Raw genomic sequence first — 56,722 nt, 5'->3', positions numbered from 1 at the left:
GACGAGGCGTTCGGGCCGCTGGTCCGCCGGGTTCTCGGGGGCCGGGTAGACCACGGCGAGCGGTTCGGCCTGCTCGGGCTCGGCGAAGGCGATGGTGGCGTCGAGCGCCCGGTCGCCGGCGCCGCGGACCGGCAGTTCGACGCCGCTGCCGGCCGGGTCGAGGGTGAAGCCCTCCTCGGAGCCGGGCTGCGGCCAGATCCACGGCCAGTACGCGGAGGAGACGGCGAGCCGGATGCGGTGGCCGGGCGGGAAGGCGTGGCCGATGCCGTTCAGCTCGAAGGTGACGTCCTCGGTGTCGCCGGGCTTCCACGGGGCGACCGTGTCCCGGCCGTACCGGGAGGAGAGGTTGAGGACGCCCCGGGTGACCAGGGTCGAGGAGCCGTCGGGCGCCACGTCGCAGAGCCGGGCGATGACCTGGCCGCGCGGGGCCGGGCTGGTGAGGCGGAGCCGGACACGGGGGCGGCCGAGGATCTGGAGCCGCTCGTCGACGGCGAACTCGAAGGCGGCGGAGTTGGCGTCCTCCTCGCGCTGGTCGGGCGGGAGGTCGGCGTCGTTGCCGAAGGGGAAGAACCGGCCGGCGGCGAGCCCGGTGTGCTGCGGGGAGCGGACCAGGACCGGCCCGCCCTGGAAGGCGTACTCGACCGGGGTGACGTACGGGGAGGGCCAGGCCGGGTCGCCGACCCAGTGGCCTTCCAGCTCCGGGTAGACGGTGGCGGGCGGGTGGGACTCGCTGATCCAGGAGCGGAGCTTGGGCTCGTTCATGACGCCGCTGTCCTCGCCCTTGAGGTGCTGGTCCCACCAGCGCAGGGTCTCCTGGAGGAAGCCGATGGCGGGGCCGGGCGGCAGCCCCCGGTCCGGGTACTGGTGCGACCAGGGGCCGATCAGGCCGCGCACCTGGTCGTCGGGGAGGTGGCGGACCAGCCGCAGCACGGTGTCCCGGTACGGGTCGTGCCAGCCGCCGACCGCCAGGACCTTCGCCTTGATCGCCGAGTAGTCCTCGCTGACGCTGCCGTGCCGCCAGTAGGCGTCGCGGGTCTGGTGGTCGAGCCAGGTGTGGATGAACGGGTCGACCGCCTCCAGCCGCTTCAGCCACATGTCGCGCCAGGCGGGGCCCACGAACTCCGGGTCCGGCGGGCGGGAGACGAAGGCCAGCATGGTGGAGGCCCAGGCGTGCATGTCGACGGCGAGGACGGAGCCGCCCATGTAGTGCACGTCGTTGTCGTACCGGTCGTCGGCCGAGCAGACGGTGACGATCGCCTTGAGCGGCTCGGGGGCGAGCGCGGCGATCTGGAGCGAGTTGAAGCCGCCCCAGGAGATGCCGAACATGCCGACCTTGCCGTCGCACCAGGGCTGGTCGGCCAGCCAGTGGATCACCGCGACGCCGTCGGCCAGCTCGGTGGCGTCGTACTCGTCGCCCGGCAGCCCCTCGCTGTTGCCGTGGCCGCGCACGTCGACGCGGACGGAGGCGTAGCCGTGGCCCGCGTACCAGGGGTGGCGCTGCTGGTCGCGCGGGGCGGTCCAGTCGCTGAGCCGGTAGGGCAGGTACTCCAGGAGGGCGGGGACCGGCTCGTCGGTGACCGGGCGCCAGATCCGGGCGTACAGGTGGGTGATCTCGGAGCCGTCGGTTCCGGGGCGGCCGGTCGGCAGCGGGATGCGGACGTCCTCGCGGATCGTCCGGTACGGCAGGCCGGTGGCGATGTGCAGGGACATGGCGGGGGACCTCGCAGTGGGGGGTGTTCGCGTGGGGGCGGGTCAGTGGACGGGGTGCATGGTGCGGCGCAGCCAGGGGGCGGCGGCGATCACGGCGAGACCGGCGACGACGGCGATACCGCCGTTGACACCGAAGTAGGCGGGGTTGGAGACCTCGCCGTAGAGCCGCACCACCTGGGACTGGATGCCGTTGGCGGCGGCCAGCGAGAGGAACCAGAGCGCCATGGTCTGGCTGGAGAAGGCGGCCGGCGCCAGCTTGGTGGTGGCCGACATGCCGGAGGTCTCCAGCAGGATGTCGCCGAGCCCGAGCAGCAGGTACGAGCCGACGATCCACCAGGCCGCCATGCGGTACGTGTCGTCGGCGTGGCCGGAGGTCGGCAGCACCATCAGCAGGAAGGAGAGGCCGCCGAGGATCACGCCGAAGGCGATCTTGTTGGAGGCGTGCGGCTGCCGCGTCCCCATCCGCGCCCAGACGGCCGCCACCACCGGCGCCAGCAGCACCTCGAAGGCGCCGAGCGCCGAGGCGTACCAGCTGGCCGGGAAGGTGAAGCCGAGGATCTCGGTGCGGGCGTTGGTCGACGCCAGCAGGATCATCGTGGAGTACGCCTGGAAGAGGATGAAGTTGAAGACCACCGAGGCGAGGAAGAGCACGATGTACGGGCGGAGCCGGCCGCGCTCGGCGGCGGTGACCCGGGGGCTCTTGAACATCACCCAGAAGTAGGCGATCGGCGCCAGCACCGAGATCAGGGTCAGCGCGTCCACGAACCGGCTCAGCGTCAGCCACCCGGCGAGGCTCAGCAGCCCGGCGATCACGGCGACCGCGACCAGCCCGCCGGCGATCAGCAGCACCGCCCGGCGCATCGCGGTCGGCGGCAGCGCGAACTCGGCGGCGTGCTTGCGGCCCGCGAGGTGGTTCCGGCCCAGCACGTACTGGACGAGGCCGAGCGTCATGCCGACGGCCGCCGCCGAGAAGCCCCAGTGCCAGCCCTGGTGCTCGCCGAGCCAGCCGGTGATCAGCGGGCCGAGGAAGGCGCCGATGTTGATGCCCATGTAGTAGAGGGCGAAACCGGCGTCGCGGCGGTCGTCGTCGGTCCGGTAGAGCTTGCCGACCATGGTGGCGACGTTCGGCTTGAGCAGGCCGGTGCCGGCGCTGATCAGGCCGAGCCCGGTCCAGGTCATGGCGTCGGTGGGGACCGCCATGGAGTAGTGGCCGAGCGCGATGAGGATGCCGCCCCACAGCACCGCCCGGTACGAGCCGAGCATGCGGTCGGCGAGCCAGCCGCCGGCCACCGAGACGAGGTAGACCATCGTGCCGTAGGCGGCGGAGACCGAGGCGGCGGTGCCCGGGGCCATGCCCATGCCGCCGCCCGCGACGGTGTCGGCGAAGAACAGGACGAGGATCGCCTGCATGCCGAGGAAGGAGAACCGCTCCCACACCTCCAGGCCGGAGAGGGTCGCGAGCCCCCTCGGCTGGCCGAAGAAGGCGGTGTCGTCCTGGGGCGGTGGCGCGCCCTCCGGCGGCGGCTCGTCGTCCGCGACGGCCGGGGGCCGCTTGGTCGGTTCGTCGTCTGCTGGGTTGCTGCTGGGCACGTCGCCTGCTTCCGCTCGTTCGGGCAGCCGGGGCCGGGCGGGTGCGGCCTGGGCTGCGTGCCAGGGTGACAAACGGGGTGAAGGGCGGAGGGAAGGGGGTCGGGGGTGGTCGATGCGGCCAGTGAGGTAGCCAGGGGTCATTTGCGAACATACCGGTCACCGGTGGCCGACGCCCGGGGGACGGCGCGGGCGCGTCCCGCCACGCGCCCCCGCCCGGCCGGGGGTGACGCGTGGCGGGCGATTCGACGGGCAGGCGCTCACGGTGATCGAAAGCGGACCGGATACGCTGACGTGAGCGCCGACGGCGACACATCGACAAACACTGGTGTTCGACCGACAATCGCCAGCGGCGCCGGGAAGACCGGTGCCACCGGCGGACCGGGCCGACCGGGCGATCCGGGCACCATCAGCAGACAGGAGACCCCCTCGTGACCGTCGTCGGGCCGTTCGGGCTGAGCGTGCGGGACCAGGCACTGGAAGCCGATGTCCAGGCGGGAATGGCGGCTGTCGAGGCCGGCCTCCTGGAGGCCACCAAGAGCGAGGTCTCCTTCATCACGGACGCCGCGCAGCACCTGTTGAAGGCCGGCGGCAAGCGCCTCCGCCCGCTCCTGGTGATGCTGGCCGCGCAGTTCGGCGACCCGGACGCGCCGGGCATCGTCCCCTCCGGCGTGGTGGTCGAGCTGACCCACCTCGCCACCCTCTACCACGACGACGTCATGGACGAGGCCGAGGTGCGCCGCGGGGTGCCCAGCGCCAACGCCCGCTGGGACAACTCCGTGGCCGTCCTCACCGGTGACTTCCTCTTCGCCCGTGCCTCGCACATCCTCGCCGACCTCGGCCCCGAAGCCGTCCGCGTCCAGGCCGAGGCGTTCGAGCGCCTGGTCACCGGCCAGATCATGGAGACCGCGGGCCCGCGCGACGGCCGCGACCCGGTCGACCACTACCTGGACGTCCTCGGCGGCAAGACCGGCTCGCTGATCGCGGTGGCCGGGCGGTTCGGCGCCATGATGTCCGGCGCCGACGAGCGCGTCGTCGACATCCTCACCCAGTACGGCGAGCGCCTCGGTGTGGCCTTCCAGCTCGCCGACGACGTCCTCGACATCGCCAGCGACAGCCACGAGTCGGGCAAGACCCCCGGCACCGACCTGCGCGAGTCCGTCCCCACCCTCCCCGTCCTCCTGCTGCGCGACCGCGCCCGCCGCGAGGAGCGCCCCGAGGACCTGGCCCTGGTCGCCCTCCTCGACTCCGACCTCACCGACGACGCCCGCCACGCCGAGGCCCTGGCCGCCATGCGCGCCCACCCGGCGCTGGAACAGGCCCGCCGCGAGACCGTCCGGTACGCCGAGGAGGCCCGCGCCGCCCTCACCCCGCTGCGCGAGTGCTCCGCCAAGGCCGCCCTCGTCGAACTCTGCGACGCCGTGGTGCACCGGGCGGGCTGACGCGCCCCCTGGTCACCAGGCGCCGGCGCGCGTCCCCTACGGGTCGTCACCTCCCGGACCCACCCGCCGTCATCCTCCAGCGGTACACCGGGTTGGGCCCGGGGGCTGACGCTTGACGCGCCCCGTTTTGGTCAGATGGTGGAAGACCGCTCCTTGCCCCGACCGGGTGAGCGCGAAAGGCGCCGCAGGGCGCGAGCGGACACCGAGTACCACCGCGACCACGGAGGAAGCGCCATGGCACCGAACGATTCCGCTACGACCACCCCGGCACCCGACGCCAAGCGCCGGCCCGGCCGGCTGGCCGCCCGGTACGGCGTCCCGGTCGCCGTCATCGGCGTGGCCGCCGCCACCATCGGCCTGGTCCCCGCGCTGGCCGCGGGCGGCGACCCGGATCTGCCCGAGGTCACCGCCCAGGAGCTGGTCGAGAAGATCGCCGCCTCCGAGACCGACCAGTTCTCCGGCACCGTCAAGGTCTCCGTCGACCTGGGCCTGCCCTCCTTCGGCGGCCTGGACCTCTCCGAACTGGCCGGCAGCCTGGGCGGCGAGGGCAAGGACGGCAAGGGCGGCTCCACCGCCACCCCCGAGGAGAAGCTGACCTCGCTCGCCTCCGGCACCCACACCCTGCGCGTCGCCGGCGACGGCACCGACCGCCAGAAGCTCACCTTCGTGGACGGCGCCGACGAGTACAGCCTCATCCGCGACGGCGACCAGGCCTGGGCCTACGACGGCTCCACCGGCGAGGCCCTGCACACCGAGGACGCCGGAGCCAAGGGCGACCGCCCGGCCGACGACCACGTCTCCGACATGTCCCCGAAGGAACTGGCCACCAAGGCCCTCGACGCCGCCGACGAGACCACCCGCGTCACCGTCGACGGCACCACCACGGTCGCCGGCCGCGACGCCTACCGCCTCGCCCTCACCCCCAAGGACTCCGGCTCCACCGTCAAGGCCGTCCGCATCGCCGTGGACGCCGAGACCGGCACCCCGCTGAAGTTCACCGTCGCCCCGTCCGACGGCGGCAAGGCCATCGTCGATGCCGGCTTCTCCAAGATCGACTTCTCCCGCCCGTCCACCGGCACCTTCGCCCCGCCGAAGGACGCCAAGATCACCGAGTCGAAGGAACTCGCCCCGGGCGACGCCACCCCCGGCAAGGACGCCAAGGGTGACGCCCACTCCAAGGCACCCAAGGACACCGAGGCCGCCAAGGACGCGGAGGAAGCCCTCAACTCCCTCCCCGCCCCCCTGGCCGGCCTCGCCTCCGCCGAAGGCACCGAGATCCACGGCAAGGGCTGGGCCTCGGTCGCCGAACTGACCTTCCCGAAGGGCCAGGGCCTCCCGGCGGCGGGCTCGGAGGCAGACGCCCCCGGCGGCCTCTCCCTCGACTCCCTCGGCAAGAAGGTGAAGGGCGACTTCGGCACCGGCACCCTCTTCTCCACCCGGATCGTCAACGCCCTGGTCACGGAGGACGGGCGCGCCTTCGTGGGCGCGGTGACACCGGAGAAGCTGGTGGAGGTGGCGGGGAAGTAGGTTCCCGCGCCCGGTAGCCGACCTCGCGTCTGCTTGCGGCCAGGCCCCGTCACTTTCCCCGGGTCGGGGAGGCGGGGCCTGGCCGTGCTGTGCCCTGGCACCGTGGCAGGAAGCGGGCGGCAGCGCCCGGCAGGGGCACGCCCGTCCCCCCTAGTTCACGCAGAACTCGTTCCCCTCCGGGTCCCGCATGACCACCCACGTGCCCCCGGCCTCCGCCACCTCCCGTTCCACGGTCGCCCCCAGCTCCGTCAGGCGCTGGACCTCGGACTCGCGAGGGCGGTCGCCGGAGTGGAGGTCGATGTGGAGGCGGTTCTTGGCGGACTTGGGTTCGGGGACGCGCTGGAAGAGGATGCGGCGGCCCTCGCCGATGCCGGTGTCCTTGTCGAAGGGGTCGTCGGGGTGGCGTACGGCGATCAGGTCGCGCCAGGCGCGGCGGCCCTGGAACTCGACGGTGGCCTCCTCGGGGGCGCCGCCGAAGCTGAGGACGCGGGCGATCAGGGCGTCGTTGTCCTCGATCGTGTAGCCGAGTGCCGCCGACCAGAAGAGGGCCTGCGCGTGCGGGTCGGCGGCGTCGACGACGAGCTTCCAGTGGACGGGCGGGACGGGCGGGGTCGCGGAAGTCATGGGGTCATTCAAACGCCGGAGGGCGGGGCGCGAGGGGTGAACGGGGCGAACGGGCGTGCGCGGGGCGCGCGGGCGCGCGGGGTACGGTGCGGGCAACCGCCGGGAGAGTTCCCTGCGGAGGACGGGGGACGACATGTCAGGCGTGGGCGCGGACGGTCAGGTGGCGGGGGCCGGGCGGTGCGGGTGGACGATGACGGTGGTCGCCAACCTCTGCCTGGGCGTGATCGGGCTCCTCCCCTTCTTCCTCCTCTCGGTCTACGTGTCCAACCTGGGCCGCACCGGCGGCGCTCCGCTCGGCTGGACGCTGGTCGTCGTTCCGCTGACCGTCGGCTTCGGGGCCCTCTGGTTCCTGGTCAACCGGGGCCTGCGCCGCCTCAACGCCCCCGCGCACGCCCGGGGCCACTGGTCGCTCGCGGCCCTGCTGACCAGCGCCCCCACCCTCTCCCTGCCGGTGGGGGCGCTGGTCAGCGGCGCGTTCTGAGGCTCAGCCCGACGAAGCCGTCACCCTGCCTCCCGCCAGTTCCAGCCGCCGCCCGCTGAACCGCTCCCGGAAGCGCCGGTCGTGCGAGACGACGACGACCGCGCCCGCGTACGCCTCCAGCGCCTCCTCGATCTCCTCGACCAGGGTGAGCGAGAGGTGGTTGGCCGGCTCGTCCAGGACGAGGAGGTCGGCGGGGCGGGAGACGAGCCGGGCCAGGGAGAGCCTGCGGCGCTGGCCCGCCGAGAGCGAGGGGACCGGGACGGTCAGGTCGTCCTCGCGGAAGAGGCCGAGTTCCAGGAGTTCGGCCGCGTACGCGTCGGGGTGGCCGGGGCGTCCCGCCGCGTACGCCGTGAGCAGGGGGACCGGTGCCGGGTCGACGGCCAGTTCCTGCGCGAGGTGGGCGACGCGGGTGCCCAGGGCGCGTGCGACCGTTCCGGCGTCGGGGCGCAGGGCGCCGGAGATCACCCGGAGGAGGGTGGTCTTGCCCGCGCCGTTGGGGCCGGTGACGAGCAGGCGGCCGCCCGGTTCTACCTGGAGCGCGTCGAGGTGGAGGCGGTCGGCGACGCGTACGCCGGTGAGGGTCAGCAGGGGCGTGGCCGTCTCGGGGGCGTGCGTGTGCGGGGTGAGGGTGGCGCGGAAGCGGAGGGGTTCGGGCGGGGGCGGGACCGGGGAGGCGTGGAGCCGGGTGAGGCGTTCGCGGGCGGCCCTGACCTGGGCGGACAGCTTGTTCTCGGAGGAGCGGCGGTGTTTGCCGAAGCCTTCGCCGGGGTCGCGGCCGGTGGCGGCCAGGCGCTGCCCGGCCGCCGCGACCAGTTCCTCGGTCCGGGCCAGCTCGGCCACGTACTCCTCGTGCTCCTGGGCCCAGCGGCGGCGGGCGGCGGCCTTGGCGCGCTGGTAGCCCGGCCAGCCGTCGCCGTATCGGGTGACGGCGCGGGTGTCGCGGTCGACCTCCAGGATCGTGGTGGTCACCCGCTCCAGGAACGCGCGGTCGTGGGTGACGGTGACCAGGGTGCCGCGGTGGGCGCGGAGCCGGTCGGCGAGCCAGTCGGTGGAGCGGTCGTCGAGGTGGTTGGTCGGCTCGTCCAGGAGGAGGAGTTCGGGGGCGGCCGCGAGGACGCAGGCGAGTGCGAGGCGGGACTGCTCGCCGCCGGAGAGCGAGCCGAGGCTCCGGTCGCGGCCGAGGTGGCCGAGGCCCAGATGGTGCAGGGCGGTCTCGACGCGGGTGTCGGCCTGGTAGCCGTCGCGGGCCTCGAAGGCGGCGAGCAGTTCGCCGTACTCGGCCAGCTCGCGGTCGCCGGCCTCACCGAGCCCTTCCCCGGCCGCCTGGAGCCGGGATTCCAGCTCCCGCAGGTCGGCGAGGGCGTCGTCCACGGCGTCCTGGACGGTGAGGTGCGACGGCAGGTCGAGGGTCTGGCGGAGGTGTCCGGTGCCGCCCGGCGCGACGACGGTGACCTCGCCGGAGTCGGGTGTCTCGGCCCCGGCGATCAGCTTGAGCAGCGTCGACTTGCCGGAGCCGTTCTCGCCGATGACCCCGGCGCGTTCACCGGGGCGGACGGTCAGCGAGACCTGGTCGAGGACGGCCCGCTCGCCGTACGCCTTGGAGACGTCTTTCAGGGCGAGCTGGGCGGAACGGGCGGGGGAGGTGGGCGCGTGGGTGCGCGAAGGCATGGGTGTCCCTGGGATGCGTACGGCCGGTGGGCGCGGAAGAGCGCGTTCCGGCATACCCGGGCGCGCCGACGGCCGTCCTCGCCCTCAGGGGGCGCCGGACGCGCGGCTTCGCTCACGGGCGCGGAACGCGCTCGCGCTCAGCGGAAGTAGTAGTACGAGTACGTACGCATACGGCCAGGCTAACGGGACCGAGCCCGGGCGGGCCAGCGAGATTCAGGGCCGGGGCGCGGGGTCCTCGGCGACGGCCACGATCTCCGGACCGGGGGCCTCCTCGACGGAGGCGGAAGCGGAAGCGGCGGGCGGCGTCGGCGCCGGGGCCTTCGGGAGCTGGGCGGCCAGTTCGGCGGCGCGGGCCCGGTTGGCGCGGGCGGTGCGCAGGGCGTCCCAGGTCAGCAGGGTGAGCGCGAGCCAGACCAGGCCGAAGCCGGCCCAGCGCTCCGGCGGCATCGCCTCCTTGAAGTAGAGGACGCCCAGCGCGAACTGGAAGACCGGTGCCAGGTACTGGAGCAGCCCCAGCGTGGAGAGCGGCACCCGGATCGCCGCCGCGCCGAAGCAGACCAACGGCACCGCGGTCACCACCCCGGTCAGCGCCAGCAGCACCGCGTGCCCGCCGCCTTCGGCGGTGAAGGTCGACTCGCCGCGCGCCCCGAGCCAGAGCAGGAAACCGAGGGCCGGCAGGAACTGGATCGCGGTCTCGGCGGCCAGCGACTCGACCCCGCCGAGGTTCACCTTCTTCTTGACCAGGCCGTACGTGGCGAACGAGAAGGCGAGTGCGAGGGAGATCCAGGGCGGCTGCCCGTAGCCGAAGGCGAGGACCAGCACGGCGGCGAGGCCGGTGCCGACCGCCGCCCACTGGACGGGGCGCAGCCGTTCCTTGAGGAGCAGCACGCCCATGGCGATGGTGACCAGCGGATTGATGAAGTAGCCGAGCGACGCCTCGACGACGTGGTTGTTGTTGACGGACCAGATGTACAGGCCCCAGTTGACCGTGATCACCGCCGCGGCGACCGTCACCAGGGCGAGCCGCCTCGGCTGGCGTATCAGCTCGCCCGCCCAGCTCCAGCGGCGCAGCACCAGCAGCACCACCCCGACCACGACCAGCGACCACGTCATGCGGTGGGCCAGGATCTCCATGGCCCCGGCGGGCATCAGCAGCGGCCAGAAGAGGGGCACCAGGCCCCACATGCTGTAGGCGGCGATGCCGTTGAGCAGCCCGGCGCGGCTCGACAGGGCGCCCTCGGCGGGCTCCCCGGGCGCGGTCGGTGCGGATGTGGTGGACGACGACGGCTTCACGGGCCCCTCCAGCGGCGACGCGGCCGACTGTCCAGCGCGGCCCTCAGCCGAATGTAGCGCCGCGCGCCCGGGCTGTCATGTCCGTATCGCGATACGGTCCTGACAGCCCGGGCGGAGGGGGGCGGAGGGCGCTGATCAGCCCTTCAGGGCGGCCACCGCGTCGGCGACCGTGGCGGCGACCGGGGTGGTCGGGCGGCCGATGAGGCGCGCCAGGTCGCCGGGGGTGGCGGCCAGCAGGCCGCGGCCGATGGCGCGGTCCACGTCGACGAGGATCGCCGCCAGCTCCTCGGGCAGGCCCGCGCCGGTGAAGATCGCCAGGTGCGCCTCGGCCGGGATCTCCCGGTAGGCGATCTCGCGCCCGGTGGCCTCGGAGACCAGGGCGGCGTACTCCGGCAGCGACCAGGCGGTGTCGCCGCTCAGCTCGTACGCGGTGTTCAGGTGGCCCTCGCCGGTCAGCACGGCGGCAGCGGCGGCGGCGTAGTCGGCGCGCGGGGCGGAGGCGATCCGGCCCTCGCGCGGGGCGCTGCCGGTGACGGCGCCGTGCTCCAGCGCGGTGGCCAGCTGCTCCGTGTAGACCTCGGAGTACCAGCCGTTGCGCAGCAGCGTGTACGGCAGGCCCGACTCCAGGATCAGCTTCTCGGTGACCTGGTGCTCGCGGGCCAGCTCGAAGTCGGCCTCGGGACCGCCGAGCACGCTGGTGTACGCGAACTGGGCGACGCCTGCGCGGGTCGCGGCCTCGACGACGGCGGTGTGCTGCGGGACGCGGCGGCCGATCTCGCTGCCGGAGACGAGCAGCACCCGGTCCCCGGCGCCGAAGGCGGCCTCCAGCGTCTCGGGGCGGTCGTAGTCGGCGAGGCGGACCTCGACGCCGAGCGCGGCCAGCGGGGCGGCCTTCCGCTCGTCGCGGGCGAGGGCCACGAGCCGGCCGGCCGGTACGCCGCCGCGCAGCAGCTCGTCGACGACGAGGCGGCCGAGCGATCCGGTGGCTCCGGTGACGACGATGCTCATGGGGGTGCTCCTCGGGGTGCGGGGTGTGGTGGGGCGGGAGCGTGGTGGGGTGCTCCCTGCTCACTCACCTTAGGGCGGGCGCTTTCGATTCGTAAGTACCCACTTTGGAGTAAGGTACTGGGGTGAGCGAAAGTGTCCGAGGAAAGCGAGGCGTGGCCGTGGCGCAGCCGGTGGGGCCCGACGTGAACAGCCCGATGTGTCCTTCGCGCTCGATCCTGGAGCACGTCACGAGCCGCTGGGGCGTGCTGGTGCTGGCCGCGCTCGCCGAGCGGACGTACCGCTTCAGCGAGCTGCGGCGGGCCGTCGGCGGGGTCAGCGAGAAGATGCTGGCGCAGACCCTCCAGACGCTGGAGCGGGACGGCCTCGTCCACCGCGACGCCCACCCGGTCATCCCGCCGCGCGTCGACTACTCCCTCACCCCGCTCGGCCAGGAGGCCGCCGGCCTCGTCCACTCCCTCGCCCGCTGGACCGAGGGGCGCGTACCGGAGGTGGAGGCGGCGCGGGTCGCCTACGACGTGCGCCGGGCGCAGGCGCCGTAGCGACCGCCCTGGACACGGCGACGGGCCGGGGCGCGCCCTGTGGCGTGCCCCGGCCCGTGGCAGGTGGTGGTGGCGGGTGTCAGCCCGCGACCGTCCAGGTGTCGTTGCCCGTGAGCAGGGCGGACAGGTCGCCCTGGCCCTGGCGCTCGACGGCCTCGTCCAGCTGGTCGGACATGAGGGTGTCGTAGACCGGGCGGTCGGCGCTGCGGAAGACGCCGATCGGTGTGTGGTGCAGCGTGTCCGGGTCCGCCAGCCGGGAGAGGGCGAAGGCGGTCGTCGGCGAGGCGTTGTGCGCGTCGTGGACGAGGATGTCGGCCTCGTTCTCCGGCGTGACGTCGACGACCTGGAGGTCGCCGGTGGCCGGGTCGCGGACGACGCCCTTGGCCTGGTCCACGCCGAAGCGGATCGGCTTGCCGTGCTCCAGGCGGATCACGGCCTCCTCCGCCTGCTGCTTGTCCTTGAGGACCTCGAAGGCGCCGTCGTTGAAGATGTTGCAGTTCTGGTAGATCTCCACCAGCGCCGTGCCCGGGTGGTCGGCGGCGGCCCGCAGCACCTCGGTGAGGTGCTTGCGGTCGGAGTCGACCGTGCGCGCGACGAAGGACGCCTCGGCGCCGATCGCCAGCGAGACCGGGTTGAACGGCGCGTCCAGCGAACCCATCGGTGAGGACTTGGTCAGCTTGCCGACCTCGGAGGTGGGCGAGTACTGGCCCTTGGTCAGTCCGTAGATCCGGTTGTTGAAGAGGAGGATCTTGAGGTTGACGTTGCGGCGCAGGGCGTGGATCAGGTGGTTGCCGCCGATGGAGAGCGCGTCGCCGTCACCGGTGACCACCCAGACCGACAGGTCGCGGCGCGAGGTGGCCAGACCCGTGGCGATGGCCGGGGCGCGGCCGTGGATGGAGTGCATCCCGTAGGTGTTCATGTAGTACGGGAAGCGCGAGGAGCAGCCGATGCCGGAGACGAAGACGATGTTCTCCTTCGCCAGCCCCAGCTCCGGCATGAAGCCCTGGACGGCGGCGAGGACCGCGTAGTCGCCGCAGCCCGGGCACCAGCGGACCTCCTGGTCGGACTTGAAGTCCTTCATGGACTGCTTGGCCTCGCTCTTGGGCACCAGCGACAGCGACTGGAAGGAGCGAGGGGCGTCCGCGGCTGTGGTGGCGTCAGCCATCGAGGGCCTCCTTGAGCGCGGTGGCGAGCTGCTCGGCCTTGAAGGGCAGGCCGGTCACCTGGGTGAAGGACTGGGCGTCGACGAGGTACTCGGCCCGGATCAGCGAGGCGAGCTGGCCGAGGTTCATCTCGGGGATGACGACCTTGTCGTACCGCTTGAGGATCTCGCCGAGGTTCTTCGGGAACGGGTTGAGGTGGCGCAGGTGGGCCTGGGCGACGTACTCGCCGTCGGTCCGCATCCGGCGCACGGCCGCGGTGATCGGGCCGTAGGTCGAGCCCCAGCCGAGGACCAGCAGGCGGGCGCCGCCGGACGGGTCGTCGACCTCGATGTCCGGGACCTCGATGCCGTCGATCTTGGCCTGCCGGGTGCGGACCATGAACTCGTGGTTGGCCGGGTCGTAGGAGATGTTGCCCGTGCCGTCCTGCTTCTCGATACCGCCGATGCGGTGCTCCAGGCCGGGCGTGCCGGGCACGGCCCACGGGCGGGCCAGCGTCTCGGGGTCGCGCTTGTACGGCCAGAAGACCTCGGTGCCGTCCTCCTGCGTGTGGTTCGGGCCCGTGGCGAACGGGGTGCGCAGGTCGGGCAGGGAGTCGGTCTCCGGGACGCGCCACGGCTCGGAGCCGTTGGCCAGGTACCCGTCGGAGAGCAGGAAGACCGGCGTCCGGTACTCCAGCGCGATCCGGGCCGCCTCGATCGCCGCGTCGAAGCAGTCGGCCGGGGTCTGCGGGGCGACGACCGGGACCGGCGCCTCGCCGTTGCGGCCGTACATCGCCTGGAGCAGGTCGGCCTGCTCGGTCTTGGTGGGCAGACCGGTGGAGGGGCCGCCGCGCTGGATGTCGACGATGAGCAGCGGCAGCTCCAGGGAGACCGCCAGGCCGATCGTCTCCGACTTCAGCGCCACACCCGGGCCGGAGGTGGTCGTCACCGCGAGCGACCCGCCGAAGGCGGCGCCGAGCGCGGCCCCGATGCCCGCGATCTCGTCCTCGGCCTGGAAGGTCCGCACGCCGAAGTTCTTGTGCTTCGACAGCTCGTGCAGGATGTCCGAGGCCGGCGTGATCGGGTACGAGCCGAGGTACAGCGGCAGCTCGGCCAGCCGACCGGCGGCGACCAGGCCGTAGGAGAGCGCCAGGTTCCCCGAGATGTTCCGGTAGGTGCCGGTGGGGAAGGCCGAGGCGGCCGGGGCGACCTCGTAGGAGACGGCGAAGTCCTCGGTGGTCTCGCCGAAGTTCCACCCCGCGCGGAAGGCGGCGATGTTGGCCGCCATGATGTCCGGTTTCTTGGCGAACTTCGACTTCAGGAACTTCTCGGTGCCCTCGGTCGGACGGTGGTACATCCACGAGAGCAGCCCGAGCGCGAACATGTTCTTCGAGCGCCCGGCGTCCTTGCGGGAGAGGTCGAACTCCTTGAGCGCCTCGACCGTCAGGGTGGTCAGCGGCACCGGGTGGACGCTGAAGCCGTCCAGCGAGCCGTCCTCCAGCGGGGACTGGGCGTACCCGACCTTCTGCATGGCGCGCTTGGTGAACTCGTCCGTGTTGACGATGATCTCCGCGCCGCGCGGCACGTCCGCGATGTTGGCCTTGAGCGCCGCCGGGTTCATCGCGACCAGGACGTTCGGGGCGTCGCCCGGGGTGAGGATGTCGTGGTCGGCGAAGTGCAGCTGGAACGAGGAGACGCCGGGCAGGGTGCCTGCGGGGGCGCGGATCTCGGCGGGGAAGTTCGGCAGGGTCGAGAGGTCGTTGCCGAACGAGGCCGTCTCCGAGGTGAAGCGGTCACCCGTCAGCTGCATGCCGTCGCCGGAGTCGCCCGCGAAGCGGATGATCACCCGGTCCAGCTTGCGGACCTCCTTGGCCTCGGCCTGCTGACCGCCTTCCGGCGACGGACCGGACGCGCCGTCCTGACCGGCACCCGGCAGCGGCGGCCGCTGTTCGGCGACAACGGCGCCGTCGGCCTGCTCGGCTGTGCTACTGACCTGGCTGGTCACGGAACTGGTCCTCCCGTCGGGGCAGTGTGGTTTCCCCGCCACGGGGCAGGGACAGCAAGGGAAGCGCCGGCCCGTCGGCTCTCCCGTGGACCACCCTACGTCGGTAAGGGTGGCCTTCCTCGGGTCGCTCGCATGATGGACGGGCAGGCGAGACGGCTTCCCGAGGCATTTTGTACGGCTATGTAAGCATCCGCGCTTCCGTTCACGCCTCCGCGCTCCGGCGCGCGACTGGTTCTTTCGTCCCGGGCCGAATCAGCCCAGAAGGCTAGGCCCTCCGGCTGTCCGGACGTCCCCCGGGCGCCCCCACCAGGCCGGTGGCGGCCCGGTGGCGGTCAGGAGTTCAGATAGGTGAGCACCGCCAGCACCCTCCGGTGGTCGCCGTCGCTCGGCGAGAGGCCGAGCTTCTGGAAGATGTTGCTCACATGCTTCTCGACGGCGCCGTCGCTCACCACCAGCCGGCGGGCGATGGCGGCGTTGGTCCGGCCCTCCGCCATCAGCTCCAGCACCTCCCGCTCGCGGGGGGTCAGGACCGCCAGCACGTCCTGCTTCCGGCTGCGGCCCAGCAGCTGTGCCACCACCTCCGGATCGAGAGCCGTGCCGCCCCGCGCCACCCGCGCCACCGCGTCGACGAACTCCCGGACCTCCGCCACGCGGTCCTTCAGCAGATAGCCGACGCCCCGCGTCTCCCCGGCGAGCAGCTCCACGGCGTACTGCTCCTCCACGTACTGCGACAGGACCAGGACCCCGACCTGCGGGTGGGTCTGCCGCAGCAGCACCGCCGCCCGGACACCCTCGTCCGTATGGGTGGGCGGCATCCGCACATCGGCGACGACCACGTCCGGCAGGCTCCCCTCCGCGCCCAGCTCGTCGATGGTCTTCAGCAGGGCCTGCGCGTCCCCCACCCCCGCGACGACCTCGTGCCCCCGGTCGGTGAGGAGCCGGGTCAGCCCCTCGCGCAGCAGGACCGAGTCCTCCGCGATCACCACCCGCACCTTGTCCTCCACCGCATCCGCTCCCTGCAGACCCACGTCCCGCGCCCCCGCTCGTCCCGGTCGACCCCGACCGCCGCGGCCTCGTGCCCCGGCGGCCCGTACAGCATCCCAGGGAACGCCGTCGCGCGTCGGCGGGCCGCCGGAACGGTGGACGGCCGGGGGATTGTGGACAACTTCCTCGCTCGCACGGGTGAAACCGGACCGGACCGCCACCCTCCGCGTGTGGGCGGCGAGAGGCGCGGGGAAGAGCGCCCCGAACGGACGATTACGCAGAGTGACATGACGGGTGGGGGTGGCTGTGGTGGACCGGAAGAGCTTGGCGGGTACGGCGGCGAAGTGGTGGGCGTGGGCGCGGCGGGCGAAGGAGAGGCCGGGGAGCGGGGTGCGCCCCCGACGGGACCGGTGGTCAGCTCTCCCGCCACGGGACCTCCGCCGTGACCGTCGTCCCGGTGCCGGGCCGGGAGTCGACCACCAGGACGCCGTCGACCGCGTCCAGCCGCCGCGCCAGGGAGGCCAGCCCCGTCCCGGCCGCCGGATCGGCGCCGCCCGTTCCGTCATCCGTGACCTGGAGCATCAGGCGGGGGCCGGAGCGCCAGGCGTCGACCCGGGCCGACCGCGCCCCGCTGTGGCTGCCGACGTTCTGAAGGAGTTCGGAGACGGCGAAGTAGGCGATGCCCTCCACCGCCGGAGCCGGGCGGTCCGCCAGATCCACCTGGACCCGCACCGGCACCGGGCACCGCGCCGCGAGGGCGGAGAGCGCCGGGCCCAGGCCCCGGTCGGTGAGGATGGCCGGGTGGATGCCCCGGGCCAGGCCCCGCAGCTCCTGGAGGACCGACTTCACCTCACCGTGCGCCGCCGCCACCAGGCGGGCCGCCGCCTCCGGGTCCTCCGTGAGCCTGGCCTTGGCCAGCCCCAGTTCGCTCTCCAGCCCTTCCAGCCGGGCCTGCGCCCCGTCGCGCAGCTCCCGCTCGATCCGCCGCAGGTCCTCCGCGGCGGTGTCGACCACCACACCCCGGTCCGACTCCAGCTCGGACACCCGGTTCTCCAGCCGCGAGGGCCCCAGCAGCCCCGTCACCAGCAGCCGGTCCACCGTGGTCAGCCCCCGGATCAGGTACGGCACGAGCAGCGTCAGCACCAGGCCGATCCCGGCGGCCAGAGCGATCTCCGGAGGCGAGTCGAGATAGATCTCCCGCTGCCCGTCCCCGTAGAGCTGGACACCGGGCACGTCCGCATACCGGGGGAAGACCCACTGCCACAGCGGGTACGTCAGCATCGCCCAGCCGTACGCCCAGACGGGCACGGCCAGGCAGAAGGTGAGCACCGCCCACGGGAAGTGCAGGAAGGCGTAGAGGAAGTGGCGCCAGGACTCCGCGCTCTTGATCACCGAGGTCATCCAGCCGAGCACCCCCGGCTTCCGGCCCCGGACCGGACGGGGCTCCGCCACCCGGGCCCCCAGCAGCGCCCGCGCCCGGGCCCGCTCCAGCACGCCGATGCCCCGGCAGCCGGCGAGACCCAGGGCCAGGACCGGCACGCCGATGAAGGTGACCAGGAGGCCGGCGCCGAGCGCCAGCGTCGTCACGGCGTAGACGAAGGTGAGGGTGGCGACGGGCAGGTTCAGCCAGATGTAGCCGAACGCGCGCCAGGTCCCGCCCGCGAACGGGCCGCCCAGGAAGGTCGGCGACCGCTGCCCACGCCCCGGCCGGGAGAGCGCCGAACTCTCCCCGGTCCCGTCCGCGTGCCCGTACTCCGTGGCCATCGGTCCGCCCTCTCCCGCGCTCGCTCCCGGCCGTCCGGTCGTCCGGCCGCACCGCCTTCCCCGGGCGACACCACCAGCTTGGTCAGGTTCCGCGCCCGGAGCCATGGAGCATGTGGGGGTCTTCGTACGGGGGTTTTCCCCACCTCCGCCCGTGACGAGGAGGAGGGGGGCCGCCCCGCGTCAGGGCTGCTCGGTGGCGGGCCTGGCGCGCCAGGGGAGCTCCGCGACGGCCACGGTCGGGCCGCCCTCGGGGGAGGTCAGGGTGAAGACGCCGTCCACCGCGTCGAGGCGTTCGGCGAGCCCGGCCAGGCCGGTGCCGCCGGCCGGCGCCGCGCCGCCGCGCCCGTCGTCCTCCACCCGCAGGAGGAGCCGGTCCCCGGTGCGCCACACCTCGACCGAGGCCGAGCGGGCCCCGCTGTGCTTGCTGATGTTCTGGAGGAGTTCGGAGACGGTGAAGTAGGCGATGCCCTCGATGGCCGCCGCCGGACGCTCCGGCAGGTCGACGGAGGTCCTCACCGGGACGGTGCACCGCCCGCCGAGCGAGCGGAGCGCGGCGCCCAGCCCCCGGTCGGTCAGGACCGCCGGGTGGATGCCGCGTGCCAGGTCCCGCAACTCCTGGAGGGCCAGCTTCACCTCGCCGTGCGCCTCGTCGACCATCGCGGCCACCGTCGCGTCGGCCGTCCCCTCGGCCAGCTTCTCCTTGGCCAGGCCCAGCCCCATCGCGAGATTGACCAGCCGCGCCTGGGCCCCGTCGTGCAGATCCCGCTCGATCCTGCGCAGGTCCGCCGCGGCCGTGTCGACCACCACACCCCGGTCCGACTCCAGTTCGGCGATCCGCCGCTCCAACTCGTCCGAGGGGGAGAGCAGTCCGCGCACCATCGCCCGGTCGGCGTCGGCCAGCAGCCGGACGACGTACGGCAGCACCGGCCACAGCACGAGCAGCCCGACCAGCGTCAGCGAGAAGGTGAGGACCCCCCATGGCAGCCGCATCAGCGAGAAGAGCATCGCCCGCCAGCCGACCGGGTCCCGCAGCGCCTGCCACACCCCGCCCAGCCCGCCGCCCTTCCCCCGGGGCAGCCGGCTGGGCTCGTCCACCCGCACCCCCAGCAGCCGCCGGGCGCGCCCCCGCTCGAACCGGCCCAGCAGCCGCGCCCCGCCGAGCGCCAGCGCCAGCAGCGGCAGACCGATCACGGTGACGGCCAGACCGCCGCCGAGGGCGAGCAGGGTCACCGCGTAGACGAAACCGACGATCGTGCACGGCAGGTTGGCGAGGAGGTAGGCGACCTCCCGCCAGGTCCTGCCGTCCAGGGCGAGGTTCGGGCGGGAAGGCGTCGGCTCGCCGGACGTGCCGGGGGCGCTCTCGCTGGTCGGTGTGCTCATGCTGTCAGGGTCTCCCGGGGCCGGGGCGCCCCGCCATGAGGTGCGCCGGTCGCCGTGCCGGGGGTTAACCCCACCCCTCCTTCGGCCCGTGGGCGTCCTCGGCCCGCCCGGGACACGGACGGGCTGCTTACCGCATCTTTAGCAGGCCCTAGACTCCCGTGCGTACAGATCGTCGGACGCACAGCGTCAGGGAACACGGGCGCGGGAGAGAGGTCGTCGCATGACGGTGCTCGCCGGGGAGTACTTCCGGTCGTACGCGGTCGTCGGCCTGCTCGCCGTCGTGGGCGTGCTGTTCGTGGCCGTCGCCTTCGGCGCGGGCCGCCTGCTGCGGCCGGTGGTCCCCACGCCGGAGAAGCTGCTCACCTACGAGTGCGGCGTCGACCCCGTCGGCGAGGGCTGGGCCCACACCCAGGTCCGCTACTACGTCTACGCGTTCCTGTACGTGATCTTCGCCGTCGACTCGATCTTCCTCTTCCCCTGGGCGACGGTCTTCGCCGAGACCGGGTACGGGGCGACGACGCTCGTGGAGATGTTCATCTTCCTGGGCTTCCTGACCATCGGCCTGCTGTACGCATGGAAGAAGGGCGTCCTCACATGGACGTGACACCCCCCGCAACCGGCCAGGGCGACGCCCCCGCGTCGACCCCCGTGGCCCTCCCCGCACCCCAGCGGCTCGGCGGCCTCGCCCGCCTGGCCCCCGCCCCGATGAAGGTGGTCCTCAACTGGGGCCGCCGCTACAGCCTCTGGGTCTTCAACTTCGGACTGGCCTGCTGCGCCATCGAGTTCATCGCCGCCTCGATGGCCCGCCACGACTTCATGCGGCTGGGCGTCATCCCCTTCGCGCCCGGGCCGCGCCAGGCCGACCTGATGGTCGTCTCCGGCACCGTCACCGACAAGATGGCCCCCGCCGTCAAGCGCCTCTACGAGCAGATGCCCGAACCGAAGTACGTCATCTCCTTCGGCGCCTGCTCCAACTGCGGCGGCCCCTACTGGGACTCGTACTCCGTCACCAAGGGGGTCGACCAGATCATCCCCGTCGACGTGTACGTGCCCGGCTGCCCGCCCCGGCCCGAGGCGCTGCTCCAGGGCATCATCAAGCTCCAGGAGAAGATCGCCCGCGAATCGCTCGGCGAACGGTACGGACGCCGCGCCGAACGCCCCTCCACGGCCGCCCTCACCAGCGGCCTGGTCACCCCGCCGCCCGCACCGGGCACGGTGGGCGACACCCCGGGGGAGGCCCGGTGACCGGCTGGCTCCCGCACCCCGCCGACACCCTCTTCGGCCCCGACGCACGCGCCGAGGAGTCGTACGACGTCCTGACGGTGGACGTGCCCGCCGCGAGCTGGACCAGCGCGCTCAACGCCGCCCGTTCCGCACTCGGCTGCACCTTCTTCGACTGGCTCAGCGCGGTCGACGAGCCCGGCACCGGCTTCCTGGTCTCCGCCCACCTGGTCGCCCTGGCGCCGGTGCGCCGGCTGCTGCTGCGCACCACCGTGCCGCACGAGGCGCCGGTCCTGGAGAGCGCCGTCGAGGTGTTCGCGGGCGCCGCCTGGCACGAGCGGGAGACGCACGAGATGTTCGGCGTCTCCTTCACCGGGCACCCCGCGCTGGACCCGCTCCTGCTGCCCGAGAACTTCGAAGGCCATCCCCTGCGCAAGGACTTCGTCCTCGCCGCCCGCGTCGCCAAGGCGTGGCCCGGCGCCAAGGAACCCGGCGAGGGCCCCGACCACGGCGGCCCCAAGCGCCGCCAGATGCTCCCGCCCGGCGTCCCCGACCCCAACGAGTGGGGTCCCCTCAAGGGCACCCTCCCCGCCGCCCCGGCCCGCCCCGCCCGCCGCACCGCTTCCGCCGACGGTACAAGGCCGCCCCGCCGGACGCGCACCGCGACCGAGGGTTCCGCGTCGCAGGGCCCGGCCGCGCAGGCCGGCCCGGACACCCCGGCAGCCGGCGCGACCCCGACGGGCGCGGGAACTCCGACAGGCGCGGGCACCCCGGAGGCACCCGGCACCCCGGAGGCCCCCACCCGCCCCCGCAGGAACCGCTCGGCCTCCCAGGGCTCGGCCTCCCAGCAGGCGGACGCGCCCCAGCAGGCGGGCCCGTCCCAGGAAGCGACCGGGGCCGCCCCGGCCACGCCCGCCGAGGCTCCGGGCACCCCTCAGGCGCCCGCGTCCCCGGCACCCGGCCGTCCGCGCCGCAACCGCTCGGCCTCGCAGGGCAGTGCCTCCCAGCAGCCGCCCACGGCCCCGGAGCCGGCGGACACCGGCGCCGCCGAGCCGTCCGGGCCCACGGCACCCGAGGCTCCGGCCGCCCCGGCAGCCGGCTCCCCGGACCGTCCCGCGCCCGCCCGGCCCCGCCGTGACCGCTCGGCCGCCGACGGCTCCGCCTCGCAGCAGCGACCCCCCGCCCCGGGCAGCCGCCCCGCCCGCGCGGGCAGCTCCGACGCCCCCTGGCACCACGCCAAGCCGGCCCACGAGGAGACGCGCGAGGAAACGCCGGGCCCGGAGGGCGAGGCTCCCGAACCCGAGAACCCCGCGCGTCCGGCCCGGAGCCCCGAAGAGGGCACCCCGGACGACGACACCCCCACCGGAGGCGACCCCGCATGAACGACGTACTCGACGTCGCGCTGCGTCTGCTCGTCCTCCTCGTCGCCTTCCTGGTGCTGCCGCTCGTCGTCGGGCAGGCCGAGCACAAGACGATGGCGCACATGCAGGGGCGGCTCGGGCCCATGTACGCGGGCGGGTTCCACGGCTGGGCGCAGCTCATGGCCGACGGGGTCAAGTTCGTGCAGAAGGAGGACATCGTCCCGGCCGAGGCCGACCGGCGGGTCTTCCAGCTGGCCCCGGCCGTGGCGCTCCTGCCGTACCTGCTGGTCCTCGCCGTGCTGCCGGTCGGCCCGGGGGAGTCCGGCTCCGGGGTCCATGTCGACGCGGGGGTCTTCTTCGTCCTCGCCGTGATGGGCGTCGGGGTGCTCGGTTCGCTCATGGGCGGCTGGGCCTCGGCCAACAAGTACTCGCTCCTCGGTGGTCTGCGCACCGCCGCCCAGCTCCTCGCGTACGAACTGCCGATGCTGCTCGCGGCGGCCTCCGTCGCCATGGCGGCCGGGACCGTGTCGCTGAGCGGGATTCTCGACGGCTTCCAGTGGTGGTGGCTGCCGTGGCAGATCGTCGGCGCGGTCGTCTTCTTCGTGGCGGGCCTCGCCGAGCTGCAGCGCCCGCCGTTCGACATGCCGGTGGCCGACTCGGAGATCATCTTCGGCGCGTACACCGAGTACACCGGTCTGCGGTTCGCCTTCTTCCTGCTCGCCGAGTACGCGGGCATCGTGATCCTCTGCGGCCTCACCACCGTGCTCTTCCTCGGCGGCTGGCACGGGCCCTGGGGCGGTGACGGGCTCGGCTGGGTGTGGACCCTGCTGAAGACCGCCGTCCTGGCCTTCGTGGTGATCTGGCTGCGGGTCAGCTTCCCCCGGATGCGGGAGGACCAGCTCCAGGAGCTCGCCTGGACCATCCTCGTCCCGCTCGCCCTCGCGCAGATCGCGCTCACCGGCATCGTGAAGGTGGCGATCCAGTAAATGACCGCGTCCCCGCAGCCCTCCGGCCGCAGCTTCCCCGGCTCCGGCCTCGCCAAGGGCCTCGCCGTCACCCTGCGGACGATGACGAAGAAGACCGTCACCGCCCAGTACCCCGAGACGCAGCCCGACCTGCCGCCACGCACCCGCGGCGTCATCGGCCTGTTCGAGGAGAACTGCACGGTCTGCATGCTCTGCGCCCGCGAATGCCCCGACTGGTGCATCTACATCGACTCCCACAAGGAGACGGTGCCGCCCGCCGCCCCCGGCGGACGCGAGCGCAGCCGCAACGTCCTGGACCGCTTCGCCATCGACTTCTCCCTCTGCATGTACTGCGGTATCTGCATCGAGGTCTGCCCCTTCGACGCGCTGTTCTGGTCCCCGGAGTTCGAGTACGCCGAGACCGACATCCGCGACCTCACCCACGAGCGCGACAAGCTCCGCGACTGGATGTGGACCGTGCCGGCCCCGCCCGCCCTGGTCCCCGCCGCCGAGGAGCCCAAGGAGTACGCGGCCGCCCGCAAGTCCGCCGACCGCACCGCCGCCCAGCAGGCCGCCGAAGCCGCCACGGCGGCCCGGCCCGAGCCCACCCGGCCCGAACCCGCGCGGCCTGAACCCACCCAGCCCAAGCCCGACCGGCCCGAGGACGGCGACGCCCGATGACCGCCCTGACCACGGCAGCCCTCGCCACCGCCGCCCGGAGTGCCGACGCCGTCCAGCACCGGGGGTTCCTCTCGCCGACCGGCGTCGAGATCGTCTTCCTCCTCGTCGGCCTGGTCACCGTGGGCGCGGCCGTCCTCACCGTGACCACCCGGCAACTGGTCCACGCCGCCCTCTGGCTGGTCGTCGCCCTCGGCGGCATCGCCGTCGAGTACCTGCTGCTGACCGCGGAGTTCATCGCCTGGGTCCAGGTCCTCATCTACGTCGGTTCCGTCGTCGTCCTCCTCCTCTTCGGACTGATGCTGACCCGCGCGCCCATCGGCCGCTCCCCGGACACCGACTCCGGCAACCGGCCCGTCGCCCTCGCCGTCGCCCTGGCCACCGCCGCCACCCTGGTCTGGGTGGTCGTCGACGCCTTCCGCACCACCTGGATCGACCTCGACCAGGCCGTGCAGGGCTCCACCGAGGTCACCGGCGCCGCCCTCTTCAGCTCCTGGGTCCTGCCCTTCGAGGCGCTCTCGGTCCTCCTCCTCGCCGCCCTGGTGGGCGCGATCGTCCTCTCCCGCCGCACGGGCGACGAGGACCCCGGCGCCCCCGCCTCCGGCGCCCCGGCCTCCGGCGACGGAGCAACCCCCGGCCCCGAGGGGACCCGCTGATGCATCTCGCCTACCCGGCCGTCCTGTCGGCCCTCCTCTTCGCCATCGGCGTCTACGGCCTCCTCGCCCGGCGCAACGCGATCCTCGTCCTGATGTCCGTCGAGCTGATGCTCAACGCCGTCAACCTCAACCTCGTCGCCTTCGACGTCTGGCTGAGCACCACCCTGCGCGACACCCTGCACGGCGGGCAGGCGCTCACCCTCTTCACCATCGCGCTGGCCGCCGCCGAGATCGGCATCGGCCTCGCCATCGTCCTCCTCGTCTACCGCAACCGCGGTTCCTCCGACGTCGACCGGCTCCGCGACACCGCCGAGACGGAGGCCGACGACGACGCCGAGGCCAGAGCGGCCGAAGCCGCCCTCGCCGCCGACGAGGCACGCGTCGCCACCCCGTACGACAGCCCGGCCGAGAAGGCGGAGGCCGCCCGGTGACCACCACGACCCTCGCCGTCCTCGTGCCGGTCCTGCCGCTGCTCGGAGCCCTCGCGGGACTCGCCCTCGGCCGCGTCGCCCCCGGCTTCGTCCGCCCGCTGGCCGTCCTGCCGCCGCTGGCCGCCACGGTCCTGGCCGCCCTGGTCGCCGCCCGCCAGCACGGCGGACCCGCGATCGACGCCGCCACCGAGCTGACCCCGACCGGCTCCGTCCCCGTCGAGCTCGCCCTGCACCTGGACGGCTTCGCCGTGGTCGTGGCCGTGCTGGTCGCCGCCGTCGCCACCTGCGTGCAGCTCTACTCCACCGGCTACCTGCGCGAGGACCCGCGCTACCCCTCGTACGCCGCGCTCGTCTCCCTCTTCACCTCCGCGATGCTGCTGGTCGTCTACTCCGGCGACCTGATCGTGCTGCTGGTCGGCTGGGAAGTCATGGGCATCTGCTCGTACTTCCTCGTCGGCCACTACTGGGAGACCCCCGAGGCCCGGTCCGCCTCGCTCAAGGCCTTCCTCGTCACCAAGCTCGGCGACGTCCCCTTCCTGATCGGGCTCTTCGCGCTCGCCGCCGACACCGGGTCCTTCCGGATCACCCGCATCCTCGACGCGGTCGGCAACGGCGGCCTCGACCACCCGACCCTCATCGCCCTGCTGCTCCTCGCCGGAGTCGCCGGCAAGTCGGCCCAGTTCCCCCTCCACATCTGGCTGCCCGACGCGATGGCCGGCCCCACGCCCGTCTCCGCGCTGATCCACGCCGCGACGATGGTCGCCGCCGGCGTCTACTTCGTCGCCCGTCTCCTCCCGGTCTTCGCGGCCTCCGCCGCCGCCCTCGTGGTCCTCGCGGTGATGGCCGCCGTCACCATGGCCGGATCGGCGCTCGCGGCCCTGGCCCAGGACGACATCAAACGCGTCCTCGCCTACTCGACCATCGGCCAGCTCGGCTACATGACGGCCGCCCTCGCTGTCGCCGACCGGTCCGCGGCCGTCTTCCACCTCCTCACCCACGGCGCCTTCAAGGCGCTCCTCTTCCTCGCCGCCGGCGCCCTCATCCACGCCGCCGGGACCAACTCGCTGACCGCCATGGCCCGCACCGGCGCCCTGCGGACCCGGGCCGCCGACGCGTACTGGACGATGACCGTCGCCCTGCTCGCCCTCGCCGCCCTGCCTCCCTTCAGCGGCTTCTTCTCCAAGGAAGCCGTCCTCGGCGCCGCCGAACGCGCCGCCACCGGCCACACCGAGGCCGCCCCGGCCGTCGCCGGCTGGATCGTCCTCACCGCCGGGCTCGCGACCGCCCTCCTCACCGCCGCCTACGCCACCCGGCTCTGGCTCCGTGCCTTCCACGGCCAGGGCGCCGAGCGCCCCGTCCACGGCCCGCAGCCGCTCGTCATAAACGTCATCCTCTGGGTCCTCGCCGCTCCCTCCCTCGCCCTCGGCCTCGCCTACGGCGTCCTCGGCGACTGGTTCGGCGGCGCCTCCCTCGCCCCCACCCTCACCACCTCGGTCCTCGCCACCGGGCTCGCCCTCGTCGGCGGCCTGGTCACCTACGGCACCTGGCGCCACACCACCGCCCTGGCCGCCGCCCGGCCGCGCGGACCGCTGGAGCCGCAGCCCGAGTCCGAGGCCGAGATGGCGACCGAGGCGCTCACCGGCCACGCCCCCGACGACGGCGACCTCGCCGAACGCCCCGACCCGGCCGACCCGGGCCGCCTCCTGCTCGGCCCGCTCCACCGGCACGCCGCCGCCGGCTTCCATCTCGACGCCGCCGCCCGGACCCTCTTCGTCCGCCCGACCCTGGCCGCCGCCCGGCTCGCCGCCTTCCTCGACCGCGAGGTCGTCGAGACGTACGTCCGCGCGGGCGCAGCCGTGCCCAGGCTGCTCGGTGCCGCCGTCCGCAAGAGCCAGACCGGCAACGCGCAGACCTACCTCACCGTGCTCCTCGCCGGTGCTCTCGTCCTGGCGGTCGCCGCCGTCCTCGTCACCGCCGCCGGAGCGTGAGAGCCGTGCCCGATATCAGCGAACCCGTGCTCCAGCTGCTCCTCGCCGCCACCGTCGCCGGACCGCTCGTCGGCGCCGTCGCCGCCCTGCTGCCCGCCCCGCCCGGCCTCAAGGGCAAGAGCCCCGACCAGGCCGTGCTGCGCCACGGCGTCCTCGTCACCGGCGTGATCCTGCTGCTCACCCTCGCCCTGGCCGCCGGGTTCGACCACAGCAGGCCCTCGGTGATGCAGGCGAGCACCGACATCAGCTGGATCCCCGCCCTCGACATCCGCCTCCACCTGGGCGTCGACGGGATCTCGCTCCCCCTGCTCGTCCTCACCGCGCTCCTCACCTTCCTCTGCGCGCTCTACAGCTACTTCCGGCCCCCCACCGGGGCCTCGCCGAAGGCGTTCGTCGCGCTGCTGCTCCTGCTGGAGACCGGCACGCTCGCCACCTTCGCCGTCCTCGACCTGATCCTGTTCTTCCTGGCCTTCGAGACGGTCCTCATCCCCATGTACTTCCTCATCGCCCGCTGGGGCGGCGCCGCCCGCGAACAGGCGGCGGGGAAGTTCATCGTCTACACCCTCCTCGGCTCCGTGATCATGCTGCTCGGCCTGCTCCTCATCGGGTTGAAGGCAGGCACGTTCGACATGGTGGCGCTCGCCGCGGACGGCGGTTCGTCACTCTCTGTAACTGTACAGCTTGTGGCCGTCATCGCGGTAGGGCTCGGCCTCGCCGTCAAATCCCCGATGTGGCCGCTGCACAGCTGGCTCCCCGACGCGCACACCGCCGCGCCCACCGTCGGCTCGGTCCTCCTCGCCGGCGTCCTGCTGAAGATGGGCACCTATGGCTTCGTCCGCATCCTGCTGCCCGCCACCCCCGACGGCCTCCACGCCTTCGCCCCCTACCTGGGCGCCTTCGCCGCCGTCGGCATCGTCTACGGCTCGCTGGTCTGCCTCTCCCTGGTCCGCGAGGGCGGCAAGGGCGACCTCAAGCGCCTCATCGCGTACTCCTCCGTCGGCCACATGGGCTTCGTCCTGCTCGGCATCGCCACCATGACGCCCACCGGAGTCAACGGCGCCCTCTTCGCCAACGTCGCCCACGGCCTCATCACCGGCCTGCTCTTCTTCCTCGTCGGCGCCCTCAAGGACCGCACCGGCTCCACCGGCATCGACGCCCTCGCCGGCGTCGCCGGAGCCGCCCTCTACGGCCGCGCCCCACGCCTCGGCGCCCTCCTCGCCTTCGCCGCCGTCGCCTCGCTCGGCCTGCCGGGACTCGCCGGGTTCTGGGGCGAGATGCTCGCCATGTTCGGCGCCTTCCAGCCCGCCGCCGGACTCAGCCGCCCCGCCTTCCTCGTCTACCTCGGCCTCGCCGGACTCGGCACCCTGCTCACCGCCGCGTACCTGCTCCTCGTGGTCCGCCGGATCTGCATGGGCGCCGTCCCCGAGGGCGCCCCGCCGCTCGCCGACGTCCGGGGGCACGAAGCCGCCACCTGGACCCCGCTCGTCGCCCTGACCGTCCTCGCCGGAGTCTGGCCCGCAGTACTGCTCGGCCTCACCGACCCCGCCGTGCAGAAGCTTCTCGCAGGAGGCGCCTCATGACCGCGCCGGCCATGGCCGCCCTCGCCCAGCCCGCGCTCGCCGCCCAGGCGCAGTCCGTGGACTGGCTCGCGATCACCCCGCCGACCCTGACGGCCGTCCTCGCGCTGGCCGTCCTCGTCACCGACCTGTTCCTGCCCGAGCGCCGCAAACCACTCCTCGGAGTGATCACGCTCGCCGGACTCGCCGCCGCCCTGCTCACCCTGCTGCCCCTCATCGGCGAGGACCGCGCCACCTTCTGCGTCGCCGACACGGCGGGCGGCGCGTGCAGCTACACCGCCGACGGCTTCACCCTCGTCGTCCAGCTCCTCGTCCTCGGCGGCGCGCTGCTCACCGCCGTCCTCTCGCAGGCCGCCGTCCGCGACGACCGGCTCCCCGCCGGCGAGTACTGGTTCCTCCTGCTGGCCTCCGCCGCCGGAGCCGCCCTGCTGCCCGCCTCCCGCGACCTCGCCACCCTCGTCATCGCCCTCGAAGTGGCCTCCCTGCCCGCCTTCGCCCTGGTCGGGCTGCGCCGTGGGGAGCGCCGCTCCTCCGAGGCCGCGCTCAAGTTCTTCCTCTCCTCGGTCGCCGCCACCGCCGTCACCCTCCTCGGCGTCAGCTTCGTCTACGCCGTCACCGGCACCCTGCACCTCACCGAGATCGCCGAGCGCCTCCCCGGCGCCGACCCCGGGCTGCACACCCTCGCCCAGGCCGGCGTCGCCCTCACCCTCGTCGGCTTCGCCTTCAAGACCGCCGCCGCCCCCTTCCACTTCTGGGTCCCCGACACCTACACCGGCGCCCCCGTCCCGGTCGCCGGCTACCTCTCCGTGGTCGGCAAGACCGTCGGCCTGACCGGCATCGTCCTCGTCACCGTCCTCGCCTTCCCCTCCTACGGCGAGGTCTGGGGCCCGCTGCTCGCCGTCCTCGCCGCCGTCACCATGACCGCGGGCAACACCGCCGCCCTGCGCCAGCGCCCCGGCCGCCGCCACAGCGCCGTACGCCTGCTCGCCTGGTCCTCCGTCGGCCAGGCCGGCTACCTCCTGGTGCCGCTCGCCGCCGCCGCGTACACCGGCGCGCCCGACGCGGCCGTCGGCGCCACCCTCGCCTACGCCCTCATGTACGCCGCCGTGAACCTCGGCGCCTTCGCCGTCGTCGCCCTCGTCGCCCGCACCCGCCCGGCCGGCCGCCTCACCGACCACCGCGCGCTGTACGCCACCCACCCGGCCCACGCCCTGGCCCTCGGCTTCTTCCTGCTCTGCCTGGCCGGGCTGCCGCCAGGCGTCGTCGGCCTCTTCGCCAAGGTCGCCGTCTTCTCGGCCGCCGTCGAGGCCGGACTCGGCTGGCTCGCCGTCGTCATGGCCCTCAACGTCGTCGTCGCCCTCGTCTACTACCTGCGCTGGACCGCCCTGCTCTTCCGGCCCGCCGCCGAAGGGGCCACCGCCCTGCCGCGCGCCGTCCCCCGGCCGCTCACCGCCGCCGTCGCGCTGGCCGCCCTCATCGGCGTGGCCCTCTCGGGCGCCCCGCAGCTGATCCTCCGGTTCACCGGCACCGGCCTCTTCTGACCGGCCCCGGGCACGGGCCGTGCGGCCCCTTGCGCCCGGACGGCCGGGAACTGGTGCCGCCCGCCTCGCGTTGACCAGGGAGGGAGGGTCCACTGGGTGCAGAAGAACGCACCCGGTCCGCAAGGGCTCCCCTGCCGCACCATCCTGGAGGGCGTACCGTGCACCGCCGGCACAACGGGCTGAAAACCGCCGTACTCCTCGGGGGCCTGTCCGCGCTCATCCTCGTCATCGGCAGCTTCTTCGGCCGGACGGGGCTGTTCGTCGCGCTCCTCGTCGCTCTCGGCACCAACGCCTACGCGTACTGGAACAGCGACAAACTGGCCCTGCGCGCCATGCGGGCACGGCCGGTCAGCGAGTTCGAGGCGCCCCAGCTCTACCGCATGGTCCGGGACCTCTCGACGCAGGCCCGCCAGCCCATGCCCCGCCTCTACATCTCGCCCACCGAGGCCCCCAACGCCTTCGCCACCGGCCGCAACCCGCGCAACGCCGCGGTCTGCTGCACCGACGGCATCCTCCGCCTCCTCGACGAGCGCGAACTGCGCGGCGTCATCGGCCACGAGCTGAGCCACGTCTACAACCGCGACATCCTCATCTCCTCGGTCGCCGGAGCCCTCGCCTCCGTGATCATGTTCCTGGTCAACTTCGCCTGGCTGATCCCCGTCGGCCGCTCCGACAACGACGAGGGCCCCGGCCTCTTCGGCATGCTCCTGATCATGCTGCTCGGCCCGCTCGCCGCCTCCGTCATCCAGCTCGCCATCAGCCGCAGCCGCGAGTACGAGGCCGACGCCTCCGGCGCCCAGCTGACCGGAGACCCTCTGGCCCTCGCCTCCGCCCTGCGTAAGCTGGACGCCGGTACGAAACGGCTGCCGTTGCCCCCGGAACCGCGCATCGAGACGGCCAGCCACATGATGATCGCCAATCCCTTCCGTCCGGGGGAGACGATGGCGAAGATGTTCTCCACGCACCCGCCGATGGCGGAGCGCATCGCCCGACTCGAACAGATGGCAGGCCGTCGTTGAAGACCCTTCTGAACATCATCTGGCTGGTCCTGAGCGGCTTCTGGCTCTTCCTCGCCTACATGGTCGCCGGAGTGCTGCTCTGCATCACGATCATCGGCATCCCGTTCGGCGTCGCCGCGTTCCGGATCGGCGTCTACGCCCTCTGGCCCTTCGGCTACTCCGCCGTCGAGCGGCGCGACGCGGGCGCCCCGTCCTGCGTGGGGAACGTGCTGTGGCTGGTCCTGGCCGGCTGGTGGCTGGCGCTCGGCCACATCACCACCGGCATCGCCCTGTGCGTCACGATCATCGGCATCCCGCTGGGCATCGCCAACTTCAAGCTGATCCCCGTCTCCCTGATGCCGCTCGGCCGCGAGATCGTCCGTACCGACCAGCCCTTCGCGGCCCGCTGACGCCTCCGGGCAACCACGCGTCCGCCGTCCACGTCCTCCTGGGAGGACGGCGTCCGGGCACATGGAACGACGACCCGCACGGGGGACCGCGGTGTGTGCCGCGGAGGGGCCTGCGGTGAAGATCCACGACATGTACCCGCCCGACGCATGAACATGTTTGCGAGAGGCAGGATCACCGCATGGGCATCATCAGCTGGATCATTCTCGGCCTGCTGGCCGGAGCAATCGCGAAGATCATCCTCCCCGGGCGCGACCCGGGCGGTTTCATCGGCACCATCCTCATCGGCGTCGCGGGCGCCTTCATCGGCGGCTGGATATCCAGCCGCTTCCTGGACCGCCCCATCGCCAACGAGTTCTTCGACGCCGCCACCTGGGTCTCCGCCATCGGCGGCTCCCTGGTGCTGCTCATCGCCTACCGTCTGCTCTTCGGCCATTCCCGACGCTGAACCGCCGGCGGCCGCCCCTGACCAGGGGCGGCCGCCGTTGTGCCGTACGCCGTCGCGGTCCCCGGGTCAGCGGTAGTTGACGTACTGCAGCGCGAAGTCGAAGTCCTGGTTCTTCAGCAGGGCCTGCACGGCCTGGAGGTCGTCCCGGCTCTTGGAGCTGACGCGCAGCTCGTCACCCTGCACCTGCGCCTTGACGCCCTTCGGGCCCTCGTCGCGGATGAGCTTGGCGACCTTCTTGGCGTTCTCCTGCGAGATGCCCTCCTGGATGGAGGCGAAGAGCTTGTACTCCTTGCCCGAGAGCTGCGGCTCCCCGGCGTCCAGGGCCTTCAGCGAGATCCCGCGCTTGATCAGCTTGGACTGGAAGACGTCGAGGATGGCGTTGACCCGCTCCTCGGAGTTGGCCTCCATCAGGATCTTCTCGCCGGACCAGGCGATCGACGCCCCGACGTTCCTGAAGTCGTAACGCTGCGAGATCTCCTTGGCGGCCTGGTTGAGGGCGTTGTCGACCTCCTGCCGCTCGACCTTCGAGACGATGTCGAAACTGGAGTCGGCCATGTCCTGTGGCTCCTTGATTCGGTGGTGTGCTGGCAACGGTCGGGCAGAGCGGCGGCCGGGGTTCCGCCCCGGCCGCACCCGCAAAGACTAGCCACCACCGTCACCCCGGGCCCGCGAACAACCGAGTGGCGGACCACCCCCACGCATCAGGTATCGTTTACGTCGTTGCCACGGAGCACCGCCCCGAAGCGGGGCTGCGAGGCGGCATCCCAGGCGGTGTGCCCGAGCGGCCAAAGGGAGCAGACTGTAAATCTGCCGGCTCAGCCTTCCCAGGTTCGAATCCTGGCGCCGCCACACTGGGTGGAGATCCCCTCCTCCTGCTTCTCGAAGCAGGAGGAGGGGATCTTTCGTTTCCCGCTCCCCTTAAACAGCTTGATCAGGTTGCGCGCAGAGCCCAGAGTGACCTGGTCACGTCAGAACACAACGGGGAGAAGCAATGAGCATGACCAGGAAGATCTCGGCGGCGGGCCTCGCGGCGGTGGCGGTTCTCGGGCTCGGGCTGGCCTCGGCCGCCCCGGCGTCGGCCGCCGGGCCGACCGGCTGCAAGAGCTATGTCGACGCCAAGAGCGTCAAGGGCTACGCGGAGTGCGCCGGAGGCGCCGGTTACGTGCGGGTCATCGTGACGTGCCGGGACTACCGCGGGACCGATTCGAAGCACCGGGGCTCGTGGGTCGTCGCGAACTCGTCCGCCGCTTCGGTGTACAGCTGTGGCGGCCAGACGGCCTGGGCCGTGGCCGCCGCGCACGAGACGGCGATCCAGATCAACTGACCCGCAGCCGAGAGCCTGCCCCCTCCTTCCGCTCCGGAGCGGAAGGAGGGGGTTCGTCGTGTGTGCCGTGTGCGTCCGCGAAGCGGGCGGGACCGGATCAGTTGCCCGCGACGTCCTTCACCGCGACCGCCGCCGGGGTCTCGCCGGAGATCAGTTCCAGGGTGAGGCCCGCCGTGGCCGGGGTGTCGATCAGCTCCATCAGGACGCGGGCCACGTCGTCGCGCGGGACGCTGCCGCGGCCCGTGGAGGCTTCGAGGCGGACCTTGCCGGTGCCGGCGTCGTCGGTGAGGGAGCCGGGGCGCAGGACCGTCCAGTCGAGGTTCCGGTGGGCCCGGACCGCGTCGTCGGCGGCACCCTTGGCCCGGAGGTAGACGTCGAAGACCTCGTCGCCCGGGTGGCCGGCGTCGGCGGCCATCGAGGAGACGATCAGGAAGCGGCGCACCGAGGCGCGTTCGGCGGCGGTGGCGAAGAGTTCGGCGCCGTCGCGGTCCATGGTCTCCTTGCGGGCCGTGCCGCTGCCCGGGCCCGAGCCGGCCGCGAAGACCGCCGCGTCGGCGCCCCGCAGCACCTCGGTGACCTCCTCGACGGTCGCCGACTCCAGGTCGCACAGGACGGCCTGGGCGCCCGCCTCGCGCAGGTCGTCGACCTGCTCCGGGTTGCGGATCAGTCCTGTCACGTCGTCTCCGCGTGCGGCGAGCAGCCGCTCCAGCCGCAGGGCGATCTTTCCGTGTCCACCAGCGATGACAATGCGCATGATCCCGACCGTACGCCCGGCCGCCCCGTCCCGCCCGTCCAGCGCCGAACCGGCGTGCCGCTCAGGCCGGTTCGGTCCCGGTGCGCCCCTGCCGCGGCAGGTCGGAGACGGCCGCGGTGGCCGAGTCGCAGTACTCGCGCACCGCGCTGGTCCGGGCGACGACCCGGCCCCGGTGGACCACGATCCGGCTGTACCCGAGCGAGAGCGCCTCGGAGAGCCCCGTCCCCCGCACCGCCAACAGCTCCGCCGGGAACCCCGCCTCGATCCGCACGGGGGCGAGCCCGAGCGCCTCGCGGGCGGCGCCGGCCACCGCCTCGTACGCCTCGTCGGGGCGCAGCCCGTGCCGGGAGGCGAGCAGCTGGGCGGCCTGGAGGGGGTCGCCGCGGCCGACCGGGTTGGCGAGGTCGCGCAGGGCGCCGCTGCCGGCCGTGACACGGACCCCGGCGGCCCGCAGCAGGTGGACCGGGGTGTCGTGGCCCCGTCGGCGCTCCAGGCCGCCACAGGGGCCCTGCGGGAGGCAGACCACGGTGATGCCGGCGGCGGCCAGTGCCTCGGCGGTGCGTCCCGCGACGTCGGCGGGGAGGCGGCCGAGCCCGTCGCAGGGGCCGATGGTGACCCCGGGGCGCAGCCCGCCCGCCATCGCCGCGAGGCGGGTGAGGCGGACCGGGTCGGAGCCGTCGGTGTGCAGGTCGACCGGGCAGCCGTGCTGGGCGGCGGCGTCGAGGACGGCCTCGGCGCAGCCGGTCGGGTCCGGGTCCAGGTCGGGGCAGGCGCCGACGACGGAGGCGCCCATCTTGACCGCGTCGTGGAGCATGGCGAGCCCGTCGGCCCCGGCGACGCCGGTGAGCAGCCGGGGCATGGCGACGGCGGTCAGCTCGGTGAGGCCGCGGACCGCCCGGCGGGCCTGGAGGACGGCCTCCATGGCGCCGAGGCCCTGCACGTCGCCGATGCGCACGTGCGAGCGGAGCGCGGTGGCGCCGTGGCCGAGCTGGAGCAGGGCGGCCTCGGTGGCGCGGCGCTGGACGTCGGCCGGGTCGGGGGAGACGGGACCGGCGGCGTCGGCGGTGAGGGCGAGGTCGCTGTGGGCGTGCGGCTCGGCGGGGGCGGGGAGGAGCAGGTAGCCGCGGAGGTCGACGCGCAGGCCGAGCGGGGCGAGGCTGCCGGCGGTGCCGACGGCCTGGATGCGGCCGCGCCCGAGGCGGACGTCGACGGTGCGGCCGTCGGTGAGCGTGGCCCCGGTCAGCAGGACGTCGGCACCGCCCGGTCCGCCGGGTGACCCGGGGGAGCCGGGGGACGGCGAAGGCTGCGGCTGGCTGTCGGACATCGCGCTCCTGGGGGCTCGGGCGGCGGGCGGGCGCTGCTGACCCGCGGGCCGCACCCGTTCGGCCACCGCGGCACGGGCGCGGTGGGGCGGCGTCACGTTGCGTCGATCAAGATCACACCGTGTGTGGCCGAGCCTAGGCCGCCTCCGGAGCGCCATCGAGGAGGAGCGGATAAGTCGTACCGGCGTGGGCTGCGGGGGTCCGGCGCGGGCCGGGGGACCGCCGGGACCTGCGAGGACGGTGGGGCGGGCGGGTCCGGCCGGGGCGAGTGCCAGGGGTGCCGAATCGGATTTGGGCGATCGGCGGGTGGGCGTGTAATGTCTTCCTCGCTCGCCCCAATAGCTCAGTCGGCAGAGCGTCTCCATGGTAAGGAGAAGGTCAACGGTTCGATTCCGTTTTGGGGCTCTGGTGTGAAAGGGGCCTCCGCCTTCGGGCGGGGGTCCGGATCACATCGCAGCGGTGTAGCTCAGTCGGTAGAGCAAGCGGCTCATAATCGCTGTGTCACCGGTTCAAGTCCGGTCACCGCTACGAAAAGTAGCCGATTGTGGGGTCGGTCCTTCGATCGGCTACTCTTTTTTGTGCAAGACCTTTCCATCCGTTCGTCATCAGGAGCACTCACGTGGCTGCCACCGACGTCCGCCCGAAGATCACGCTGGCCTGCGTGGAGTGCAAGGAGCGGAACTACATCACCAAGAAGAACCGGCGTAACAACCCGGACCGACTGGAGATGAAGAAGCACTGCCCGCGCTGCAACGCGCACACCGCGCACCGCGAGACGCGTTGATCGAGGGCTGATCAAACAGGCTCGTCCATGAGGCCGTCCCCTTCCGAGGGGGCGGCCTCATGGCGTTTGTGCAGACCGCCGCCGGTGCTGTCGGCGCGGGGTGCCAGGATGAGTCGTACGACACAAGTTCCGGTGAACCAGGAGGTATCGGGCCCATGGCGCTCGACCAGTCCTTCGTGGGGCGGACGTATCCGCCCACCGAGCCCTACGAAGTGGGCCGCGAGAAGATCCGCGAGTTCGCCCAGGCGGTGGGCGACACCAGTCCGGTGTACACCGACGTCGAGGCGGCCAAGGCGCTCGGGTACGCGGACGTGATCGCCCCGCCGACCTTCGTGTTCTCCCTCACGTTCCGCGAGGCCGGGCAGGTGATCGAGGACCCGCAGCTCGGCCTGGACTACAGCCGGGTGGTCCACGGCGACCAGAAGTTCGCGTACACGCGGCCCGTGCGGGCCGGGGACCGGCTGACGGTGACCTCGGTCATCGAGGCGATCAAGTCCATGGCGGGCAACGACATCCTCGACATCCGCGGCGAGGTCCACGACGAGGCCGGCGAGCACGTGGTGACCGCCTGGACCAAGCTGGTGGCCCGCGCCGCCGAGGAGGGATGAGCCGGATGGCCGCGAAGATCTCCCACGCCGACGTCGAGGTCGGCACCGAACTCCCCACGCAGAGCTTCCCGGTGACCCGCGCCACCCTGGTGCGGTACGCGGGCGCCTCCGGCGACTTCAACCCGATCCACTGGAACGAGCGGTTCGCCAAGGAGGTCGGCCTGCCCGACGTCATCGCGCACGGCATGTTCACCATGGCCGAGGCGATCCGGGTGGTCACCGACTGGACCGGCGACCCGGGCGCCGTCGTCGACTACGGCGTCCGCTTCACCAAGCCGGTCGTCGTCCCCGACGACGACACCGGCGCCCTGATCGAGGTCTCCGGCAAGGTCGCGGTCAAGAACGACGACGGCACCGTCCGCGTCGACCTCACCGCCATGAGCGACGGCAAGAAGGTGCTCGGCATGAGCCGGGCCACCGTCCGGCTGGCCTGAGCCGGGCGGCGGGGGCAGGTCGCGCGACCGGCCTGCCCCCGTACGCTGGTGCCGTGCAGGAACTCCATGACGCTCCCCTCGCCCCGCTGACCACCTTCCGCCTGGGCGGGCCCGCGACCAGGCTGCTGACGGCCACCACCGACGACGAGGTGATCGCCGCAGTCCGCGAGGCCGACGCCTCCGGGACCCCGCTGCTGGTCATCGGCGGCGGCTCCAACCTCGTCATCGGGGACAAGGGCTTCGAGGGCACCGCGCTGCTCCTCGCCACCAAGGGCTTCCGTCTCGACGGCACCGCACTGGAACTGGCGGCCGGCGAGGTCTGGACCGACGCCGTCGCCCGCACCGTCGAGGCCGGGCTCGCCGGGATCGAGTGCCTCGCCGGAATCCCCGGCTCCGCCGGCGCCGTCCCCGTGCAGAACGTCGGGGCGTACGGCCAGGAGGTCGCCCAGACCATCACCGAGGTGGTCGCCTACGACCGCCGCGCCCAGGAGACCGTCACCCTCACCGCCGAGGAGTGCGCCTTCTCCTACCGGCACAGCCGCTTCAAGGCCGACCCCGAGCGGTACGTCGTACTCCGCGTCCGCTTCCGCCTGGAGGACGCCGACGGGCTCTCCGCCCCCCTCCGGTACGCCGAGACGGCCCGCGCCCTCGGCACCGAGCAGGGCGAGCGGGTCGCGCTCACCGAGGCCCGGGAGACGGTGCTCAAGCTCCGCGCGGGCAAGGGCATGGTGCTCGACCCGGAGGACCACGACACCTGGTCGGCCGGCTCCTTCTTCACCAACCCGATCCTCGACGACGCCCAGCTCGCCGCCTTCCTCGGCCGCGTCGCCGACCGCCTCGGCCCCGACGTCCACCCGCCGGCCTTCCCCGCCGGCGAGGGCCGCACCAAGACCTCGGCCGCCTGGCTGATCGACAAGGCCGGCTTCACCAAGGGGTACGGCGAGGGACCCGCCCGCATCTCCACCAAGCACACCCTCGCCCTGACCAACCGGGGCTCCGCCACCACCGAGGACCTGCTCGCGCTCGCCCGCGAGGTGGTCGCCGGGGTCCGGGACGCCTTCGGGGTGACGCTGGTCAACGAGCCGGTGACGGTCGGCGTCGAACTCTGAGCCGGAGGGCGGCCGTCAGTACGCGACCCCCACGCCCCGGCGGACCGTGCCCGGGTCCTCGACGGCGCCCAGCATCGCGTGGGCGGTGTCGGCCCGGGAGAGGGAGCGGCCGGCGCGCGGGTTGCCGCCGGTGACGCGGCGGTAGGTGCCGGTCAGCGGGCCGTCGGTCAGGCGGGGCGGGCGCACCGCCGTCCACTCGGTGCCGGAACGGGCCAGCAGGGCCTCGGCGCCGGCGAGGTCGGCGTAGACCTCCCCGAAGACCTGGCGGACGACGGCGAGGGTGAGCCGGGCCGTCAGGGGCTCGTCCGGGGGCGGCTGGACCACCGGGGCCGCGCTCACCATGACCAGGCGGCGGACGCCCTCGGCCTCCATCGCCGCGACGACGGCGCCGGTCAGCCGGGTGACCAGGCCGTCCGTACGGCGGCCGCGCGCACCGAGGCCGGAGAGGACCGCGTCGCGGCCCGCCAGCAGCGGGCCGAGCGCCGAGGCGTCGGCGAGGTCGGCGCGGGCCACCTCCAGCCGCTCACCGCCGGCCTTCAGTGCCGCCGGGTCGCGGACCACCGCCGTGACCTCGTGGCCGGCCTCCAGCGCCTGCCGGACGACCTCGCCGCCGACACCGCCCGTCGCGCCGAACACCGTGATCCGCATGGCAACTCCTCGGGTGAGAGACGGGGTCAGGCCGGGTCGCGCAGGTCGGCCCGGTCGCGCGGGGCCGCCTCGTCGCGGGCGGTCGGCACCGAGGTACCGGTCAGCCACGCGTCGATGTCCGCCAGCAGCCCGCGCCGCACCTCCTCCGGCGCCGCCGAGCCACGTACCGACTGGCGGGCCAGCTCGGCCAGTTCGGCGTCGCTGAAGCCGTGCTCGCGGCGGGCGATCTCGTACTGGGCGGCCAGCCGGGAGCCGAAGAGGAGCGGGTCGTCGGCGCCGAGGGCGAGCGGGACGCCCGCGTCGAAGAGGGTGCGCAGCGGGACGTCGCCCTCCTTGTCGTAGACGCCGAGCGCCACGTTGGAGGCGGGGCAGACCTCGCAGGTGATCTGGCGGTCGGCGAGAAGACCCAGCAGCCGGGGGTCCTCGGCGGCGCGGACGCCGTGGCCGATCCGGGCGGCGTCCAGGTCGTCGAGGCAGGAGCGGATGGAGGCGGGGCCGCTCAGCTCGCCGCCGTGCGGGGCCGCGAGCAGGCCGCCCTCGCGGGCGATGGCGAAGGCCCGGTCGAAGTCGCGGGCCATGCCGCGCCGCTCGTCGTTGGAGAGGCCGAAGCCGACGATGCCCCGGTCCGCGTACCGCACCGCGAGGCGGGCCAGGGTCCGGGCGTCCAGCGGGTGCTTCATCCGGTTGGCGGCGACCACCACGCGCATCCCGAGCCCGGTCTCCCGCGACGCGCTGTCGACCGCGTCCAGGATGATCTCCAGCGCCGGGGTGAGCCCGCCGAGCAGCGGGGCGTACGAGGTCGGGTCGACCTGGATCTCCAGCCAGCGCGAGCCGTCCCGTACGTCCTCCTCGGCCGCCTCGCGGACCAGCCGCCGGATGTCGTCCGGCTCACGCAGGCAGGAGCGGGCGGTGTCGTAGAGGCGCTGGAAGCGGAACCAGCCGCGTTCGTCGGTGGCGCGGAGCTTCGGCGGGCGCCCCGAGGTGAGCGCATCCGGCAGCCGCACCCCGTACTTGTCCGCCAGCTCCAGCAGCGTGCCGGGCCGCATCGAGCCGGTGAAGTGCAGATGGAGGTGGGCCTTGGGCAGCAGCCGCACGTCGCGGGCGGTCGGGGTGCGCAGGGGTCCTCCCGAAGAACTCAACATCCCAGGATCTTGCCGTACGCCTGCCCCCGGGCGGCAACGGGATTCCCCGTACGGGTGGTTGCCCGAACGCAGAAACGGCTGCGGCGCGGGTCCCCGGCGCTCCGGGGACCCGCGCCGCAGCGCGTGGGAAGGCGTCCGCTCAGTCGCGGGCCTCGGCCAGCAGCTTCTGCATCCGGGAGACGCCCTCGACCAGGTCGTCGTCGCCGAGCGCGTAGGAGAGCCGCAGGTAGCCGGGGGTGCCGAACGCCTCGCCCGGGACCACCGCGACCTCGACCTCCTCCAGGATCAGCGCGGCCAGCTCGACCGAGCTCTGCGGGCGCCTGCCGCGGATCTCCTTGCCGAGCAGCCCCTTCACCGACGGGTACGCGTAGAAGGCGCCCTCCGGCTCCGGGCAGACGACGCCGTCGATCTCGCCGAGCATCCGCACGATGGTCCGGCGGCGGCGGTCGAAGGCCTCGCGCATCTTCTCCACCGCCGACAGGTCGCCGGAGACGGCCGCGAGCGCGGCGGCCTGGGCGACGTTGGAGACGTTGGAGGTGGCGTGCGACTGGAGGTTGGTGGCCGCATTGACGATGTCCTTGGGGCCGATGATCCACCCGACCCGCCAGCCGGTCATCGCGTACGTCTTGGCGACGCCGTTGACCACGACGCACTTGTCGCGCAGCTCGGGGACGATCGCGGGGAGCGAGGTGAACTCGGCGTCGCCGTAGACGAGGTGCTCGTAGATCTCGTCGGTCATCACCCACAGGCCGTGCTCGGCGGCCCAGCGGCCGATCGCCTCGGTCTGCGCGCGGTCGTAGACGGCGCCCGTCGGGTTGGAGGGCGAGACGAAGAGGACGACCTTGGTCCGCTCGGTGCGGGCCGCCTCCAGCTGCTCCACGGAGACCCGGTACCCGGTGGTCTCGTCGGCGACGACCTCCACCGGGACACCCCCGGCCAGCCGGATCGACTCGGGGTATGTCGTCCAGTACGGCGCCGGGACGATGACCTCGTCGCCCGGGTCGAGCATCGCGGCGAACGCCTCGTAGATGGCCTGCTTGCCGCCGTTGGTCACCAGGATCTGGGCCGGGTCGACCTCGTAGCCGGAGTCGCGGAGCGTCTTGGCGGCGATGGCGGCCTTCAGCTCGGGGAGCCCGCCGGCCGGCGTGTAGCGGTGGTTCCGGGGGTTCTTGCACGCCTCGACGGCGGCGTCGACGATGTAGTCGGGGGTCGGGAAGTCCGGTTCACCGGCCCCGAATCCGATGACGGGACGCCCGGCGGCCTTGAGGGCCTTGGCCTTCGCGTCGACGGCGAGAGTGGCGGACTCGGAGATCGCGCCGATGCGCGCGGAGACCCGGCGCTCGGTGGGAGGGGTTGCAGCGCTCATGGGCCCCATGGTTCCAGACCGGAAACACGGCGGGCACACGGGTTTCATCCCTCGGTCACCCGCCCCGGCGGGCCCGGCGGAGGATCGTGTTCGACGCCCGGCCTGAGAACACGTACACTCTCACCTCGTTGGCCCTCAGCGGGCCGCACTGATCACCGGCACACAGTGCACGGGAGCGGATGCGGTACGTTGGGGTACATCAAAGGGTCGTAGCTCAATTGGTAGAGCACTGGTCTCCAAAACCAGCGGTTGGGGGTTCAAGTCCCTCCGGCCCTGCTACACACTCCATCGCCAGGATGTGTGCGCATGTACGTACTGCAATGCACCGCCGTGCGGCTCCACCGGGCGCGGCACGGCCACGACCCGGAAATCAGGTGAGGACGCGTGACGGACGCCGTGGGCTCCATCGACATGCCTGATGCCCAGGACGACGACGGCAAGAAGAAGAACCGCAAGGGCGGCAAGCGCGGCAAGAAGGGCCCCTTCGGGCGCCTTGCCCTCTTCTACCGGCAGATCGTCGCTGAACTCCGCAAGGTCGTCTGGCCGACGCGCAGTCAGCTCACCACCTATACGACGGTGGTCATCATCTTCGTCGTGATCATGATCGGTCTGGTGACCGTGTTTGACTACGGCTTCTCCAACGCCGTCAAGTACATCTTCGGCTAGAGCCCAGAAGCGAAGGGCGCCCTAGGGCGCCCCTTTCGCGCGTTCCACCCTTTGTATCCAGGAAGAAGCAGCCACCGTGTCTGACCCGAACCCGAACGACGTGGTCGAGCCTCAGGGCGCTCCCGAGTCCACTGAGGACGCGCTCGGCATTGTCGAGTCGGCGGACGCCGTGACGCCGGACCAGGCCGAAGCTGCCGACGCCGCCGCGGGCGAGCCCGCCGAGGAGATCACCGAGGACACCGTCGGTGAGCCCGAGGACGTCGCCGCCGCCGAGGAGACCGAGGCCGCCGCCGAAGAGGCTCCGGCCGAGGAGGCCGAGCCGGTCGACCCGATCGCCGCCCTCCGCGACGAGCTGCGGCTCCTGCCCGGCGAGTGGTACGTGATCCACACCTACGCCGGTTACGAGAACCGCGTGAAGACCAACCTCGAGCAGCGCGCCGTCTCGCTCAACGTCGAGGACTACATCTTCCAGGCCGAGGTGCCGCAGGAAGAGGTCGTCCAGATCAAGAACGGCGACCGCAAGACCATCCGGCAGAACAAGCTCCCCGGCTACGTGCTGGTGCGCATGGACCTGACCAACGAGTCCTGGGGCGTCGTCCGCAACACCCCCGGCGTCACCGGCTTCGTCGGCAACGCCTACGACCCGTACCCGCTGACCCTGGACGAGATCGTCAAGATGCTCGCCCCGGAGGCCGAGGAGAAGGCCGCCCGTGAGGCCGCCGAGGCCGAGGGCAAGCCGGCGCCGCAGCGCAAGGTCGAGGTCCAGGTGCTGGACTTCGAGGTCGGCGACTCGGTCACCGTCACCGACGGCCCCTTCGCCACCCTCCAGGCGACCATCAACGAGATCAACGCCGACTCGAAGAAGGTCAAGGGCCTCGTCGAGATCTTCGGCCGCGAGACCCCGGTCGAGCTGAGCTTCGACCAGATCCAGAAGAACTGAGCCGCGCCGGTTCCGACCGGCCGCGCAGTCGCTGGACCACACGCCTCCGACCAGGTCAGACGGGCTTCACAGCCCGTCTGACCTGTCGGTTTTTGGTCGCGCCGCGATACCCGTTATCGTGGTGCGGTATGCCTCCATCCGGATGAACCGGGTGAAGGCGGAAAACTCTCACTAGGACCCGGAGAGAGCAATGCCTCCCAAGAAGAAGAAGGTCACGGGGCTGATCAAGCTCCAGATCCAGGCCGGCGCGGCCAACCCGGCTCCGCCGGTCGGCCCCGCGCTCGGTCAGCACGGCGTCAACATCATGGAGTTCTGCAAGGCCTACAACGCGGCCACCGAGTCGCAGCGTGGCTGGGTCATCCCGGTGGAGATCACGGTCTACGAGGACCGTTCCTTCACCTTCGTGACCAAGACCCCGCCGGCCTCGCGGATGATCCTGAAGGCCGCCGGCGTGGAGAAGGGCTCGGGCGAGCCGCACAAGACCAAGGTCGCGAAGATCACCGACGCGCAGGTCCGCGAGATCGCCACCACCAAGATGCCCGACCTCAACGCGAACGACCTGGACCAGGCGGCCAAGATCATCGCCGGTACCGCTCGTTCCATGGGCATCACGGTCGAGGGCTGACCTCAACCCCGCCTGACCTCTCTGTGGCAGGGCCATGCGCCGGCCCGTACCACGACTCCACCCTGTCCGGCACCACCGGACGTAACTGCCAGGAGCAGAAGTGAAGCGCAGCAAGACTCTCCGCGCTGCGGACGCCAAGATCGACCGGGACAAGCTCTACGCCCCGCTCGAGGCGATCCGTCTCGCCAAGGAGACCTCCGCGACCAAGTTCGACGGGACCGTCGAGGTCGCCTTCCGCCTGGGTGTCGACCCGCGCAAGGCCGACCAGATGGTCCGCGGCACCGTGAACCTTCCGCACGGCACCGGCAAGACCGCCCGGGTCCTGGTCTTCGCGACCGGTGACCGTGCCGAGGCCGCGCGTGCCGCCGGCGCCGACATCGTCGGCTCCGACGAACTGATCGACGAGATCTCGAAGGGCAACCGCCTCAACGAGTTCGACGCCGTCGTCGCCACCCCGGACCTCATGGGCAAGGTCGGCCGCCTCGGCCGCGTCCTCGGCCCGCGTGGTCTGATGCCGAACCCGAAGACCGGCACCGTGACCCCGGACGTGGCCAAGGCCGTGAACGAGATCAAGGGCGGCAAGATCGAGTTCCGCGTCGACAAGCACTCCAACCTCCACTTCATCATCGGCAAGGTGTCCTTCGACGACACCCAGCTCGTGGAGAACTACGGCGCGGCCCTGGACGAGATCCTTCGTCTGAAGCCGTCCGCCGCCAAGGGTCGCTACATCAAGAAGGCCGCCGTCGCCACCACCATGGGCCCCGGCATCCAGGTCGACCCGAACCGCACCCGCAACCTCCTCGTCGAGGAGGACCCGGCCGCCGTCTGATCCTCGTGATCAACCGGCACCGCGGTCGCGCACGCGTCTGAAGGGACCGGCCCCCGCAGCTCAGAGCTGCGGGGGCCGGTCCTTTTTTCGTACGGGGTTGTCGTAGGCGTGCGGTACCGTGCAAAACGAAAGTAAAGCGTGCCCGGGGGGACCGGTCACGGAGAGAGCAAGCAGGGGTGGGGACAGTGGGGAAGAAGAACCTGGCGCGCCGTGTGGCGGTTCCGGCGGCGGCGGTCGCGATGGTGCTGGGGCTGGCGGCCTGTGAGGGCGGCGAGACGGAGTCCAAGGGCGACGGCAAGGCCGCGGACAGCGCGCCGAAGGTGCTGTCGCGCGCCGAGGCCGGCAAGGCGCTCAACGCCGCGTACAAGAGCACCAGCGAGGCCAAGTCGGCCAAGGTCGAGATGACCATGACGATGCCGGAGGGGACCCCCGGCGGCGGCGACATGAAGATGTCCGGCGTCATGGGCTGGGACCCGACCGTGCTCGACATGACGATGTCCGGCTCCGCCCTCCAGGAGTCGGACCCGACGGCGCCCGAGTCGAGCCGCGTCATCATGGACGGCTCCGTCATGTACGTCGACATGGGCGCCGAGGCGGCCAAGGAGATGGACGGCCGCCGCTGGATGAAGATGGACCTCGGCGAGCTGGCCGAGCAGATGGACAAGTCCGGCGAGGCCGGCGGCGGCGAGATGGCCAAGGCCATGACCGGTGGCCTGGAGAACATGAACCAGGACCCGGCCCAGCAGATCGCCGTGCTGATGGAGTCGCCCAACCTCAAGCACGTCGGCCCGGCCAAGGTCGGCGGCGAGGAGACCCAGCACTACAAGGGCACGCTCTCCCTCAAGGAGATGCTGGACGCCAACTCCTCCTTCGACGCCCTGCCGGAGAAGGACCGCAAGGAGCTCGTCGAGGCCATGGAGAAGTCCGGCCTGGAGGGCTACCAGACCCAGGTCTGGGTCAACGGCGACGACCTCCCCGTGAAGATGGACGTCACCATGGAGACGCCCGAGGGCGACGTCCGCATCGTCCAGACCTTCTCCGACTACGGCGCCGCCGCCAAGGTGGATACCCCGGCCGAGAAGGACACCCTGGACCTGATGGACATGCTCCAGGAGCTGGCCGAGATGGGCGAGGGCGCCTGATCCGCTCCTTCGGGCGGGGTCCGCGGACCCCGCCCGGAGGCCGTGCTTCCGGGCGATTTGCCTCGCGCCGCCCGGCTCCCGTACTCTTCCCCAGAAGCCAAAGACCGCTGGTCGTTACCGTCTGCTCCTCGGAGAGGGCGGTGGCCGAAGGATTCCGCTCACGCGGACGGCCTGCGTAGGTGACTGTGGATGTGCTCCTGGACGTGTTACGGCCAGTCGAGCTCACGCCCCGTGCGCCTGCGCCGGGGCGTTTTTCGTCTTACGCAGACTTTCCTGCCCGACGTCCTTCCTCACGTGCCTGATCCAGACGGTCCCAGTGCTGTACGAGGCTGATCGCAAGGTCAGTCGAGGATCATCACCCCGGAAGGAGGCCGAGGCTCATGGCGACGTCCGACAAGGTCGCAGCCGTCGAGGAGGTCACGGACAAGCTCCGTAACTCCAACGCCGCTGTCGTGACTGCGTACACCGGACTGTCCGTGGCGCAGCTCAAGCAGCTGCGTCGTTCTCTCGGCGAGAACGCTCAGTACCGAGTGGTGAAGAACACGCTGACCAAGATCGCGGCCAAGGAGGCCGGGGTCGAGCTGGACGAGCACCTCAAGGGCTCGACGGCTGTCGCCTTCGTGACCGGTGACCCGGTCGAGGCGGCGAAGAGTCTTCGTGACTTCGCCAAGGAGAACCCCGCTCTCGTCATCAAGGGCGGTGTCCTTGACGGTAAGGCGCTGTCCGCCGACGAGATCAAGAAGCTTGCGGACCTCGAGTCCCGCGAGGTTCTGCTCGCCAAGCTGGCGGGCGCTCTGAAGGGCAACCAGGCCAAGGCCGCGGCTGTCTTCCAGGCGCTCCCGCAGAAGTTCGTCCGCACCGCGGACGCGCTGCGCGCCAAGCGCGACGAGCAGGGCGGTGCCGAGTAATTCGGCTCGCGTAATGACCTGGGGCCGGCCCGGCTCCCGGTCGCAGCGGGCCCACGTACGCCCGCCTTCATGTACATCCGGCACCTGCCGAATTAGTGGAAGGACGCCATCATGGCGAAGCTGTCCCAGGACGACCTCCTCGCGCAGTTCGAGGAAATGACCCTCATCGAGCTCTCCGAGTTCGTGAAGGCGTTCGAGGAGAAGTTCGACGTCGAGGCTGCCGCCCCGGTCGCCGTCGCCGCCGCCGGTGCCCCGGGCGCCCCGGCCGAGGCCGCCGAGGAGCAGGACGAGTTCGACGTCGTCCTCACCGGCGCCGGCGACAAGAAGATCCAGGTCATCAAGGTCGTGCGTGAGCTGACCTCGCTGGGCCTGAAGGAGGCCAAGGACCTCGTCGACGGCACCCCGAAGCCGGTCCTCGAGAAGGTCTCCAAGGAGGCCGCTGAGAAGGCCGCCGAGTCCCTCAAGGGCGCCGGCGCGTCCGTCGAGGTCAAGTGACTCCTCTGAGTCTCTGACTCGTCCGTCCAGCGCCCCTCAGGGGGCCGGACGACCTGTTTCCGAAGGCGATCACCCATCCGGGTGGTCGCCTTCGGGCGTGGTCGGGCCGGGGTCCTTGCGCCCTGCTCACCTGCGGGTATGGTGATCATCGTTGTGCCGTCCGGTGACCGGCGGGCGCCCGCGTGAAGGGGCCCCGGCCGAGGTCGGGAGGCGGCAGACGAGGCGGTTCCGCCCCCGGTTCGGGGGACGGGGCCTTGACGAACAGCACGCCGCGCGCAATTCTCAGGACGCGTCGTCACACCGATCCGGGTACCGAGGCATGGATCGGCGGCGAACCGGGCAGTGTTGATATGCGTCCAAGAGGGCGCGAGGGCATCGTGGAGTTGAGAACAGCGAGGGTCTTTGACCATCCAGGTCACCCGCACTGGACATCAGTGGGCCAAGTGGCTACACTGACCCTTTGCGCTGCCTGTTAGCTGCCTCCTGCCCGTCACCAGGGGCATGCCCGTGCTTGAGCACCGTGGAGTGAAACCGCCCTGACCTGGGATTTCTTCCGCTGTGTCGGCTCGGGACCGGTACGCGCGTAGTGAGTCCGAGCCCTCGGAAGGACCCCCTCTTGGCCGCCTCGCGCACTGCCTCCGCGAATTCGAACAACGGCGCCAGCACCGCCCCGCTGCGCATTTCCTTTGCAAAGATCAAGGAGCCCCTCGAGGTTCCGAACCTCCTTGCCCTCCAGACCGAGAGCTTCGACTGGCTGCTCGGCAACGACGCTTGGAAGGCCCGGGTCGAGGCGGCTCTGGACAGCGGACAGGACGTCCCCACCAAGTCCGGTCTGGAGGAGATCTTCGAGGAGATCTCCCCGATCGAGGACTTCTCCGGGTCGATGTCGCTGACCTTCCGCGACCACCGCTTCGAGCCCCCGAAGAACTCCATCGACGAGTGCAAGGAGCGCGACTTCACCTTCGCCGCGCCGCTCTTCGTCACCGCCGAGTTCACCAACAACGAGACCGGCGAGATCAAGTCCCAGACGGTCTTCATGGGCGACTTCCCGCTCATGACCAACAAGGGCACCTTCGTCATCAACGGCACCGAGCGTGTCGTCGTGTCGCAGCTGGTCCGCTCGCCCGGCGTCTACTTCGACTCCTCCATCGACAAGACGTCCGACAAGGACATCTTCTCCGCCAAGATCATCCCCTCCCGGGGTGCCTGGCTGGAGATGGAGATCGACAAGCGCGACATGGTCGGCGTCCGCATCGACCGCAAGCGCAAGCAGTCCGTCACCGTCCTCCTCAAGGCTCTCGGCTGGACGACCGAGCAGATCCTCGAGGAGTTCGGCGAGTACGAGTCGATGCGCGCCACCCTGGAGAAGGACCACACCCAGGGCCAGGACGACGCGCTGCTCGACATCTACCGCAAGCTGCGCCCGGGCGAGCCGCCCACGCGTGAGGCCGCGCAGACGCTGCTGGAGAACCTCTACTTCAACCCCAAGCGCTACGACCTCGCCAAGGTCGGCCGCTACAAGGTGAACAAGAAGCTCGGCGGCGACGCGCCCCTGGACGCCGGCGTGCTCACCACCGACGACGTCATCGCCACCATCAAGTACCTGGTCAAGCTGCACGCCGGCGAGACCGAGACGACCGGCGAGAACGGCACCCAGATCGTCGTCGAGACCGACGACATCGACCACTTCGGCAACCGCCGTCTGCGCAACGTCGGCGAGCTGATCCAGAACCAGGTCCGTACGGGTCTCGCCCGTATGGAGCGTGTCGTGCGTGAGCGCATGACCACCCAGGACGTCGAGGCGATCACGCCGCAGACCCTGATCAACATCCGGCCGGTCGTCGCCTCCATCAAGGAGTTCTTCGGCACCAGCCAGCTGTCGCAGTTCATGGACCAGAACAACCCGCTCTCGGGTCTCACCCACAAGCGCCGTCTGTCGGCGCTCGGCCCGGGTGGTCTCTCGCGTGAGCGGGCCGGCTTCGAGGTCCGTGACGTGCACCCCTCGCACTACGGCCGCATGTGCCCGATCGAGACGCCTGAAGGCCCGAACATCGGTCTGATCGGCTCGCTCGCCTCCTACGGCCGGGTCAACGCCTTCGGCTTCGTCGAGACGCCCTACCGCCGGGTCACCGACGGCATCGTCACCGACGAGGTCGACTACCTGACCGCCGACGAGGAGGACCGCTTCGTCATCGCCCAGGCCAACGCCGGCCTGACCGAGGACCTCCACTTCGCCGAGGACCGCGTCCTGGTCCGCCGCCGTGGCGGAGAGGTCGACTACGTCCCCGGGGACGACGTCGACTACATGGACGTCTCGCCGCGCCAGATGGTGTCGGTCGCGACCGCCATGATCCCCTTCCTCGAGCACGACGACGCCAACCGTGCCCTCATGGGCGCGAACATGATGCGCCAGGCGGTCCCGCTCATCAAGAGCGAGGCCCCGCTCGTCGGCACCGGCATGGAGTACCGCTGTGCCACCGACGCCGGCGACGTGCTGAAGGCGGAGAAGGACGGTGTGGTCCAGGAGGTCTCCGCGGACTACATCACCACCACCAACGACGACGGCACGTACACCACGTACCGCCTCGCCAAGTTCTCCCGCTCGAACCAGGGCACCTCGGTCAACCAGAAGGTCGTCGTCGACGAGGGCGACCGGATCATCGAGGGCCAGGTGCTCGCCGACGGTCCCGCGACCGAGCTGGGCGAGATGGCGCTCGGCAAGAACCTCCTCGTGGCGTTCATGTCGTGGGAGGGCCACAACTACGAGGACGCGATCATCCTGTCGCAGCGCCTCGTCCAGGACGACGTCCTCTCCTCGATCCACATCGAGGAGCACGAGGTCGACGCCCGTGACACCAAGCTCGGCCCCGAGGAGATCACCCGGGACATCCCGAACGTCTCCGAGGAGGTCCTCGCCGACCTCGACGAGCGCGGCATCATCCGCATCGGTGCCGAGGTCGACGCCGGCGACATCCTGGTCGGCAAGGTCACGCCCAAGGGTGAGACCGAGCTGACCCCGGAGGAGCGCCTGCTCCGCGCGATCTTCGGTGAGAAGGCGCGCGAGGTCCGCGACACCTCGCTGAAGGTGCCGCACGGCGAGACCGGCAAGGTCATCGGCGTGCGCGTCTTCGACCGCGAGGAGGGCGACGAGCTTCCCCCGGGCGTCAACCAGCTGGTCCGCGTCTACGTGGCCCAGAAGCGCAAGATCACCGACGGTGACAAGCTCGCCGGCCGTCACGGCAACAAGGGCGTCATCTCGAAGATCCTGCCGATCGAGGACATGCCGTTCCTGGAGGACGGCACCCCGGTCGACATCATCCTCAACCCGCTCGGCGTGCCGTCCCGAATGAACCCGGGACAGGTCATGGAGATCCACCTCGGCTGGCTCGCCAGCCAGGGCTGGGACATCTCCGGTGTCGACACCGAGTGGGCCCAGCGGCTCCAGTCGATCGGCATCGACCGGGTCGAGCCGGGTACCAACGTCGCCACCCCGGTGTTCGACGGCACCCGCGAGGACGAGCTGGCCGGCCTGATCGACCACACCATCCCCAACCGCGACGGTGAGCGGATGGTGCAGTCCTCGGGCAAGGCGCGGCTCTTCGACGGCCGCTCCGGCGAGCCGTTCCCGGACCCGGTCTCGGTCGGGTACATGTACATCCTCAAGCTGCACCACCTGGTCGACGACAAGCTGCACGCGCGCTCGACCGGTCCGTACTCGATGATCACCCAGCAGCCGCTGGGTGGTAAGGCCCAGTTCGGTGGTCAGCGCTTCGGTGAGATGGAGGTGTGGGCGCTGGAGGCTTACGGCGCCGCGTACGCCCTCCAGGAGCTGCTGACGATCAAGTCCGACGACGTGACCGGCCGTGTGAAGGTCTACGAGGCCATCGTCAAGGGCGAGAACATCCCCGAGCCCGGCATCCCCGAGTCCTTCAAGGTCCTCATCAAGGAAATGCAGTCGCTCTGCCTCAACGTGGAGGTGCTGTCCTCGGACGGCATGTCCATCGAGATGCGCGACACCGACGAGGACGTCTTCCGCGCGGCGGAGGAGCTCGGTATCGACCTGTCCCGGCGCGAGCCGAGCAGCGTCGAAGAGGTCTGACGGGCCTGGCCGGGCCTCGCTCCACCGCGAGGCCCGGCCGCCCCGGACCCGTACAGACCATGATGTGAGCCCCGTTCCGCCTCCGGGCGGTGGGGCACGAACCCTGAAAGAGGGATTGACGACAAAGTGCTCGACGTCAACTTCTTCGACGAGCTGCGGATCGGCCTGGCGACCGCGGACGACATCCGACAGTGGTCCCACGGCGAGGTCAAGAAGCCGGAGACCATCAACTACCGCACCCTCAAGCCGGAAAAGGACGGGCTCTTCTGCGAGAAGATCTTCGGTCCGACCCGGGACTGGGAGTGCTACTGCGGCAAGTACAAGCGGGTCCGCTTCAAGGGCATCATCTGTGAGCGCTGCGGCGTCGAGGTGACCCGTGCCAAGGTGCGCCGCGAGCGGATGGGCCACATCGAGCTCGCCGCTCCCGTGACCCACATCTGGTACTTCAAGGGCGTCCCCTCGCGCCTGGGCTACCTGCTGGACCTCGCGCCGAAGGACCTCGAGAAGGTCATCTACTTCGCCGCGTACATGATCACGTTCGTGGACGAGGAGCGCCGCACCCGCGACCTCCCGTCGCTGGAGGCCCACGTCTCCGTCGAGCGCCAGCAGATCGAGAACCGGCGCGACGCCGACCTCGAGGCCCGTGCCAAGAAGCTCGAGACCGACCTGGCCGAGCTGGAGGCCGAGGGTGCCAAGGCCGACGTGCGCCGCAAGGTGCGCGAAGGTGCCGAGCGGGAGATGAAGCAGCTGCGCGACCGCGCGCAGCGCGAGATCGACCGTCTCGACGAGGTCTGGAACCGCTTCAAGAACCTCAAGGTCCAGGACCTGGAGGGCGACGAGCTCCTCTACCGCGAGCTGCGTGACCGCTTCGGCACGTACTTCGACGGCTCGATGGGCGCCGCCGCGCTGCAGAAGCGGCTGGAGACCTTCGACCTGGACGAGGAGGCCGAGCGCCTCCGCGAGATCATCCGGACCGGCAAGGGCCAGAAGAAGACCCGTGCGCTCAAGCGCCTCAAGGTCGTCTCCGCCTTCCTCCAGACCAGCAACAGCCCCAAGGGCATGGTCCTGGACTGCGTCCCGGTCATCCCGCCGGACCTGCGTCCGATGGTGCAGCTGGACGGTGGCCGCTTCGCGACCTCCGACCTGAACGACCTGTACCGCCGCGTCATCAACCGCAACAACCGCCTGAAGCGGCTTCTCGACCTCGGCGCGCCCGAGATCATCGTGAACAACGAGAAGCGCATGCTCCAGGAGGCCGTCGACGCGCTCTTCGACAACGGCCGCCGCGGCCGCCCCGTCACGGGCCCCGGCAACCGTCCGCTGAAGTCGCTCTCCGACATGCTCAAGGGCAAGCAGGGCCGCTTCCGCCAGAACCTCCTCGGCAAGCGTGTGGACTACTCCGCGCGTTCCGTGATCGTCGTCGGTCCGCAGCTCAAGCTGCACCAGTGCGGTCTGCCGAAGGCGATGGCGCTGGAGCTCTTCAAGCCGTTCGTGATGAAGCGCCTGGTCGACCTGAACCACGCGCAGAACATCAAGTCGGCCAAGCGCATGGTCGAGCGTGGCCGCACCGTGGTGTACGACGTCCTCGAAGAGGTCATCGCCGAGCACCCGGTGCTGCTGAACCGCGCGCCCACCCTGCACCGCCTCGGCATCCAGGCCTTCGAGCCGCAGCTGGTCGAGGGCAAGGCCATCCAGATCCACCCGCTCGTCTGCACCGCGTTCAACGCGGACTTCGACGGTGACCAGATGGCCGTCCACCTGCCGCTCTCCGCGGAGGCGCAGGCCGAGGCCCGCATCCTGATGCTGTCCTCGAACAACATCCTCAAGCCGGCCGACGGCCGTCCGGTCACCATGCCCACCCAGGACATGGTGCTCGGCCTCTTCTTCCTCACCACGGACGGCGACGGCCGCGGTGTGAAGGGCGAGGGGCGTGCCTTCGGTTCGACCGCCGAGGCGATCATGGCCTTCGACGCGGGCGAGCTCTCGCTCCAGTCGAAGATCGACATCCGCTTCCCGGTCGGCACCATCCCGCCGCGTGGCTGGACCCCGCCGGTCGCCGAGGAGGGTGAGCCGGAGTACCAGCCGGGCGACAGCTTCCGGCTGAACACCACCCTGGGCCGCGCGCTCTTCAACGAGCTGCTGCCCGAGGACTACCCCTTCGTCGACTACGAGGTCGGCAAGAAGCAGCTCTCCCAGATCGTCAACGACCTGGCCGAGCGGTACCCGAAGGTCGTCGTCGCGGCGACGCTCGACAACCTGAAGGCCTCCGGCTTCCACTGGGCCACCCGGTCCGGCGTCACCGTGGCCATCTCGGACGTCGTCGTCCCCGAGGCGAAGCGGTCCATCGTCACCTCGTACGAGGCTCAGGACGTCAAGGTCCAGAAGCAGTACGAGCGTGGTCTGATCACGAAGGACGAGCGGACCCAGGAGCTCATCGCGATCTGGACCAAGGCGACCAACGAGGTCGCCGAGGCGATGAACGACAACTTCCCGAAGACCAACCCGATCGCCATGATGGTGAACTCGGGCGCACGCGGAAACATGATGCAGCTGCGTCAGATCGCCGGTATGCGTGGTCTCGTGTCGAACGCCAAGAACGAGACGATCCCTCGTCCCATCAAGGCGTCGTTCCGCGAGGGCCTCTCGGTCCTCGAGTACTTCATCGCCACCCACGGTGCCCGTAAGGGCCTCGCGGACACCGCCCTGCGTACCGCCGACTCGGGTTACCTCACCCGTCGTCTGGTGGACGTCTCGCAGGACGTCATCATCCGCGAGGAGGACTGCGGTACCGAGCGCGGTCTCAAGCTGAAGATCGCCGACCGCGGCGAGGACGGTGTCCTGCGCAAGACCGAGGACGTCGAGACCAGCGTCTACGCCCGCATGCTGGCCGAGGACGTCGTCGTCGACGGCAAGGTCATCGCGCCGGCCAACGTCGACCTCGGTGACGTCCTCATCGACCAGCTGGTCCTGCACGGCGTCGAGGAGGTCAAGACCCGCTCGGTCCTGACCTGCGAGTCGGCCGTCGGCACCTGTGCGTACTGCTACGGCCGTTCGCTCGCCACCGGCAAGCTGGTCGACATCGGTGAGGCGGTCGGCATCATCGCCGCCCAGTCCATCGGTGAGCCCGGTACCCAGCTGACGATGCGTACCTTCCACACCGGTGGTGTGGCCGGTGACGACATCACCCAGGGTCTGCCCCGAGTCGTCGAGCTCTTCGAAGCCCGTACGCCGAAGGGTGTCGCCCCGATCTCCGAGTCCGCCGGACGCGTGCGGATCGAGGAGACCGAGAAGACCAAGAAGCTCGTCGTCACCCCGGACGACGGCAGCGACGAGACGGCCTTCCCGATCTCGAAGCGTGCCCGTCTGCTGGTGGGCGAGGGCGACCACGTCGAGGTGGGCCAGAAGCTCACCGTGGGTGCCACCAACCCGCACGACGTGCTGCGTATCCTCGGCCAGCGCGCGGTGCAGGTGCACCTCGTGGGCGAGGTCCAGAAGGTCTACAACTCGCAGGGTGTGTCGATCCACGACAAGCACATCGAGATCATCATCCGGCAGATGCTCCGCCGCGTGACGATCATCGAGTCCGGCGACGCCGAGCTGCTGCCCGGCGAGCTGGTCGAGCGGTCGAAGTTCGAGACCGAGAACCGTCGTGTGGTCACCGAGGGCGGTCACCCCGCCTCCGGCCGTCCGCAGCTGATGGGTATCACCAAGGCCTCGCTGGCGACCGAGTCGTGGCTGTCGGCGGCGTCCTTCCAGGAGACGACCAGGGTCCTGACCGACGCGGCGATCAACGCCAAGTCGGACTCCCTGATCGGCCTCAAGGAGAACGTCATCATCGGTAAGCTCATCCCGGCCGGTACGGGTCTGTCCCGCTACCGCAACATCCGGGTCGAGCCGACCGAGGAGGCCAAGGCCGCGATGTACTCGGCCGTCGGTTACGACGACATCGACTACTCGCCGTTCGGCACCGGCTCCGGCCAGGCCGTTCCGCTGGAGGACTACGACTACGGTCCGTACAACCAGTGAGCTGGTAGGCCGGTAAGGCTGTGAAGGGCGGTCACCCCCTCGGGGGTGGCCGCCCTTCGGCGTGCCCGGGGTCCGGCGGTGGGGTCAGCGCGGGGGCTGGGGCTGGAGCCAGGGCTGGAGGTGGTGCAGGCGGGTGTGGTGGTCGGGGTGGGTGGCGAGCAGCTTGGCGATCGCCGACTCCTTGGGGAGCTGGGTGCCGGCCGCGCGGGCGGCCAGGGCGGCCTGCTGCTTGGCCGCCTGGTCGGCGCCGTGCATCTGGTGGAGGACGGAGGCGAGCATCGGGGCGAAGCCGAGGGCGGCGGCGTGCTGGTCGGCCCGGAGTTCCGCGCGGCGGCCTACGGCGGCCAGGGCGTAGGGGGCGGCGAGGATCAGCAGGGGGAGCCCGTAGAGGGTGGTGAGGGTGGCGAAGGCGAAAAGGCCGAGGAAGAGCGCGATCACCAGGAAGCCGAGGACCGAGAAGAACGCCGCCACCCGCAGTGTGACGAGGGCGAGGAACCGGATCACGCGGTAGGCGAGCCGGGCGGGCAGCGCGTACCAGTAACCGAGCAGCGAGGCCCAGGCGTGGCCGCCGACGTGGTGGCCGAGTTCGTGGGCGAGGACGGCGGCGAGTTCGCCGTTGGGCAGGCGGTTGAGGGCGAAGGTGGTGACGCCGACGATGTGGCCGGCGGCCGCGACCGCGTTGAGGTCGGTGTCGTTCTCCTCGATCCACAGCTCGTAGTTCTGCGCGTCGACCCCGGCCCGCGCGGTCACCTCCTGCCAGACCGGTGCCAGCCGGCTGAACTCCTCCCGCGTCGGGTGACGTAGCCCCAGCAGGCGCCGGGCGAGGGTCGACTCGGTCGGGCGGTGGAAGATCAGCAGCCCGGTCAGCAGCCAGCCGAGGATGCCGAGGAAGGCCAGGTCGCCCAGGACGAGCAGCGAGACCAGGCTCACCACCACCAGGCTGGAGAGGAAGTGCGGCAGGTAGATCAGGAGCGACCCGAGCGCGGTGGCGTCCGCGTGCCGCTGGTGCGCCTTGAGGTAGACGCGCCGCTGGTCGGTGCTGATGTGGTGGGCGTGGAGCGGCGCCGGGATGGTGGGCTGCGGCGGGATCGCGGGCTGGGGCCGGGGCGGAGACTGGGGTGGCACGGGCGGTGCGGTGTGCTGGGCCGGGGGCTGAGGGTACGCCGGGGGAGGGGTCTGCTGGACGGGGCCCGGGTACGCCGGGGGCGCGGACGGCTGGGTGGGGCCGGTGGGGTAGGCCGGGGGCTGCTGGGGGTACTGCGGGGGCGCGGTCTCGGCGGCGGGGCGCGGGTCGGTGCTGTCCGGCGGGTTGGGTGTGGTGGTCATCGGATACCTCGCGGTGCGGTGGTGGCGTGAGCGGTGCCGTGCGGAGGTGTGCGGGCGGGTGGTGCGGGTCAGCCGGTGAGGACGGCCGCGGGGAGCAGGACGCTGCCGGCGCTGAAGGCGATCAGGCCGGCCCTGATCCAGCGGTGCTTGGCGGCGGCGATCCGGCTGGTGCCGGTCAGGGCGCGGGCCAGGCCGTGCAGCGGGTCGTGTTCGGTGGCGGCGAGGGCCCGGGTCAGCGCGGCCTCGCCCGCCGCCGCTGCCTGGCGGATGTCGGCGAAGTAGGAGAGCGGCTCGCCCGGGGCCCAGGCGTCGGCGCGGTAGCGGGGGAGGACCGCGAGGAGCAGGGCGAGCAGGGAGACGGCGAGGGCGGCGGTCCCGGCCCACCACAGGACGAGCCCGGCCGCGCCGAGCGAGCCCGGGGCCCAGTCCTTGCCCGCCAGCAGCCCGGTGAAGACGCCCGCCGTCATGCCGAGCGCCGCCACCAGCACGGCCGCCTTGCTGTCGGCCCGCCCGATCTCGGTGTGCAGGTCGGCCAGGAGGCGGGCGGCGACGGTGACGCCGGGCGGGGGCGGGGCGGGCGTCCCGGCGGTGGGAAGCGGCAGGTGGGCGGGGTGGGGCCGGCTGGGGTCGGCGTCCTGGTCCGGGGGCGGGGCGGGGTCCGGGGTGGTGAGGTCGAGGTCGGTCATGGGGCTGTCTCTTATACACATCTCCGAGCCCACGAGACCAGAGAGGATCTCGTATGCCGCCTTC

The 56,722-nt window shown here is 71.9% G+C and carries 50 protein-coding genes and 4 tRNA genes (1 of these 54 cut by a window edge); 35 read left to right on the top strand and 19 right to left on the bottom strand.

The window, feature by feature from the left end; all coding sequences use genetic code 11:
* Together IF45_RS0118755 and IF45_RS0118750 are read right to left on the bottom strand one after the other, a co-directional pair.
* A protein-coding gene (locus IF45_RS0118755; RefSeq protein WP_003948716.1) for a CocE/NonD family hydrolase crosses the window boundary here: on the bottom strand, window positions 1–1,710 show its 5' portion. 333 nt of this gene lie to the left of the window's left edge; the window shows 1,710 of its 2,043 coding nt (coding positions 1–1,710); its start codon is at window positions 1,708–1,710; its stop codon lies off the left edge, out of view.
* A gap of 42 nt (window positions 1,711–1,752) precedes the next feature.
* The gene (locus IF45_RS0118750) at window positions 1,753–3,300 is read right to left on the bottom strand and encodes a peptide MFS transporter (protein ID WP_030308482.1); all 1,548 of its coding nucleotides are present in this window, start codon (window positions 3,298–3,300) and stop codon (window positions 1,753–1,755) included.
* A gap of 428 nt (window positions 3,301–3,728) precedes the next feature.
* On the opposite strand from IF45_RS0118750, the gene IF45_RS0118745 reads away from it, so the two are divergent.
* Window positions 3,729–4,739 (top strand): polyprenyl synthetase family protein, encoded by a 1,011-nt coding sequence (locus tag IF45_RS0118745; protein WP_003948714.1) that lies wholly within the window; start codon window positions 3,729–3,731, stop codon window positions 4,737–4,739.
* Between the two features lie 234 nt (window positions 4,740–4,973).
* Window positions 4,974–6,266, top strand: coding sequence for a LolA family protein (locus IF45_RS0118740; protein WP_030308479.1), 1,293 nt, complete (start codon window positions 4,974–4,976; stop codon window positions 6,264–6,266).
* A 150-nt stretch (window positions 6,267–6,416) separates the two neighbouring features.
* Here the strand turns inward: IF45_RS0118740 and IF45_RS0118735 are convergent, their stop codons facing one another.
* Window positions 6,417–6,890 (bottom strand): VOC family protein, encoded by a 474-nt coding sequence (locus tag IF45_RS0118735; protein ID WP_010638927.1) that lies wholly within the window; start codon window positions 6,888–6,890, stop codon window positions 6,417–6,419.
* A gap of 133 nt (window positions 6,891–7,023) precedes the next feature.
* Between IF45_RS0118735 and IF45_RS0118730 the strand changes: the two genes are divergently transcribed.
* Entirely contained in the window at window positions 7,024–7,371 is a 348-nt protein-coding gene (locus IF45_RS0118730) for a hypothetical protein (RefSeq protein ID WP_242536807.1), read from the top strand.
* 3 nt (window positions 7,372–7,374) lie between these two features.
* Here IF45_RS0118730 and abc-f read toward each other — a convergent pair whose 3' ends face one another.
* From abc-f to IF45_RS0118715, 3 genes are all read right to left on the bottom strand, one after another.
* Window positions 7,375–9,039 (bottom strand): ribosomal protection-like ABC-F family protein, encoded by a 1,665-nt coding sequence (gene abc-f, locus IF45_RS0118725; protein WP_030308475.1) that lies wholly within the window; start codon window positions 9,037–9,039, stop codon window positions 7,375–7,377.
* Between the two features lie 213 nt (window positions 9,040–9,252).
* On the bottom strand, window positions 9,253–10,332 hold the full coding sequence (rarD, locus tag IF45_RS0118720) for an EamA family transporter RarD (RefSeq protein WP_018893926.1): 1,080 nt from the start codon (window positions 10,330–10,332) through the stop codon (window positions 9,253–9,255).
* 135 nt (window positions 10,333–10,467) lie between these two features.
* Window positions 10,468–11,340, bottom strand: a complete 873-nt coding sequence (locus IF45_RS0118715; protein WP_030308473.1) for an SDR family oxidoreductase — start codon at window positions 11,338–11,340, stop codon at window positions 10,468–10,470.
* 152 nt (window positions 11,341–11,492) lie between these two features.
* On the opposite strand from IF45_RS0118715, the gene IF45_RS0118710 reads away from it, so the two are divergent.
* Window positions 11,493–11,879, top strand: coding sequence for a winged helix-turn-helix transcriptional regulator (locus tag IF45_RS0118710; protein WP_030308471.1), 387 nt, complete (start codon window positions 11,493–11,495; stop codon window positions 11,877–11,879).
* Between the two features lie 79 nt (window positions 11,880–11,958).
* Here IF45_RS0118710 and IF45_RS0118705 read toward each other — a convergent pair whose 3' ends face one another.
* The 5 genes from IF45_RS0118705 to IF45_RS0118685 all read right to left on the bottom strand — a co-directional run bounded on the left by IF45_RS0118705 (window position 11,959) and on the right by IF45_RS0118685 (window position 19,153).
* On the bottom strand, window positions 11,959–13,044 hold the full coding sequence (locus tag IF45_RS0118705; protein WP_003948695.1) for a 2-oxoacid:ferredoxin oxidoreductase subunit beta: 1,086 nt from the start codon (window positions 13,042–13,044) through the stop codon (window positions 11,959–11,961).
* Window positions 13,037–15,025, bottom strand: a complete 1,989-nt coding sequence (locus tag IF45_RS0118700) for a 2-oxoacid:acceptor oxidoreductase subunit alpha (RefSeq protein ID WP_003948694.1) — start codon at window positions 15,023–15,025, stop codon at window positions 13,037–13,039. Before IF45_RS0118700 ends, IF45_RS0118705 begins: the two co-directional genes overlap by 8 nt.
* 332 nt (window positions 15,026–15,357) lie before the next feature.
* Window positions 15,358–16,017, bottom strand: a complete 660-nt coding sequence (locus IF45_RS0118695; RefSeq protein ID WP_008408135.1) for a response regulator transcription factor — start codon at window positions 16,015–16,017, stop codon at window positions 15,358–15,360.
* Window positions 16,018–16,423: 406 nt separating this feature from the next.
* Complete coding sequence (locus IF45_RS0118690; protein ID WP_030308468.1) at window positions 16,424–17,773, bottom strand: sensor histidine kinase; 1,350 nt, start codon at window positions 17,771–17,773, stop codon at window positions 16,424–16,426.
* 180 nt (window positions 17,774–17,953) lie between these two features.
* Window positions 17,954–19,153, bottom strand: a complete 1,200-nt coding sequence (locus IF45_RS0118685) for a sensor histidine kinase (RefSeq protein WP_030308467.1) — start codon at window positions 19,151–19,153, stop codon at window positions 17,954–17,956.
* A gap of 220 nt (window positions 19,154–19,373) precedes the next feature.
* On the opposite strand from IF45_RS0118685, the gene IF45_RS0118680 reads away from it, so the two are divergent.
* The 13 genes from IF45_RS0118680 (at window position 19,374) to IF45_RS0118620 (ending at window position 31,425) form a co-directional block, all read left to right on the top strand.
* Complete coding sequence (locus IF45_RS0118680) at window positions 19,374–19,757, top strand: NADH-quinone oxidoreductase subunit A (RefSeq protein WP_003948689.1); 384 nt, start codon at window positions 19,374–19,376, stop codon at window positions 19,755–19,757.
* Window positions 19,748–20,398, top strand: a complete 651-nt coding sequence (locus IF45_RS0118675) for an NADH-quinone oxidoreductase subunit B (RefSeq protein ID WP_008408130.1) — start codon at window positions 19,748–19,750, stop codon at window positions 20,396–20,398. The genes IF45_RS0118680 and IF45_RS0118675 overlap by 10 nt, the downstream gene beginning before the upstream one ends.
* A complete protein-coding gene (locus IF45_RS0118670) occupies window positions 20,395–21,756 on the top strand; it encodes an NADH-quinone oxidoreductase subunit C (RefSeq protein WP_030308464.1) in 1,362 nt (453 codons plus the stop codon). Before IF45_RS0118675 ends, IF45_RS0118670 begins: the two co-directional genes overlap by 4 nt.
* A complete protein-coding gene (locus IF45_RS0118665) occupies window positions 21,753–22,721 on the top strand; it encodes a complex I subunit 1/NuoH family protein (RefSeq protein ID WP_030308462.1) in 969 nt (322 codons plus the stop codon). The genes IF45_RS0118670 and IF45_RS0118665 overlap by 4 nt, the downstream gene beginning before the upstream one ends.
* On the top strand, window positions 22,722–23,381 hold the full coding sequence (locus IF45_RS0118660) for a NuoI/complex I 23 kDa subunit family protein (protein WP_030308460.1): 660 nt from the start codon (window positions 22,722–22,724) through the stop codon (window positions 23,379–23,381).
* Window positions 23,378–24,034 (top strand): NADH-quinone oxidoreductase subunit J family protein, encoded by a 657-nt coding sequence (locus IF45_RS0118655; RefSeq protein WP_008408126.1) that lies wholly within the window; start codon window positions 23,378–23,380, stop codon window positions 24,032–24,034. Before IF45_RS0118660 ends, IF45_RS0118655 begins: the two co-directional genes overlap by 4 nt.
* Window positions 24,034–24,465: an NADH-quinone oxidoreductase subunit NuoK gene (nuoK, locus tag IF45_RS0118650; protein ID WP_003948683.1), complete on the top strand. Its 432-nt coding sequence runs from the start codon at window positions 24,034–24,036 to the stop codon at window positions 24,463–24,465. The genes IF45_RS0118655 and nuoK overlap by 1 nt, the downstream gene beginning before the upstream one ends.
* Window positions 24,462–26,453, top strand: coding sequence for an NADH-quinone oxidoreductase subunit 5 family protein (locus IF45_RS0118645; RefSeq protein WP_030308458.1), 1,992 nt, complete (start codon window positions 24,462–24,464; stop codon window positions 26,451–26,453). The genes nuoK and IF45_RS0118645 overlap by 4 nt, the downstream gene beginning before the upstream one ends.
* Window positions 26,454–26,458: 5 nt before the next feature.
* Window positions 26,459–28,033: a complex I subunit 4 family protein gene (locus IF45_RS0118640; RefSeq protein WP_010638892.1), complete on the top strand. Its 1,575-nt coding sequence runs from the start codon at window positions 26,459–26,461 to the stop codon at window positions 28,031–28,033.
* Window positions 28,030–29,571: an NADH-quinone oxidoreductase subunit N gene (locus IF45_RS0118635; protein WP_015507714.1), complete on the top strand. Its 1,542-nt coding sequence runs from the start codon at window positions 28,030–28,032 to the stop codon at window positions 29,569–29,571. Before IF45_RS0118640 ends, IF45_RS0118635 begins: the two co-directional genes overlap by 4 nt.
* A gap of 158 nt (window positions 29,572–29,729) precedes the next feature.
* On the top strand, window positions 29,730–30,590 hold the full coding sequence (gene htpX / locus IF45_RS0118630) for a zinc metalloprotease HtpX (RefSeq protein WP_003948679.1): 861 nt from the start codon (window positions 29,730–29,732) through the stop codon (window positions 30,588–30,590).
* On the top strand, window positions 30,587–30,979 hold the full coding sequence (locus IF45_RS0118625; protein WP_003948678.1) for a YccF domain-containing protein: 393 nt from the start codon (window positions 30,587–30,589) through the stop codon (window positions 30,977–30,979). Before htpX ends, IF45_RS0118625 begins: the two co-directional genes overlap by 4 nt.
* A 179-nt stretch (window positions 30,980–31,158) precedes the next feature.
* Window positions 31,159–31,425 carry a GlsB/YeaQ/YmgE family stress response membrane protein gene (locus IF45_RS0118620; protein ID WP_003948677.1) on the top strand — a complete coding sequence of 89 codons (267 nt, stop codon included), beginning with the start codon at window positions 31,159–31,161 and terminating at the stop codon, window positions 31,423–31,425.
* Between the two features lie 66 nt (window positions 31,426–31,491).
* On the opposite strand, the gene IF45_RS0118615 is transcribed toward IF45_RS0118620, so the two are convergent.
* The gene (locus IF45_RS0118615; RefSeq protein ID WP_003948676.1) at window positions 31,492–31,980 is read right to left on the bottom strand and encodes a YajQ family cyclic di-GMP-binding protein; all 489 of its coding nucleotides are present in this window, start codon (window positions 31,978–31,980) and stop codon (window positions 31,492–31,494) included.
* Between the two features lie 212 nt (window positions 31,981–32,192).
* Between IF45_RS0118615 and IF45_RS0118610 the strand changes: the two genes are divergently transcribed.
* A tRNA-Tyr gene (locus IF45_RS0118610) sits at window positions 32,193–32,274 on the top strand.
* 148 nt (window positions 32,275–32,422) lie between these two features.
* The gene (locus tag IF45_RS0118605) at window positions 32,423–32,749 is read left to right on the top strand and encodes a hypothetical protein (RefSeq protein WP_226660291.1); all 327 of its coding nucleotides are present in this window, start codon (window positions 32,423–32,425) and stop codon (window positions 32,747–32,749) included.
* A 97-nt stretch (window positions 32,750–32,846) separates the two neighbouring features.
* Here IF45_RS0118605 and IF45_RS0118600 read toward each other — a convergent pair whose 3' ends face one another.
* Together IF45_RS0118600 and IF45_RS0118595 are read right to left on the bottom strand one after the other, a co-directional pair.
* Window positions 32,847–33,503, bottom strand: a complete 657-nt coding sequence (locus IF45_RS0118600) for an SDR family oxidoreductase (protein WP_003948674.1) — start codon at window positions 33,501–33,503, stop codon at window positions 32,847–32,849.
* Between the two features lie 61 nt (window positions 33,504–33,564).
* Window positions 33,565–34,827, bottom strand: coding sequence for an amidohydrolase family protein (locus tag IF45_RS0118595; protein WP_008408116.1), 1,263 nt, complete (start codon window positions 34,825–34,827; stop codon window positions 33,565–33,567).
* A 330-nt stretch (window positions 34,828–35,157) separates the two neighbouring features.
* On the opposite strand from IF45_RS0118595, the gene IF45_RS0118590 reads away from it, so the two are divergent.
* From IF45_RS0118590 to IF45_RS0118565, 6 genes are all read left to right on the top strand, one after another.
* A tRNA-Thr gene (locus IF45_RS0118590) sits at window positions 35,158–35,230 on the top strand.
* Between the two features lie 50 nt (window positions 35,231–35,280).
* Window positions 35,281–35,353: transfer RNA gene (locus IF45_RS0118585), tRNA-Met, on the top strand.
* A gap of 91 nt (window positions 35,354–35,444) precedes the next feature.
* Window positions 35,445–35,609, top strand: coding sequence for a 50S ribosomal protein L33 (gene rpmG, locus IF45_RS0118580; protein WP_003948671.1), 165 nt, complete (start codon window positions 35,445–35,447; stop codon window positions 35,607–35,609).
* A gap of 155 nt (window positions 35,610–35,764) precedes the next feature.
* Window positions 35,765–36,217 (top strand): MaoC family dehydratase N-terminal domain-containing protein, encoded by a 453-nt coding sequence (locus IF45_RS0118575; protein WP_003948670.1) that lies wholly within the window; start codon window positions 35,765–35,767, stop codon window positions 36,215–36,217.
* A gap of 5 nt (window positions 36,218–36,222) precedes the next feature.
* Entirely contained in the window at window positions 36,223–36,651 is a 429-nt protein-coding gene (locus IF45_RS0118570; protein WP_030308455.1) for a MaoC family dehydratase, read from the top strand.
* A 53-nt stretch (window positions 36,652–36,704) separates the two neighbouring features.
* On the top strand, window positions 36,705–37,760 hold the full coding sequence (locus tag IF45_RS0118565) for a UDP-N-acetylmuramate dehydrogenase (protein ID WP_010638881.1): 1,056 nt from the start codon (window positions 36,705–36,707) through the stop codon (window positions 37,758–37,760).
* A 15-nt stretch (window positions 37,761–37,775) separates the two neighbouring features.
* Here IF45_RS0118565 and IF45_RS0118560 read toward each other — a convergent pair whose 3' ends face one another.
* The 3 genes from IF45_RS0118560 to IF45_RS0118550 form a co-directional block, all read right to left on the bottom strand.
* Complete coding sequence (locus IF45_RS0118560; protein ID WP_030308453.1) at window positions 37,776–38,408, bottom strand: NAD(P)-dependent oxidoreductase; 633 nt, start codon at window positions 38,406–38,408, stop codon at window positions 37,776–37,778.
* 26 nt (window positions 38,409–38,434) lie between these two features.
* A complete protein-coding gene (locus IF45_RS0118555) occupies window positions 38,435–39,550 on the bottom strand; it encodes an adenosine deaminase (protein ID WP_008408100.1) in 1,116 nt (371 codons plus the stop codon).
* A gap of 139 nt (window positions 39,551–39,689) precedes the next feature.
* Entirely contained in the window at window positions 39,690–40,916 is a 1,227-nt protein-coding gene (locus IF45_RS0118550; protein WP_030308451.1) for a pyridoxal phosphate-dependent aminotransferase, read from the bottom strand.
* Window positions 40,917–41,119: 203 nt separating this feature from the next.
* Between IF45_RS0118550 and IF45_RS0118545 the strand changes: the two genes are divergently transcribed.
* From IF45_RS0118545 to IF45_RS0118500, 10 genes are all read left to right on the top strand, one after another.
* Window positions 41,120–41,192: transfer RNA gene (locus tag IF45_RS0118545), tRNA-Trp, on the top strand.
* A gap of 108 nt (window positions 41,193–41,300) precedes the next feature.
* On the top strand, window positions 41,301–41,582 hold the full coding sequence (gene secE / locus IF45_RS0118540; RefSeq protein WP_003948664.1) for a preprotein translocase subunit SecE: 282 nt from the start codon (window positions 41,301–41,303) through the stop codon (window positions 41,580–41,582).
* Between the two features lie 76 nt (window positions 41,583–41,658).
* On the top strand, window positions 41,659–42,522 hold the full coding sequence (nusG, locus tag IF45_RS0118535; RefSeq protein WP_003948663.1) for a transcription termination/antitermination protein NusG: 864 nt from the start codon (window positions 41,659–41,661) through the stop codon (window positions 42,520–42,522).
* Between the two features lie 190 nt (window positions 42,523–42,712).
* The gene (rplK, locus tag IF45_RS0118530; RefSeq protein WP_003948662.1) at window positions 42,713–43,147 is read left to right on the top strand and encodes a 50S ribosomal protein L11; all 435 of its coding nucleotides are present in this window, start codon (window positions 42,713–42,715) and stop codon (window positions 43,145–43,147) included.
* A gap of 100 nt (window positions 43,148–43,247) precedes the next feature.
* Entirely contained in the window at window positions 43,248–43,976 is a 729-nt protein-coding gene (rplA, locus tag IF45_RS0118525; protein ID WP_003948661.1) for a 50S ribosomal protein L1, read from the top strand.
* 185 nt (window positions 43,977–44,161) lie between these two features.
* Window positions 44,162–45,118, top strand: coding sequence for an SCO4651 family lipoprotein (locus IF45_RS0118520; RefSeq protein WP_030308448.1), 957 nt, complete (start codon window positions 44,162–44,164; stop codon window positions 45,116–45,118).
* 380 nt (window positions 45,119–45,498) lie between these two features.
* Window positions 45,499–46,026: a 50S ribosomal protein L10 gene (gene rplJ, locus IF45_RS0118515; protein ID WP_003948659.1), complete on the top strand. Its 528-nt coding sequence runs from the start codon at window positions 45,499–45,501 to the stop codon at window positions 46,024–46,026.
* A gap of 111 nt (window positions 46,027–46,137) precedes the next feature.
* Window positions 46,138–46,521: a 50S ribosomal protein L7/L12 gene (gene rplL / locus IF45_RS0118510; protein ID WP_003948658.1), complete on the top strand. Its 384-nt coding sequence runs from the start codon at window positions 46,138–46,140 to the stop codon at window positions 46,519–46,521.
* Window positions 46,522–47,137: 616 nt separating this feature from the next.
* A complete protein-coding gene (rpoB, locus tag IF45_RS0118505; protein WP_010638872.1) occupies window positions 47,138–50,620 on the top strand; it encodes a DNA-directed RNA polymerase subunit beta in 3,483 nt (1,160 codons plus the stop codon).
* Window positions 50,621–50,746: 126 nt separating this feature from the next.
* Window positions 50,747–54,646, top strand: a complete 3,900-nt coding sequence (locus IF45_RS0118500) for a DNA-directed RNA polymerase subunit beta' (protein WP_003948656.1) — start codon at window positions 50,747–50,749, stop codon at window positions 54,644–54,646.
* Window positions 54,647–54,730: 84 nt separating this feature from the next.
* Here the strand turns inward: IF45_RS0118500 and IF45_RS0118495 are convergent, their stop codons facing one another.
* Window positions 54,731–55,972: a M48 family metalloprotease gene (locus IF45_RS0118495; RefSeq protein WP_015507717.1), complete on the bottom strand. Its 1,242-nt coding sequence runs from the start codon at window positions 55,970–55,972 to the stop codon at window positions 54,731–54,733.
* A 68-nt stretch (window positions 55,973–56,040) separates the two neighbouring features.
* Window positions 56,041–56,658 (bottom strand): Pycsar system effector family protein, encoded by a 618-nt coding sequence (locus tag IF45_RS0118490; protein WP_015507718.1) that lies wholly within the window; start codon window positions 56,656–56,658, stop codon window positions 56,041–56,043.
* Window positions 56,659–56,722 lie beyond the last annotated feature (64 nt).

This window comes from Streptomyces albidoflavus, assembly GCF_000719955.1.
In the GTDB taxonomy this organism is placed as follows: domain Bacteria; phylum Actinomycetota; class Actinomycetes; order Streptomycetales; family Streptomycetaceae; genus Streptomyces; species Streptomyces albidoflavus.
The sequence above is the reverse complement of the archived record's forward strand: the minus strand, read 5'-3'. Positions and strand labels throughout refer to the sequence as shown.

Bases quoted from the DNA above. Each gene is read 5' to 3' on its own strand.
- IF45_RS0118495 (WP_015507717.1), bottom strand. From the start codon at position 55,972: ATGACCACCACACCCAACCCGCCGGACAGCACCGACCCGCGCCCCGCC.
- rplK (WP_003948662.1), top strand. From the start codon at position 42,713: ATGCCTCCCAAGAAGAAGAAGGTCACGGGGCTGATCAAGCTCCAGATC.
- IF45_RS0118685 (WP_030308467.1), bottom strand. From the start codon at position 19,153: ATGAGCACACCGACCAGCGAGAGCGCCCCCGGCACGTCCGGCGAGCCG.
- IF45_RS0118730 (WP_242536807.1), top strand. From the start codon at position 7,024: ATGTCAGGCGTGGGCGCGGACGGTCAGGTGGCGGGGGCCGGGCGGTGC.
- IF45_RS0118680 (WP_003948689.1), top strand. From the start codon at position 19,374: ATGACGGTGCTCGCCGGGGAGTACTTCCGGTCGTACGCGGTCGTCGGC.
- rplJ (WP_003948659.1), top strand. From the start codon at position 45,499: ATGGCGACGTCCGACAAGGTCGCAGCCGTCGAGGAGGTCACGGACAAG.
- IF45_RS0118675 (WP_008408130.1), top strand. From the start codon at position 19,748: ATGGACGTGACACCCCCCGCAACCGGCCAGGGCGACGCCCCCGCGTCG.
- IF45_RS0118620 (WP_003948677.1), top strand. From the start codon at position 31,159: ATGGGCATCATCAGCTGGATCATTCTCGGCCTGCTGGCCGGAGCAATC.
- rplL (WP_003948658.1), top strand. From the start codon at position 46,138: ATGGCGAAGCTGTCCCAGGACGACCTCCTCGCGCAGTTCGAGGAAATG.
- IF45_RS0118735 (WP_010638927.1), bottom strand. From the start codon at position 6,890: ATGACTTCCGCGACCCCGCCCGTCCCGCCCGTCCACTGGAAGCTCGTC.
- IF45_RS0118570 (WP_030308455.1), top strand. From the start codon at position 36,223: ATGGCCGCGAAGATCTCCCACGCCGACGTCGAGGTCGGCACCGAACTC.
- IF45_RS0118560 (WP_030308453.1), bottom strand. From the start codon at position 38,408: ATGCGGATCACGGTGTTCGGCGCGACGGGCGGTGTCGGCGGCGAGGTC.
- IF45_RS0118655 (WP_008408126.1), top strand. From the start codon at position 23,378: ATGACCGCCCTGACCACGGCAGCCCTCGCCACCGCCGCCCGGAGTGCC.
- IF45_RS0118665 (WP_030308462.1), top strand. From the start codon at position 21,753: ATGAACGACGTACTCGACGTCGCGCTGCGTCTGCTCGTCCTCCTCGTC.
- IF45_RS0118555 (WP_008408100.1), bottom strand. From the start codon at position 39,550: ATGTTGAGTTCTTCGGGAGGACCCCTGCGCACCCCGACCGCCCGCGAC.
- IF45_RS0118715 (WP_030308473.1), bottom strand. From the start codon at position 11,340: ATGAGCATCGTCGTCACCGGAGCCACCGGATCGCTCGGCCGCCTCGTC.
- IF45_RS0118600 (WP_003948674.1), bottom strand. From the start codon at position 33,503: ATGCGCATTGTCATCGCTGGTGGACACGGAAAGATCGCCCTGCGGCTG.
- IF45_RS0118705 (WP_003948695.1), bottom strand. From the start codon at position 13,044: ATGGCTGACGCCACCACAGCCGCGGACGCCCCTCGCTCCTTCCAGTCG.
- IF45_RS0118660 (WP_030308460.1), top strand. From the start codon at position 22,722: ATGACCGCGTCCCCGCAGCCCTCCGGCCGCAGCTTCCCCGGCTCCGGC.
- nuoK (WP_003948683.1), top strand. From the start codon at position 24,034: ATGCATCTCGCCTACCCGGCCGTCCTGTCGGCCCTCCTCTTCGCCATC.
- IF45_RS0118690 (WP_030308468.1), bottom strand. From the start codon at position 17,773: ATGGCCACGGAGTACGGGCACGCGGACGGGACCGGGGAGAGTTCGGCG.
- IF45_RS0118740 (WP_030308479.1), top strand. From the start codon at position 4,974: ATGGCACCGAACGATTCCGCTACGACCACCCCGGCACCCGACGCCAAG.
- abc-f (WP_030308475.1), bottom strand. From the start codon at position 9,039: ATGCCTTCGCGCACCCACGCGCCCACCTCCCCCGCCCGTTCCGCCCAG.
- IF45_RS0118635 (WP_015507714.1), top strand. From the start codon at position 28,030: ATGACCGCGCCGGCCATGGCCGCCCTCGCCCAGCCCGCGCTCGCCGCC.
- IF45_RS0118575 (WP_003948670.1), top strand. From the start codon at position 35,765: ATGGCGCTCGACCAGTCCTTCGTGGGGCGGACGTATCCGCCCACCGAG.
- IF45_RS0118490 (WP_015507718.1), bottom strand. From the start codon at position 56,658: ATGACCGACCTCGACCTCACCACCCCGGACCCCGCCCCGCCCCCGGAC.
- IF45_RS0118595 (WP_008408116.1), bottom strand. From the start codon at position 34,827: ATGTCCGACAGCCAGCCGCAGCCTTCGCCGTCCCCCGGCTCCCCCGGG.
- IF45_RS0118605 (WP_226660291.1), top strand. From the start codon at position 32,423: ATGACCAGGAAGATCTCGGCGGCGGGCCTCGCGGCGGTGGCGGTTCTC.
- IF45_RS0118615 (WP_003948676.1), bottom strand. From the start codon at position 31,980: ATGGCCGACTCCAGTTTCGACATCGTCTCGAAGGTCGAGCGGCAGGAG.
- IF45_RS0118550 (WP_030308451.1), bottom strand. From the start codon at position 40,916: ATGAGCGCTGCAACCCCTCCCACCGAGCGCCGGGTCTCCGCGCGCATC.